58 protein-coding genes and 4 tRNA genes (1 of these 62 only partly in view) are annotated in these 57,671 nt (G+C 41.5%); 44 read left to right on the top strand and 18 right to left on the bottom strand.

The annotated features are described in order from the left end of the window. Positions 1 to 35 precede the first annotated feature (35 nt). Positions 36 to 1,760 (bottom strand): ABC transporter ATP-binding protein, encoded by a 1,725-nt coding sequence (locus tag ACIGG7_RS18915; RefSeq protein ID WP_397550655.1) that lies wholly within the window; start codon positions 1,758 to 1,760, stop codon positions 36 to 38. Positions 1,761 to 2,493: 733 nt separating this feature from the next. Between ACIGG7_RS18915 and ACIGG7_RS18910 the strand changes: the two genes are divergently transcribed. Continuing rightward, positions 2,494 to 3,786 carry an adenylosuccinate synthase gene (locus ACIGG7_RS18910; protein WP_397550654.1) on the top strand — a complete coding sequence of 431 codons (1,293 nt, stop codon included), beginning with the start codon at positions 2,494 to 2,496 and terminating at the stop codon, positions 3,784 to 3,786. Between the two features lie 40 nt (positions 3,787 to 3,826). Here ACIGG7_RS18910 and ACIGG7_RS18905 read toward each other — a convergent pair whose 3' ends face one another. After that, positions 3,827 to 4,849, bottom strand: a complete 1,023-nt coding sequence (locus ACIGG7_RS18905; RefSeq protein WP_397550653.1) for a potassium channel family protein — start codon at positions 4,847 to 4,849, stop codon at positions 3,827 to 3,829. Between the two features lie 119 nt (positions 4,850 to 4,968). Between ACIGG7_RS18905 and ACIGG7_RS18900 the strand changes: the two genes are divergently transcribed. From ACIGG7_RS18900 to rlmH, 18 genes are all read left to right on the top strand, one after another. Further along, positions 4,969 to 5,433: a hypothetical protein gene (locus tag ACIGG7_RS18900; protein ID WP_397550652.1), complete on the top strand. Its 465-nt coding sequence runs from the start codon at positions 4,969 to 4,971 to the stop codon at positions 5,431 to 5,433. Further along, positions 5,430 to 5,738 (top strand): hypothetical protein, encoded by a 309-nt coding sequence (locus tag ACIGG7_RS18895; RefSeq protein WP_224944401.1) that lies wholly within the window; start codon positions 5,430 to 5,432, stop codon positions 5,736 to 5,738. The genes ACIGG7_RS18900 and ACIGG7_RS18895 overlap by 4 nt, the downstream gene beginning before the upstream one ends. Position 5,739: 1 nt before the next feature. Then, positions 5,740 to 6,981, top strand: coding sequence for a glutathionylspermidine synthase family protein (locus tag ACIGG7_RS18890; protein ID WP_397550651.1), 1,242 nt, complete (start codon positions 5,740 to 5,742; stop codon positions 6,979 to 6,981). Positions 6,982 to 6,996: 15 nt separating this feature from the next. Next, entirely contained in the window at positions 6,997 to 7,410 is a 414-nt protein-coding gene (locus ACIGG7_RS18885) for a DUF350 domain-containing protein (protein WP_224944398.1), read from the top strand. A gap of 264 nt (positions 7,411 to 7,674) precedes the next feature. Further along, positions 7,675 to 8,646, top strand: a complete 972-nt coding sequence (locus ACIGG7_RS18880) for a nuclease-related domain-containing protein (RefSeq protein WP_397550650.1) — start codon at positions 7,675 to 7,677, stop codon at positions 8,644 to 8,646. Between the two features lie 171 nt (positions 8,647 to 8,817). After that, positions 8,818 to 8,893, top strand: a tRNA-Lys gene (locus ACIGG7_RS18875). A 15-nt stretch (positions 8,894 to 8,908) separates the two neighbouring features. Beyond that, positions 8,909 to 8,980: transfer RNA gene (locus ACIGG7_RS18870), tRNA-Glu, on the top strand. Between the two features lie 97 nt (positions 8,981 to 9,077). After that, positions 9,078 to 9,154, top strand: a tRNA-Asp gene (locus tag ACIGG7_RS18865). 195 nt (positions 9,155 to 9,349) lie between these two features. Continuing rightward, positions 9,350 to 9,422: transfer RNA gene (locus tag ACIGG7_RS18860), tRNA-Phe, on the top strand. Between the two features lie 354 nt (positions 9,423 to 9,776). Beyond that, positions 9,777 to 11,255 (top strand): peptidoglycan DD-metalloendopeptidase family protein, encoded by a 1,479-nt coding sequence (locus tag ACIGG7_RS18855; protein ID WP_397550649.1) that lies wholly within the window; start codon positions 9,777 to 9,779, stop codon positions 11,253 to 11,255. 205 nt (positions 11,256 to 11,460) lie between these two features. Beyond that, complete coding sequence (gene yycF, locus ACIGG7_RS18850) at positions 11,461 to 12,168, top strand: response regulator YycF (protein ID WP_098351380.1); 708 nt, start codon at positions 11,461 to 11,463, stop codon at positions 12,166 to 12,168. A 6-nt stretch (positions 12,169 to 12,174) separates the two neighbouring features. Further along, positions 12,175 to 14,001, top strand: a complete 1,827-nt coding sequence (gene walK / locus ACIGG7_RS18845; RefSeq protein ID WP_397550648.1) for a cell wall metabolism sensor histidine kinase WalK — start codon at positions 12,175 to 12,177, stop codon at positions 13,999 to 14,001. Beyond that, a complete protein-coding gene (locus tag ACIGG7_RS18840) occupies positions 13,998 to 15,317 on the top strand; it encodes a YycH family regulatory protein (protein ID WP_397550647.1) in 1,320 nt (439 codons plus the stop codon). Before walK ends, ACIGG7_RS18840 begins: the two co-directional genes overlap by 4 nt. Before the next feature lie 3 nt (positions 15,318 to 15,320). Next, positions 15,321 to 16,124: a two-component system regulatory protein YycI gene (locus tag ACIGG7_RS18835; protein WP_397550646.1), complete on the top strand. Its 804-nt coding sequence runs from the start codon at positions 15,321 to 15,323 to the stop codon at positions 16,122 to 16,124. Between the two features lie 11 nt (positions 16,125 to 16,135). Further along, positions 16,136 to 16,930 (top strand): MBL fold metallo-hydrolase, encoded by a 795-nt coding sequence (locus ACIGG7_RS18830; protein ID WP_397550645.1) that lies wholly within the window; start codon positions 16,136 to 16,138, stop codon positions 16,928 to 16,930. Between the two features lie 346 nt (positions 16,931 to 17,276). Further along, entirely contained in the window at positions 17,277 to 18,521 is a 1,245-nt protein-coding gene (locus ACIGG7_RS18825) for a S1C family serine protease (protein ID WP_397550644.1), read from the top strand. 121 nt (positions 18,522 to 18,642) lie between these two features. Continuing rightward, the gene (locus tag ACIGG7_RS18820; protein ID WP_397550643.1) at positions 18,643 to 18,801 is read left to right on the top strand and encodes a CxxH/CxxC protein; all 159 of its coding nucleotides are present in this window, start codon (positions 18,643 to 18,645) and stop codon (positions 18,799 to 18,801) included. A gap of 95 nt (positions 18,802 to 18,896) precedes the next feature. After that, positions 18,897 to 19,376, top strand: coding sequence for a 23S rRNA (pseudouridine(1915)-N(3))-methyltransferase RlmH (gene rlmH / locus ACIGG7_RS18815; protein ID WP_397550642.1), 480 nt, complete (start codon positions 18,897 to 18,899; stop codon positions 19,374 to 19,376). Between the two features lie 756 nt (positions 19,377 to 20,132). Here rlmH and ACIGG7_RS18810 read toward each other — a convergent pair. Continuing rightward, positions 20,133 to 21,281: a helix-turn-helix domain-containing protein gene (locus ACIGG7_RS18810; protein WP_397550671.1), complete on the bottom strand. Its 1,149-nt coding sequence runs from the start codon at positions 21,279 to 21,281 to the stop codon at positions 20,133 to 20,135. A gap of 560 nt (positions 21,282 to 21,841) precedes the next feature. On the opposite strand from ACIGG7_RS18810, the gene ACIGG7_RS18805 reads away from it, so the two are divergent. Together ACIGG7_RS18805 and ACIGG7_RS18800 are read left to right on the top strand one after the other, a co-directional pair. Beyond that, positions 21,842 to 22,831, top strand: a complete 990-nt coding sequence (locus ACIGG7_RS18805; RefSeq protein ID WP_397550641.1) for a HesA/MoeB/ThiF family protein — start codon at positions 21,842 to 21,844, stop codon at positions 22,829 to 22,831. After that, positions 22,812 to 24,029 carry an MFS transporter gene (locus tag ACIGG7_RS18800; protein ID WP_397550640.1) on the top strand — a complete coding sequence of 406 codons (1,218 nt, stop codon included), beginning with the start codon at positions 22,812 to 22,814 and terminating at the stop codon, positions 24,027 to 24,029. Before ACIGG7_RS18805 ends, ACIGG7_RS18800 begins: the two co-directional genes overlap by 20 nt. Before the next feature lie 1,087 nt (positions 24,030 to 25,116). Here the strand turns inward: ACIGG7_RS18800 and ACIGG7_RS18795 are convergent. Continuing rightward, complete coding sequence (locus ACIGG7_RS18795) at positions 25,117 to 26,289, bottom strand: MFS transporter (RefSeq protein WP_397550639.1); 1,173 nt, start codon at positions 26,287 to 26,289, stop codon at positions 25,117 to 25,119. 79 nt (positions 26,290 to 26,368) lie between these two features. Here ACIGG7_RS18795 and yeiL point away from each other — a divergent pair, with 79 nt between their 5' ends. Continuing rightward, entirely contained in the window at positions 26,369 to 27,040 is a 672-nt protein-coding gene (gene yeiL / locus ACIGG7_RS18790; RefSeq protein WP_397550670.1) for a transcriptional regulator YeiL, read from the top strand. A 68-nt stretch (positions 27,041 to 27,108) separates the two neighbouring features. On the opposite strand, the gene adhP is transcribed toward yeiL, so the two are convergent. Beyond that, positions 27,109 to 28,140 carry an alcohol dehydrogenase AdhP gene (gene adhP, locus ACIGG7_RS18785; RefSeq protein ID WP_397550638.1) on the bottom strand — a complete coding sequence of 344 codons (1,032 nt, stop codon included), beginning with the start codon at positions 28,138 to 28,140 and terminating at the stop codon, positions 27,109 to 27,111. A gap of 271 nt (positions 28,141 to 28,411) precedes the next feature. Next, positions 28,412 to 29,407, bottom strand: a complete 996-nt coding sequence (locus ACIGG7_RS18780; protein ID WP_397550637.1) for a tRNA dihydrouridine synthase — start codon at positions 29,405 to 29,407, stop codon at positions 28,412 to 28,414. A gap of 366 nt (positions 29,408 to 29,773) precedes the next feature. Between ACIGG7_RS18780 and yiaA the strand changes: the two genes are divergently transcribed. The 3 genes from yiaA (at position 29,774) to ACIGG7_RS18765 (ending at position 32,014) form a co-directional block, all read left to right on the top strand. Then, complete coding sequence (gene yiaA / locus ACIGG7_RS18775) at positions 29,774 to 30,244, top strand: inner membrane protein YiaA (protein ID WP_397550636.1); 471 nt, start codon at positions 29,774 to 29,776, stop codon at positions 30,242 to 30,244. Positions 30,245 to 30,692: 448 nt separating this feature from the next. Continuing rightward, entirely contained in the window at positions 30,693 to 31,031 is a 339-nt protein-coding gene (locus ACIGG7_RS18770) for a PadR family transcriptional regulator (protein ID WP_397550635.1), read from the top strand. Next, positions 31,028 to 32,014: an HAAS signaling domain-containing protein gene (locus ACIGG7_RS18765; protein ID WP_397550634.1), complete on the top strand. Its 987-nt coding sequence runs from the start codon at positions 31,028 to 31,030 to the stop codon at positions 32,012 to 32,014. The genes ACIGG7_RS18770 and ACIGG7_RS18765 overlap by 4 nt, the downstream gene beginning before the upstream one ends. A 56-nt stretch (positions 32,015 to 32,070) precedes the next feature. Here ACIGG7_RS18765 and ACIGG7_RS18760 read toward each other — a convergent pair whose 3' ends face one another. Continuing rightward, the gene (locus ACIGG7_RS18760) at positions 32,071 to 33,261 is read right to left on the bottom strand and encodes an MFS transporter (RefSeq protein ID WP_397550633.1); all 1,191 of its coding nucleotides are present in this window, start codon (positions 33,259 to 33,261) and stop codon (positions 32,071 to 32,073) included. Positions 33,262 to 33,438: 177 nt separating this feature from the next. Next, positions 33,439 to 34,905: a L,D-transpeptidase gene (locus ACIGG7_RS18755; protein WP_397550632.1), complete on the bottom strand. Its 1,467-nt coding sequence runs from the start codon at positions 34,903 to 34,905 to the stop codon at positions 33,439 to 33,441. 167 nt (positions 34,906 to 35,072) lie between these two features. On the opposite strand from ACIGG7_RS18755, the gene ACIGG7_RS18750 reads away from it, so the two are divergent. Together ACIGG7_RS18750 and ACIGG7_RS18745 are read left to right on the top strand one after the other, a co-directional pair. Beyond that, positions 35,073 to 35,468: a hypothetical protein gene (locus ACIGG7_RS18750; protein ID WP_397550631.1), complete on the top strand. Its 396-nt coding sequence runs from the start codon at positions 35,073 to 35,075 to the stop codon at positions 35,466 to 35,468. A gap of 1 nt (position 35,469) precedes the next feature. Beyond that, positions 35,470 to 36,747, top strand: a complete 1,278-nt coding sequence (locus ACIGG7_RS18745; protein ID WP_397550630.1) for an ammonium transporter — start codon at positions 35,470 to 35,472, stop codon at positions 36,745 to 36,747. Positions 36,748 to 36,776: 29 nt separating this feature from the next. On the opposite strand, the gene ACIGG7_RS18740 is transcribed toward ACIGG7_RS18745, so the two are convergent. Both ACIGG7_RS18740 and ACIGG7_RS18735 read right to left on the bottom strand, forming a co-directional pair. Then, positions 36,777 to 38,198 (bottom strand): PH domain-containing protein, encoded by a 1,422-nt coding sequence (locus ACIGG7_RS18740; RefSeq protein WP_397550629.1) that lies wholly within the window; start codon positions 38,196 to 38,198, stop codon positions 36,777 to 36,779. Next, positions 38,195 to 38,713 carry a PH domain-containing protein gene (locus ACIGG7_RS18735; RefSeq protein WP_397550628.1) on the bottom strand — a complete coding sequence of 173 codons (519 nt, stop codon included), beginning with the start codon at positions 38,711 to 38,713 and terminating at the stop codon, positions 38,195 to 38,197. Before ACIGG7_RS18735 ends, ACIGG7_RS18740 begins: the two co-directional genes overlap by 4 nt. Before the next feature lie 154 nt (positions 38,714 to 38,867). On the opposite strand from ACIGG7_RS18735, the gene ACIGG7_RS18730 reads away from it, so the two are divergent. Next, positions 38,868 to 39,335 carry a hypothetical protein gene (locus ACIGG7_RS18730; protein WP_397550627.1) on the top strand — a complete coding sequence of 156 codons (468 nt, stop codon included), beginning with the start codon at positions 38,868 to 38,870 and terminating at the stop codon, positions 39,333 to 39,335. 28 nt (positions 39,336 to 39,363) lie between these two features. Beyond that, positions 39,364 to 39,489 carry a hypothetical protein gene (locus ACIGG7_RS18725; RefSeq protein WP_262481649.1) on the top strand — a complete coding sequence of 42 codons (126 nt, stop codon included), beginning with the start codon at positions 39,364 to 39,366 and terminating at the stop codon, positions 39,487 to 39,489. 51 nt (positions 39,490 to 39,540) lie between these two features. Here ACIGG7_RS18725 and ACIGG7_RS18720 read toward each other — a convergent pair whose 3' ends face one another. From ACIGG7_RS18720 to ACIGG7_RS18705, 4 genes are all read right to left on the bottom strand, one after another. Continuing rightward, on the bottom strand, positions 39,541 to 41,487 hold the full coding sequence (locus ACIGG7_RS18720; protein ID WP_397550626.1) for an FtsX-like permease family protein: 1,947 nt from the start codon (positions 41,485 to 41,487) through the stop codon (positions 39,541 to 39,543). Then, a complete protein-coding gene (locus ACIGG7_RS18715; protein WP_397550625.1) occupies positions 41,477 to 42,238 on the bottom strand; it encodes an ABC transporter ATP-binding protein in 762 nt (253 codons plus the stop codon). Before ACIGG7_RS18715 ends, ACIGG7_RS18720 begins: the two co-directional genes overlap by 11 nt. Before the next feature lie 100 nt (positions 42,239 to 42,338). Next, entirely contained in the window at positions 42,339 to 43,343 is a 1,005-nt protein-coding gene (locus ACIGG7_RS18710; protein ID WP_397550624.1) for a sensor histidine kinase, read from the bottom strand. Then, positions 43,340 to 44,026: a response regulator gene (locus tag ACIGG7_RS18705; protein ID WP_397550623.1), complete on the bottom strand. Its 687-nt coding sequence runs from the start codon at positions 44,024 to 44,026 to the stop codon at positions 43,340 to 43,342. Before ACIGG7_RS18705 ends, ACIGG7_RS18710 begins: the two co-directional genes overlap by 4 nt. A gap of 176 nt (positions 44,027 to 44,202) precedes the next feature. On the opposite strand from ACIGG7_RS18705, the gene ACIGG7_RS18700 reads away from it, so the two are divergent. Continuing rightward, the gene (locus tag ACIGG7_RS18700; RefSeq protein WP_397550622.1) at positions 44,203 to 44,832 is read left to right on the top strand and encodes a hypothetical protein; all 630 of its coding nucleotides are present in this window, start codon (positions 44,203 to 44,205) and stop codon (positions 44,830 to 44,832) included. A gap of 53 nt (positions 44,833 to 44,885) precedes the next feature. On the opposite strand, the gene ACIGG7_RS18695 is transcribed toward ACIGG7_RS18700, so the two are convergent. Both ACIGG7_RS18695 and ACIGG7_RS18690 read right to left on the bottom strand, forming a co-directional pair. Further along, positions 44,886 to 45,254 carry a VOC family protein gene (locus tag ACIGG7_RS18695; RefSeq protein WP_397550621.1) on the bottom strand — a complete coding sequence of 123 codons (369 nt, stop codon included), beginning with the start codon at positions 45,252 to 45,254 and terminating at the stop codon, positions 44,886 to 44,888. A 14-nt stretch (positions 45,255 to 45,268) separates the two neighbouring features. Further along, positions 45,269 to 46,153 (bottom strand): helix-turn-helix domain-containing protein, encoded by an 885-nt coding sequence (locus ACIGG7_RS18690; RefSeq protein ID WP_397550620.1) that lies wholly within the window; start codon positions 46,151 to 46,153, stop codon positions 45,269 to 45,271. A gap of 146 nt (positions 46,154 to 46,299) precedes the next feature. Between ACIGG7_RS18690 and ACIGG7_RS18685 the strand changes: the two genes are divergently transcribed. Beyond that, positions 46,300 to 47,307 carry an NADP-dependent oxidoreductase gene (locus tag ACIGG7_RS18685; protein ID WP_397550619.1) on the top strand — a complete coding sequence of 336 codons (1,008 nt, stop codon included), beginning with the start codon at positions 46,300 to 46,302 and terminating at the stop codon, positions 47,305 to 47,307. Between the two features lie 39 nt (positions 47,308 to 47,346). Here ACIGG7_RS18685 and ACIGG7_RS18680 read toward each other — a convergent pair whose 3' ends face one another. Then, positions 47,347 to 47,751, bottom strand: a complete 405-nt coding sequence (locus tag ACIGG7_RS18680; RefSeq protein WP_397550618.1) for a carboxymuconolactone decarboxylase family protein — start codon at positions 47,749 to 47,751, stop codon at positions 47,347 to 47,349. A gap of 103 nt (positions 47,752 to 47,854) precedes the next feature. Next, the gene (locus ACIGG7_RS18675; protein ID WP_397550617.1) at positions 47,855 to 48,730 is read right to left on the bottom strand and encodes a LysR family transcriptional regulator; all 876 of its coding nucleotides are present in this window, start codon (positions 48,728 to 48,730) and stop codon (positions 47,855 to 47,857) included. Positions 48,731 to 48,917: 187 nt separating this feature from the next. Between ACIGG7_RS18675 and ACIGG7_RS18670 the strand changes: the two genes are divergently transcribed. From ACIGG7_RS18670 to ACIGG7_RS18610, 13 genes are all read left to right on the top strand, one after another. Next, on the top strand, positions 48,918 to 50,204 hold the full coding sequence (locus ACIGG7_RS18670) for a GntP family permease (protein ID WP_224944276.1): 1,287 nt from the start codon (positions 48,918 to 48,920) through the stop codon (positions 50,202 to 50,204). 21 nt (positions 50,205 to 50,225) lie between these two features. Continuing rightward, on the top strand, positions 50,226 to 51,002 hold the full coding sequence (locus tag ACIGG7_RS18665) for a 3-hydroxybutyrate dehydrogenase (RefSeq protein ID WP_397550616.1): 777 nt from the start codon (positions 50,226 to 50,228) through the stop codon (positions 51,000 to 51,002). A 543-nt stretch (positions 51,003 to 51,545) separates the two neighbouring features. Next, positions 51,546 to 52,724: a ParM/StbA family protein gene (locus ACIGG7_RS18660; protein WP_224944270.1), complete on the top strand. Its 1,179-nt coding sequence runs from the start codon at positions 51,546 to 51,548 to the stop codon at positions 52,722 to 52,724. A 9-nt stretch (positions 52,725 to 52,733) separates the two neighbouring features. Beyond that, the gene (locus tag ACIGG7_RS18655) at positions 52,734 to 53,327 is read left to right on the top strand and encodes a ribosomal L1 domain-containing protein (protein ID WP_224944268.1); all 594 of its coding nucleotides are present in this window, start codon (positions 52,734 to 52,736) and stop codon (positions 53,325 to 53,327) included. A 360-nt stretch (positions 53,328 to 53,687) separates the two neighbouring features. Further along, complete coding sequence (gene gvpA, locus ACIGG7_RS18650; RefSeq protein ID WP_224944266.1) at positions 53,688 to 53,948, top strand: gas vesicle structural protein GvpA; 261 nt, start codon at positions 53,688 to 53,690, stop codon at positions 53,946 to 53,948. Positions 53,949 to 53,998: 50 nt separating this feature from the next. Beyond that, a complete protein-coding gene (gvpT, locus tag ACIGG7_RS18645) occupies positions 53,999 to 54,484 on the top strand; it encodes a GvpT/GvpP family gas vesicle accessory protein (RefSeq protein ID WP_224944264.1) in 486 nt (161 codons plus the stop codon). A 27-nt stretch (positions 54,485 to 54,511) separates the two neighbouring features. Continuing rightward, positions 54,512 to 54,973 carry a gas vesicle protein GvpQ gene (gene gvpQ, locus ACIGG7_RS18640; protein ID WP_224944262.1) on the top strand — a complete coding sequence of 154 codons (462 nt, stop codon included), beginning with the start codon at positions 54,512 to 54,514 and terminating at the stop codon, positions 54,971 to 54,973. A 21-nt stretch (positions 54,974 to 54,994) separates the two neighbouring features. Further along, positions 54,995 to 55,255 (top strand): gas vesicle protein GvpJ, encoded by a 261-nt coding sequence (gene gvpJ, locus ACIGG7_RS18635; protein WP_034764908.1) that lies wholly within the window; start codon positions 54,995 to 54,997, stop codon positions 55,253 to 55,255. 88 nt (positions 55,256 to 55,343) lie between these two features. Continuing rightward, entirely contained in the window at positions 55,344 to 55,610 is a 267-nt protein-coding gene (gvpO, locus tag ACIGG7_RS18630) for a gas vesicle protein GvpO (RefSeq protein WP_397550615.1), read from the top strand. Positions 55,611 to 55,637: 27 nt separating this feature from the next. Continuing rightward, complete coding sequence (gene gvpN / locus ACIGG7_RS18625) at positions 55,638 to 56,561, top strand: gas vesicle protein GvpN (protein WP_224944258.1); 924 nt, start codon at positions 55,638 to 55,640, stop codon at positions 56,559 to 56,561. Positions 56,562 to 56,572: 11 nt separating this feature from the next. Next, positions 56,573 to 57,340 carry a GvpL/GvpF family gas vesicle protein gene (locus ACIGG7_RS18620; RefSeq protein WP_397550614.1) on the top strand — a complete coding sequence of 256 codons (768 nt, stop codon included), beginning with the start codon at positions 56,573 to 56,575 and terminating at the stop codon, positions 57,338 to 57,340. Then, complete coding sequence (locus ACIGG7_RS18615; protein ID WP_224944255.1) at positions 57,340 to 57,594, top strand: gas vesicle protein GvpG; 255 nt, start codon at positions 57,340 to 57,342, stop codon at positions 57,592 to 57,594. Before ACIGG7_RS18620 ends, ACIGG7_RS18615 begins: the two co-directional genes overlap by 1 nt. Positions 57,595 to 57,604: 10 nt before the next feature. Beyond that, on the top strand, positions 57,605 to 57,671 hold the start of the coding sequence (locus ACIGG7_RS18610) for a GvpL/GvpF family gas vesicle protein (RefSeq protein ID WP_397550613.1). The gene runs 740 nt beyond the window's last position; the window shows 67 of its 807 coding nt (coding positions 1-67); it begins with the start codon at positions 57,605 to 57,607; its stop codon lies beyond the right edge, outside the window.

The raw sequence follows: 57,671 nt of genomic DNA, 5'->3' as shown, positions 1-57,671 counted from the left end.
AAAATCCAAGCTACTCGGCTTGGATTTTTTTGTCGTTATAGAATGGTTGCGTGCTGATGGGCGTGGAGTCGGGTAAAGATACCGTCTTCTTTGGACAGAAGTTCTTCATGAGTACCGTCTTCCGCAATCCCGTTTTCAGTGACGACCAATATCCGGTCCGCTTTTCGGATCGTTGCCAGTCGGTGTGCGATGACAAGGGTCGTTCGTTCTTTTGCTAATTCATTCAGTGCTTCCTGGATGATAGCTTCGGTTTCTGTATCCAGTGCAGAGGTAGCTTCATCAAGGATCAATATTCTCGGGTTCTTAAGGAACATGCGTGCAATGGACAAGCGCTGCTTTTGTCCGCCTGACAGCTTCAATCCCCTCTCCCCGATCTGTGTGTCATATCCATTCGGCAGGGATGCTATCAGATCCGTCAAATGGGCACGCCTCGACGCTTCCTCAATCTCCTCTTGTGTCGCATCAAGCTTCCCATAGGCAATATTTTCACGGAGCGTCCCCGTGAATAAGAAGACATCTTGCTGAACGATCCCGATTTGGGAACGAAGGGATTCCTTCGTCATCTCACGGATATCGATCCCATCTATGGTGATGGCTCCTCTTTCAATATCATAGAAGCGTGGAATCAAAGAGCAAATCGTTGTCTTTCCGGCCCCGGAAGGTCCAACAAAGGCAACGGTCTGTCCTGATTGAATCGTAAAGGATAAATCCTGTAGAATCGGCCGTTCAGATTCGTATCCAAAGGTGACGTCTTTAAATGCAATATCGCCTCTCAAAGTGGAAACTTCAACTGCGTGGGGGCGGTTTTCAATATCCGGCTCCATGTCCATAAGCTCAGTGAACCGTTTAAAGCCTGCCATCCCCTTCGGATAAAGCTCCAATAAAGCAGAAATCTTGTCAATTGGTTTAAACAGGACGTTGATATAAAGAATGAAGGCGACGAGTTCACCATACGAAAGAACCCCGGAGAAGCTTAACCACGCCCCATATACTAAAATAATCAGAGTCATCAAGCGGGTCGTTATATAAATACCGGATAAATTCACGCTCATCACGTTATAAGCCTTCAACTTGGACTTACGAAAGAATTGATTATTTTCGTTGAAGCGTTCCATTTCAAAGGATTCATTCGTAAAGGATTGTACCACCCTTGCCCCAGACACGCTGTCTTCAACGCGGCTGTTGACGTCTGCTATGTTTCCATACATCTTTGTCCAGGCAGCGTTCATTTTAATATTTGAATACGAAATCAACCAGACCAGAAACGGAACGATGATGATGGCTACTAACGCAAGCTCCATGTTGATCGAGAGCATGATCCAAAATGCCCCGATAAAGGTCATGACCGCAATGAACAAGTCTTCAGGACCGTGGTGGGCAAGCTCCCCGATATCCATCAGGTCGTTTGTCACCCGGCTCATGATATGACCCGTTTTCGTATTGTCAAAGAAGCGGAAAGACTGTCGTTGTACATGCTGAAACAGCTCCCGCCTCATATCGGTCTCGATATTGATCCCGAGCTTATGCCCCCAGTAGTTCACCACGAACTGCATGCTCGAACTGAGCAGATACAGAACCAAAAGGCCAGCCGAAACTGCCAGGATGGTGCTCCAATTTCCCTCGGGCAACAGGGAATCAATAAACCATGAAACAGCTATGGGAAATCCCAGTTCCAAAAGACCTACCAACACCGCACACGCAAAATCAATATAAAAAAGCCGTCGGTGTGGCCGGTAATAACTGAAAAATCGTCTAATCATATCATCGTCACCTCAGTATTAAATTGTATGTAAAATTCAAAATGCTTATTTTAGATTAGCAAAATATTGTATATTGCGCTATATAATCTGACTGAACATGCCCTAATCTTATTTTAAAAAGGATAGTGGTCGGTTGATTTCCGCTGCAGGTGCTCGCTTTCCGCGGGGCGTGAGTTGAGCCTCCTCGGGCTTCGCCCTGCGGGGTCTCAACTTTCACGCATTTCCCGCAGGAGTCGAGCACCTTCCGCTCCAATCAACTTTCTAAGCATCAGTTTCTAAGTAAAGACTTTTATCAATACAAAATACATTAAAATAGCATCATTTTCTAAAGTTGGGCAGTTATTTTACTGAAATCACTATAAATGGATTACTAAACACCTTCAGACTATGATCATGCTTAGTGAGATCTGTTCAAATTTTCATTTATAAGATTGTCAGGGGATTTGCGAGACTCCTGCGGAAAACGGGCGAGTCAAGACCCCGGAGCGAAGCGAGGAGGCTTGGCCGAACGTCCGCGGAAAGGGAGTGAATCCCCTGACAATCAAGAATACGCTAATTGAACAGAGCCAGAGGAATACTAAGGGTTTTTGGGTAGGAAGTCCAATATTATACGAACATAAATATAATTACCTATAAAAACGTTCGTGTTTTAATTGACTTTCACTTTCGGTGTTGATAAAATGAGTTTGTTTGATAAAAGAGGGAATACTAATTCCCGTCGGAGGTGCTTAATATGTCTTCAGTAGTAGTAGTAGGTACACAATGGGGAGACGAAGGAAAAGGAAAGATCACTGACTTCCTTTCTGAACATGCAGAGGTTATCGCGCGTTACCAAGGTGGGAACAACGCGGGTCACACCATTAAGTTTGACGGTGAAACATATAAATTACATTTAATTCCATCAGGTATTTTTTATAACGAAAAAACATCCGTAATCGGTAATGGGATGGTTGTTGATCCTAAAGCTCTTGTGAAAGAGTTGAAGTATCTTCACGACCGCGATGTGAAAACAGACAACCTTAGAATCAGTAACCGTGCACATGTGATTCTTCCATACCACTTAAAACTGGATGAAATCGATGAAGAACGTAAAGGTGCCAACAAAATCGGTACAACGAAAAAAGGAATCGGTCCTGCTTATATGGATAAAGCAGCACGTGTCGGAATCCGTATTGCAGATCTTCTGGATCGTCAATCTTTCGAAGAAAAGCTTGCTCGTAACCTGGAAGAGAAAAACCGCCTTTTTGAAAAATTCTATGAAACAGAAGGCTTCAACATTGAAGACATCCTTGATGAATACTATGAGTACGGCCAACAAATCAAGCACTATGTTGTCGATACATCCGTTGTCTTAAACGATGCGATCGATAATGGTCGCCGCGTTCTATTCGAAGGAGCTCAAGGGGTTATGCTTGATATCGATCAAGGTACATACCCGTTTGTTACATCTTCAAATCCTGTAGCCGGTGGAGTGACGATCGGTTCTGGAGTAGGCCCTACAAAGATCAACCACGTAGTCGGAGTATCAAAAGCATACACTACACGTGTAGGGGACGGACCTTTCCCAACGGAACTGACGAACGAAATCGGAGATCAGATCCGTGAAGTGGGCCGTGAGTATGGTACAACGACTGGACGACCTCGCCGAGTCGGCTGGTTCGACAGTGTCGTTGTTCGCCACGCACGCCGTGTCAGCGGGTTAACGGATCTTTCATTGAACTCCATTGATGTCTTAACTGGTATCGAAACATTGAAAATCTGCGTTGCTTACAAGTACAAAGGTGAAGTCATGGAAGAATTCCCTGCTAACCTGAACATCCTTGCTGATTGTGAGCCTGTGTATGAAGAGCTTCCAGGCTGGACGGAAGACATCACAGGATGCAAGACGCTAACGGATCTTCCTGAAAACGCACGTCACTATCTAGAGCGCGTTTCCCAATTAACAGGAATCCCTCTTTCCATCTTCTCAGTAGGCCCAGATCGCTCTCAAACGAATGTCGTTCGCAGCGTATGGAGCCCGAATTAATAAATGAAAAACTCTCAGCCTTTCTAGGCTGAGAGTTTTTTTATTGGTTCAATTGTTCATACACACGGTCATGGCATACAACATAGAGAGTATCGTCCGGCTGAAGCTCCCTGTTCATGGCATCGCTGAAATCCATATTATCATTCACCGCAAGAAGAATGGCCCCTTTTTCCAGAAGTTCTTCAGAGGCTTGTTTGATCGTCTTCCAATGATCCTTTACGCTGAATTCGTGAATATTGTTGCCGTACCGTTTACTCAAGAGCTGCCTGAATAAAGTCGTCGTACCAGGATGTAGGGTGGCTTTCGCCATAAGCAGAGAAACGGAATCATTCGATAAAATGAAATCTTCGACGGCGATATGCTGGAACTTAGGAATATGTCGGTCTTCCGACACTTCCACAATCGTATGTACCTCCCGTTGATGCGTTTTTGATAAGCCTTCGACGGCAGACGCAATCAACAAGGTTTTACCATCCACCAGGGAAGGATCCTCGATTTTGGAATCGGAAAAGATGGCGACCCGTTTAGCCTCGAAGATATTGGCCTTCAGTAACACCTTCTCATCAGAGGGATCACCCTGGATGAAATGGACCTGCTCATGCTCAATCGGAGTGATGGGAAGCATATCGATGAGGACAATTTCAGCATCGGGAACATGGGCAAGAATTTCTTCGATGGCCCTTTCCGTTTTCTTTGACCAATTGATATAAATATAATGATCTTCATATGTATACACTAACTTTCCCTCCCTTTTGAATTTCTGAAATGTGGTAATGGAATCGACGGTTTTACTGATCAAAACCCCGATGATCCCGATCCCGAAGATGAAGAGGAAGATTCCAAGCATCCTTCCTCCAACCGACACCGGAAAGTAATCGCCATACCCGACCGTCGTCAAGGTCGTCATCGTCCACCAGAATCCGTCAAACAGAGATGGAAATGTTTCAGGTTCCAAAAAATGACTGCCAAAGGTTCCAAACAGGACGATAATCAGTGATAATAGAAGAATGAAACCGAAGTCCATCTTCGTGATTTGCTTCCAAATCCTTTGGAAAATAATCATACATACCCTCCTTATTTAAAAATCATAGTTCAATCATACCAATGAACTTCTGGGAATTGAAACCTTTTCCTCATTGGTTCGTATAGTTTAGAGAAATCATTGTAGGAGGCTGCCAATAGATGAAAGAACCATTATTAGAGTACCGATTAAGAAAAGGAAACGACTCCTATGAACCGATCTATCACTACCCCGATATTGAGCTCGAACAAATCCTCGCAAGAAGGGAATGTGAGTTCTTCGTAAAAGAAGGGGTCACCTACAGACAGTTATCCTCTTCCATAGAAGGGAACATATTCGTCATTTACGTGGAAACATTTGAGGAGGAACCACTTAAGGATCCTCTATTTCCCCCTGAGCGATTGGTATTGGAGATTCGCGAACTGAACCATCGAAAAAATAATCCTATCTTGAAAATAGAACATCATGACTATCACCTTGATATTCTAAGCGTCATCGGCTCTGTTTATTATTATATAGACGGGGTTGAATGGGAACGCGACTCTGCTGAAATCGATGAGGATCGCTATGTGTATATACTTTATGTAAAGGCAACGGGATATAAGCTGGAGGAGGAAAGAAAATGAATAAAACGAAAAAAATGATGGCGGGAGTAGCCGCCTCGGTCATGGCGATATCGGTGAGTGGCTGCGGTAATCAGGACCTTCCACCGGAACCGACGGATGTAGACTGTGACGACTGGGATTGGGATGACGACAGCGGCACGTATTATTGCGATGACGACAGGTCCTCTCACTTCGGCTACTATTATTTTGCCGGAAAAATGTTTAAAAACAAATCGGCCCTAAAAAATTTCTCAAGTTATAAATCCTACTCCAAGAGTTATAAATCAGGAATCGGAAGCGGCTCTAAAGGTGGATTTGGAGGGTAATATGACAACCTCGCACAGTGAAAAAAGAAGAAACTTTTATAAAGATGTGCCCGAGTTCTGGCACGATTTATATAACATGGAATACGCCTTATTGGATATCCATCTGTTATCAAAAGATACGATTTTGAAGATTCATGAAGCATCCAAACTTGTGTACGCCATTTTTGACAAAACAGCGGACCTGCTGCGGGAGCTGGATGATGATACCCTATTAGAACTTGGATACCCTGAGGAATCCTTGTCATATATCAGGTATAAGCCCGTCCCTCAAGAATGTATCATCGGGAGATTTGATTTTGTCGTATCTGACGGGGATATAAAACTATTAGAATTTAATAGTGATACGCCAACATTCATCAAAGAACTCTATCATGTAAATGAAAAGGTATGTCAGTATTTCAATTGTCCGAATCCGAATGAAGGGATGGAAGCACAATTAGCCAAAGAATTGAAACGGGGTCTCTTATCATCCTGGAAATCCCTTCAAAGGGATGGAGAAGCAAAAATCGTCTTCACATCCCATTCTGATCACGAGGAAGATTACCTGACTACCAAATATATTCAAGCGCTTGCCGGAGTCCCTTCGGAATATGTCAGCCTGGATCAGCTGCAAATCCGTGACGATGGGGTGTATACTCCCGGTGGAGAGCGGATCGATGTATTATACCGACAAACCTATCCCATCGAGCATCTGGTCGATGATGAGGATCCCCTGACAAAAGAAAAGGTCGGTCAGGAACTGATGCAAATGGTATTGGAGAGAAAGCTCGCTGTCTTGAATCCTCCCTCCGCCTTTTTACTTCAATCAAAAGGAGTTCAGGCTCTCATCTGGGGTCTGCATGAAGAAGGAAGCGCATTTTTCACCGGAGAAGAACACGAGTGGATCGAACGTTACTTCCTCCCTACTTACCTTGATTCAGAACATTTCGAGGAAAACGGGATGACCTTCGTTCAGAAACCTGCATTCGGTCGTGAAGGAGATACCGTCAAAATCATGGAAGCGACAGGAAAGGTGCTGTTAGAAGATAAGAATGACACCTATAAGCTGACCCTGCCTGTCTATCAAAAGTTTTGCCCCCTTCCTGTCTCGGTCATCACAACCGATGAAGGGGAAAAAGAAGCAAGCCTCATGGTGGGGAGCTTCATCATCAACGGCCATCCAGGCGCCATTGGAATACGGGCCGGAAACGCCATCACCGATAACGAATCATACTTTCTGCCTGTCGGAATACAGGAGATATAAAAAGGAGAGAAACACATGCAAATCATAACAAGTGAAGCCTTACTCAGCTTTCTGGCCCATGTCGGAACAGGCCTTGGACTCATGATCCTAGGAATTACCGTCTTCGCCTTCACCACTAAGTTCTCAGAAGCGAAGTTAATCAAAGAAGGAAACATCGCGGTCGCCTTGAAACTATGGGGAAAAGCCATCGGACTCGCCATCGTCATCTACACCGTCTGGGCAAACAGCCTTAATCTACTGGATGCTTTCCTATGGGGCCTCATCGGAATCGTGACCCAGGTCATTGCCTACTGGATCATCGAATATGTCCTGACGCCACGTACAAGCTTGGCCAAGAAAGTGGAAGAAGGAAACATCGCCATCGGATTCAGCCTGTTCTCCGCGTCGATTGTCGTGGGATTGGTTGTGGCAGCTAGTTTGACTTATTGATATTAATTGGGATGGGGATCCGCTGCTTTGGTGGCGGGTCTTTTTTATGTAGTGTGGTGTAAGTTTGTTTTTGAAAATATATCTCCAGTTTTGAAAATAAAAGTGTGGTTTTTGATAATAAAATCTAATTTTTGAAAATAAAAGTTCAAGTTTTGAAAATAAACCTCTCTCTAACCGATTTTAGAGATTAAATATCTATAGAAAAAGCAGGATTTCCCTGAGAAAAGTAGAATATATTTAAAAAATCTGTATTGGAGTGATGAAATGATCAGTAAAGAACGTCCTTTTCCGATTAAAATTCAAAAGTTGGAAGTGCTACTTTTACGACTATTAGATACTCATCCTAAAACCACCTTTATTAAAGAAAACCTATCAAAAAGTCTTGCCGGTTATAATGGTGAAAAATCCATTGACTATTATTTAAGCCTCCTCCCCGAAAAATCCTTTTCTATACTGCATGACATACGCCTCTTCTCAAACGACCGATATTTCCAAATAGATACGATACTATTAACCAAAAGTTTTTTGCTTATATTAGAGGTGAAAAACCTAGCAGGATCGATAGAGTTTGATTCAATGTTTAATCAAATCATCCAGAAGAAGAACGGTGTTGAACTGGCGTTGCCGGATCCTATTATCCAAATCGGCATGCAAGAATCTCAATTTCGATCGTGGCTACGAGAGCATCAATTCCCATTAATCCCTATCCGCACTCTCATCGTAATCAGTAACTCTAATACCATTATTCGTTCCAATGATAAGAATGTTAGTCAGCAGGTCATACATGCTCCTATGCTACCTAAAAAGATCACTCAAATGAGCAGTGAATATAATGACACTGTTTTATTAGATAAAGAAATCAGAAGGATGATTAGGCTTATAAAAAAGTTTGATACCCCACTCAACCCCTCAATAATAAATCAATACAATATTTCCAAGGGAGATATCATTAATGGAGTAATTTGTGAAGTGTGTGGTTATCTTTCACTAGATAGAGTACATGGGTATTGGTACTGCCCTGCATGCCAAAAAAAATCAAAATCGGCCCACCTTAAAGCACTGGAGCATTACTATCTGCTATTCGGGGAAGAAATCACCGGGCAACAACTAAAAGAGTTTTTGATCATTTCCTCACCTTCCCTTGCGACGAGAATATTAAATGCCACAAGTGTAAGTTCCCGAGGAAACGGAAAAGGACGAGTCCACACTTTACCTCCAAATCATAAACAGCCCTAAATAGTTCCCTTCATATCGAATCTCCCAACAAATTATTCCCCAAGAAATAATTTTCGACAAAAAAAAACAAAAAAACTGTTGCCCTCGACAATCATACTGTGATAATATTAATTTCGTTGTCACGAAAGAGGCTTTGATCAAGCCTTCGCTTCGTGTTTATATATACTTAGAGAGCCATTAGCTCAGTTGGTAGAGCATCTGACTTTTAATCAGAGGGTCGAAGGTTCGAGTCCTTCATGGCTCACCATTTTTTCTTTTACATGGCCCATTGGTCAAGCGGTTAAGACACCGCCCTTTCACGGCGGTAACACGGGTTCGAATCCCGTATGGGTCATTTTTATTTCCTTATTGATAGATTGTTGGTTTACCAGATGTCACTTACGGAAATAGGATACATATAATAGTTATTTTTGCTAACGCAAAAAAAAATTGGTCCGGTAGTTCAGTTGGTTAGAATGCCTGCCTGTCACGCAGGAGGTCGCGGGTTCGAGTCCCGTCCGGACCGCCATTTTCCATTTGTTTAATGAGGTGGATGGTGGACATACATACAAAATACGGCTCAGTAGCTCAGTTGGTAGAGCACGGTGAATAATCTTCACCTGAGTAATCATCAGCGTACAGCTCGAGTTGCACCTTGGTTTGGCTTCCTGAGAGCTGGACGATGGACAACCACATTCTCTTTGAAGGGTGCATTCTTAAATACGGCTCAGTAGCTCAGTTGGTAGAGCAATGGACTGAAAATCCATGTGTCGGCGGTTCGATTCCGTCCTGAGCCATCTTACAAAAAGTACTGCGACGACTTTGACTCTCGTAGTACTTTTTTATTATGTGTTGTAACACTCGTGTAACATAAATCGCCAAATATCCTCTAATTTCTACCATCACTATTTCAATGGGGAATCCATCTTTAGACCCACTTAATTCCCATTATGACAGGGATCTTCGCCTAAAGTGCCAGTGAATATTTTCTGATAAATTATACAGTTGTATTACAATCACGATTCTGCGTCCCGGTTTTCGTCGAATTATGGTAAATTAGTAAAGTACGAATTTTATAGATTTTGACTAAATTAGGCTTAATGAACTACCGTTAACTGGGATTTTTGCTTTAGTTTATAGGAGGCAGGTCAATGAGTTTTGGAAAGAAGTTATCACCCATTTTAGAAAAACTTAATATTCGACATAGATCAAACCAATTTGTAAAAAGAGTTGGAATTACAACCCTCGCTATTTCTACATTAACGTTTTCTTCAGCTTCGGCATCTGCCGGGTCCGAAAAAGATTTGCAAACCATCTATCATGTTTACATGGGTGATGAGTATGTAGGAGCTGTTACGAGTCAGGAAGAAGTGAAGGACGTTTTAGGAGAAAAGCTTGAAAAGGCACAGAAAGAGTACAGTGATTATCAGGTAGATTTTAATGAAGAAGTAACGTACATACCTGAGAATGTATTTGAAGCGGTGAAAACAAATAATCAACAGGTGATTGAAAGTTTAAATCGTTCCGTATCCATCGAAGCGAATACGTATGCTTTGGTTGTCAATAATAAACCAGTTGCCTATTTGAAGGATGAAAAGGCAGCTGAAGAAGCACTTAAATCGTTAAAGCTTAACTATGTTTCTGACAAAGAGCTAAACGAATACGAAAAGAGAAAGAAGGATGCTACATCCACTTCTTTACCCGCATTGAAGGAAAATGAAACCCGTTTGTTGGATATTTCATTTAAAGAAAATGTAGAAATGAAGAAGTCACAAGTGAAACCGGAGGAGTTAAAGTCTCCGAAGGAAGCTGTAGAACTTCTTAAAAAAGGAACAGCGGAAGAGAAAAAGTATAAAGTCCAGGAAGGCGATGCGTTGAGTTCGATCGCTGCAGATCATTCGTTGACGACGGGGAAATTACTGGAGTTAAATGAAGATTTGAAAGAAGACGGAGCTCTAAAAATAGGTTCGGAATTGAATGTTACTGTATATGAGCCGCTAGTTCATGTTCTTGTTAAGAAGGAAGCGAATAAAATCGAAAAGATCGCCTATGAAAAAGAAGTCGAAGAAGACTCTTCAATGAATAAAGGCGATACGAAAGTGAAGCAGGAAGGTCAAGACGGAGAGAAATCCGTTACGTTTGTAACAACAGAGGTAAATGGTTCTCAAACCGATAAAAATGTAAAAGAAGAAAAAAAATTAAAAGATCCAGTGAAATATATCGTCATTAAGGGAACCAAAGCCACTCCATCAAGAGGGTCCGGAAGCTTTGCGTGGCCAACGAATGGCGGTTACATTTCCTCTAAGCAAGGGCCAAGATGGGGGAAAATGCATAAAGGAATCGATATTGCACGTCCAAATGATAAGACGATTAAATCCGTAGATAATGGAAGAGTCGTTTCAGCCGGATGGGACGATGGCGGTTACGGAAACAAAGTAGTGATTGATCATGGAAATGGATATAAGACTATTTATGCTCATCTGGATTCGATCTCTGTTTCTGCCGGTCAAACGGTATCACGAGGACAAAAACTCGGTATCATGGGGCAAACCGGTGAAGCAACCGGCGTTCACCTTCATATCGAAGTATATAAAAACGGATCGTTGATTAATCCACTGGATGTACTGTAATTTAATAGAGGAACTGAAACATGGGACTGACACAAGCATTTAATTTGTCAGTCCCCTTTGTTATATTTAGATTATAGTCGAAATAAAGGGTATGATAGAGTTAAAGATGAATTAATATGGAGAAAGTGATAAATTTAAAGGAAGAATCCTATACTAATCACAACTTTATAGATACATTACTTTTTTCTAAAGGAGATCAATTGACATGGAAAAGAAAATATTAGTTGTTGACGATGAGAAACCAATTGCAGATATATTACAGTTTAATTTAAAAAAAGAAGGCTATGAGGTTCATTGCGCGTATGACGGAGATGAAGCGGTCAAAATGGCGGAAGAAATCAAGCCCGATCTAGTACTGCTCGATATTATGCTTCCAAACCGTGATGGGATGGAAGTATGTCGTGAAATCAGGAAGAAATATGAAATGCCGATCATCATGCTGACGGCGAAAGACTCGGAAATCGATAAAGTATTGGGTCTTGAGCTCGGGGCGGATGATTATGTGACAAAGCCTTTCAGTACACGTGAACTGATTGCAAGGGTGAAAGCCAATCTTCGACGACATCAGCACGGCGCACAGCAAAATGTTGAGGACGAAAATAATGAAATCACCGTCGGATCCTTAACGATCCACCCGGATGCCTACGTTGTGTCTAAACGTGGGGAAACAATTGAACTGACGCACCGTGAGTTCGAGCTTCTGCACTATTTAGCGAAACATATTGGACAAGTCATGACCCGTGAACATTTGCTTCAAACCGTTTGGGGTTATGATTATTACGGGGATGTGCGTACGGTCGATGTAACGGTAAGACGTCTCCGTGAGAAAATTGAAGATAATCCAAGTCACCCTACCTGGATCGTAACACGTAGAGGAGTAGGTTATTACTTACGAAATCCTGAACAGGAGTAATATGTAATGAAGAAAGTTGGCTTAACCCGTTCGATCCATTTGAAATTTGTGCTGATTTACGTTCTGCTCATCATCCTTGCGATGCAAATCATCGGGGTTTATTTCGTGAGGGAGCTTGAGCAGAAGCTGGTAGAAAACTTCCAATCTTCCATTACCAATCGAGTGGAGTTATTAGAGTACACGATCAAGGAAGAAATGGTGAAAGAGCGTGAGGATGATGATCCTACGCAGGAAGAAGACATTAGAAGAATATTAGAAGACAGCAGTAAGAATTCGGACATTGCAGAAATCCGGGTCATCGATAATCGAAAGCGGATTATCGGGACTTCGGATCCCAATAATCAGAAGCTTGTCAACCGGGTGACGTCGGATAAAGACGTGAAAAGGGTACTTGCCCTGGGCGTGTCTTCTGAAAATACGTACCTTGATGATCGGACACATGACCGTATCTGGGTCCATGCGAAGCCGATCGAATCCAATGATGAAGTGATAGGTGCCATCTATATCGTTGGTGAAATCGAGAGGGTCTATGACCAAATGAACGATATTAATAAAATTTTCACCAACGGGACCATCATTGCACTCGTCATTACGGCCATCCTTGGTGTTTTACTCGCTCAAACCGTCACCAGGCCGATATCGGATATGCGCAAACAGGCATTGGCCATGGCGAAAGGGAATTTTTCCCGAAAAGTTAAAGTGTATGGGTATGATGAAATCGGTCAGTTGGCCATCACGTTTAACAATTTGACGAAGCGGCTTCAGGAAGCACAGGCTACGACAGAGGGAGAGCGCAGAAAGCTATCATCCGTCCTCTCGTATATGACGGATGGTGTCATCGCCACCGATCGGAAAGGAAGGGTCATTCTCATCAATGATCCTGCAGCAAGCATGCTGAATGTTTCACGTGAAACAGTCGTTTCCCAGCCGATCGTATCATTACTGGGATTGGATGAGGAGTATACATTCGATGACCTGTCCAATGAGCAGGAATCCATCATATTAGACTACAGCACAAAGGATAAACCTTATATCCTGAGGGCTAATTTTTCTATCATTCAAAAAGAGACGGGGTTTGTGAACGGTCTGATTGCCGTTTTACATGATATCACGGAACAAGAGAAAATTGATTTAGAGCGAAGGGAATTCGTGGCCAATGTTTCTCATGAGCTCAGGACGCCGCTGACGACGATGAGAAGTTATCTGGAGGCCCTTGCAGAAGGCGCGTGGCAGGATGAAGACATTGCCCCTCAATTCCTGGATGTCACTCAGAATGAAACCGAGAGAATGATCAGACTGGTCAATGATCTTCTGCAGCTATCTAAAATGGATAGCAAAGATTATCGATTTAATAAAGATTGGATCGACTTTATTCTCTTTTTTCATAAAATCATTGATCGTTTTGAAATGACGAAAAATATTAATGTAACCTTTGAGCGCTTTTTACCGGACAAGGCGTTGTTCGTAGAAGTGGATCAGGATAAAATCACTCAAGTCTTAGATAATATCATTTCCAACGCATTAAAATATTCCCCAGAGGGTGGAACGATTACATTTAAAGTGAAAGAAAAAGATGGTTATATTGAAGTCAGCGTATCGGATCAAGGGTTGGGAATTCCAAAAGAAAATCTGGAGAAAATCTTTGAACGTTTCTACCGTGTTGATAAAGCCAGAACGAGACAGATGGGTGGTACCGGTCTCGGTCTTGCGATTGCGAAAGAAATGATTTCAGCACACGGCGGTGACGTTTGGGCGACAAGCAAGGAAGGGAAAGGAACGACAATCATCTTTACCCTCCCATATGATGCCGGACAAGAGGATGATTGGTCATGAATTATGAAAAAATAAAATCGATAGTATTAACCTTACTTGTCTTTATCAGTATCTTTCTAACCTTTAACCTTTGGACGTATCAACCCGGATATGACACGATCGACAGTAATGAAACCTTTGATGTATCAGTGGGGGAGAAGATTGATGAATCTGATCTTTCGAAGGTTTTGATCAAGCCATATGAACTTTTTTATCATGCAGGTAATAAAACCGTCGGGACTCTGAACGGAGAAGAAATGAACAATGTAATAAAAGGATTGAGCAAATGGACGTTGTTTGATTTGAAAGACTACTCAAATCAATATACGAAAGACGAGATGAAATCTATCATTCAGGGTGACAAGAAAGTCGAGATTGTATTCCCTGATAATGTGCCCTTTTCCGTTTATGGCCGGGTCATTCACTTCGAAGATAAAAATATGCCGACGGCCTCATTCGACCGGATCGTCATTGATTTAAATACGATGAACTCCGATGCGGGGACCATTTATTTTGCCTCCCTGGATTCCGGTAAGAAGTACTTTTATGAATGTCGCGTGAATGTAGAAAGCTTACAAAAATTTGAGAAAACATTCTTGAAACAGGTTGCTTCTTATGATGAATATATTGAACAGCCATTGAATTCCAAGAAAAATATATTCCTTCCAAAGTTTCCGAAAGACTATAAAAGTTATCGTTTTTACGCTGATACACTCTACTTGGAAGATTTTAAGAAAGCACTATTTAGTGATCCCAACAACGTTGAAGTCAAGAAGAATACCTTTATTAATATACCGAGCTTCATGAAGGCGGATGAAGAATACAGCACTCTTTCGTACATCAATTTATCTGTCGATAACGACACTGCCATCACTCATGCATCTCTTATACAAAGAAGCATGGAATTTGTGAATGATCACGGTGGTTGGACGGATGATTATCATTTCTTTTCCAGCAGTACTGTAGAAAATAAGATTAACTATAAATTGTTCGTGGAAAACCATCCGGTCTTTAACGAGAATCATATGGCTGAGGTCACTCAAGAGTGGGGAAAGAACTCCATCAGTAAGTATGAAAGACCATACTTTACACTGGACATGGTTTCAAAAAACGCCATCAAAGATGTGCAGCTTCCTTCTGGTGCTTCTGTCCTGTATGCGTTGAAGAAGAACAGCTCGAAAGAAATGGAAAACATTGAGGACATTGTTGTTGGATATAAGATGACCAGGGATACAAATGAATCCAATAAGAAATTCTTAATATTTGAACCTTCCTGGTACTATAAGCTTAGTGGAAACTGGATAAGGGTCCCACTGGAAGAATTGGAGGGGTTCTAACAGATGGATTGGAGTAAAACAAAGAGCATATTCATTATCGTCTTTTTGGTCCTGGATATATTTCTCCTGACCATCTTCATGAATAAAATCAGGGAAAGCAATCCCGATACATTAGGGCAGACCACGATTGAAGAAACGTTAAAAGCGGCCAATATCAAGTACCCTCCAAAGTTGTCCAAAGAACCGGTGAAAGATGCCATCATCAGTGCCAGCACGAAAAAAATCAGCGGAAAAGATCTGGAGAAATTAAAGGATCAAGAAGTGAATGCCGTCAATGACAATACGATCAATTCAACTTTAAAAGAACCTGTACCCATAAGTGAAAATTTTTCTCCGGATGAATTAAAGGATTTTCTAAAAAAACACATCCTAAATGGAGAGCAGTACAGCTTCTGGAAATATAGTAAAGAAGAAAAGACCATTGTCTACTTTCAAATGTTCAATGACCGGAAAATCTTCAATAATGCAAATGGGAAATTGACTTTCATTTTGAATACAGACCGGGAAATCGTTTCGTATAAACAAACATTGTTGGATAATCTGAAAGAATCTACAGGGAAAAAACAGCTGGTTACCCCTTTTGATGCCCTCAGGTTCCTGGTGGAAAACAATGAGATTGACAACGGCAGTGAAATCGTTGGTGTTCCAAGCCTTGGGTATTCAACCTTCGGACCCATCGATGATTATCAGGTATTGGCTCCTACCTGGCATTTCGTCGTCGAAAAAGATGACCAAAAAGAAGATGTATTTATCAATGCCGTGGAGGCACAAATCGTAGAAATCACCAATCCAGAAAAAGAAACATAGGAGTGAGCGTTATGACGATGCATTTTAGTGTGCTTGCCAGCGGCAGTACAGGAAATGCAATATTTGTCGAGTCAGGGGAGCATTCCTTCCTTGTCGATGCCGGCTTAAGCGGCAAGCAGATGGAAGGTTTGTTCAGTCAGATCGACCGGAAGATAGAAGATCTGTCAGGGATTCTCGTCACGCATGAGCATAGTGACCATATTAAAGGGATCGGTGTGTTGGCAAGAAAGTACAAGCTTCCGATCTATGCGAATGATAAGACCTGGAATGCCATGGATGGTTTAGTGGGGAAAATCGATACGGAGCAGAAATTCTCCTTTGATATGGAAACGTCCAAGCACTTTGGAGGACTGAGTATTGAGTCCTTCGGTGTATCACATGACGCCGCTGAACCGATGTTTTATATATTCCACCATGGAGATAAGAAGCTTGTTCTTGTCACCGATACGGGATATGTAAGCGATCGGATGAAAGGGATCATCTCAAATGCCGATGCTTACGTATTTGAAAGTAACCATGACGTGGGAATGCTTCGCATGTGCCGTTACCCATGGAACATCAAGCGGCGGATCCTCAGTGACTATGGTCATGTATCCAATGAGGATGCAGCCATTGCCATGAGTGAAGTGATGGGAGACAACACAAAAGGCATTTATCTAGCCCATTTAAGCCTTGATAACAATATGAAAGACCTGGCAAGGATGAGTGTCACTCAGACACTTGAATCAAAGGGAGTAATGGTAGGAGAACAAATTGATCTATTTGATACGGACCCTAAAGTACCAACGCCTTTAGTTGCGATTTAAACCGGTTCAAATGTTTATGAATTCTCTTTTGATGGTATGAAAAAGGTGAGGACCTCTGTCCTCACCTTTTTGTGTTTTACATATAGAAGATATATACCCAATCGGTAATCGTCCAGCTCCGGCGGCTAGAGGCTCGAGGTCATAAGTCACGAACACCAAAAAGGCAAAGAACGCCTTTCCAGTGTACGTGCCATTTGCTTGTCGCCTCTGGTCAAGCCGCCTGCTCTTTTGGGATCATGATGAAATTCTTACCTTTTTTTCATCATTTTTTAATTTAATCTGACTATAATCGGGCTTGGAAAGATAAAATAACAAAAGGAATAGCTGGTAGAAAGGATGATGAAACGTGGGATATTATGACGGCAATCATAACTCGGAAGGCAGGACTGGAAGACAAAAGGGAAATCGGGGCGGGATGTTTCTTGCGGGGCTATTTGGGGTCATCCTGGGAGCGATTCTCGTGGTCGTGGCCATTCCTCAGCTGACGAACTTTGATATATTACCTTATTCGGTCCAACCGGATCAGGATCTGAAAGAGACGGACCAGAATTACCATAATGGAGCTACAAAGAATGTGTCTGTCAACGTGACGACGGATGTGACGAAAGCCGTTGAGAAGACGGGAGACTCCGTAGTCGGCATCACGAACATCCAGTCCCAGAGCTTCTGGGGGCAGGGTGGTGGACAAAGCCAGGGCCAACAGGCGGGAACAGGTTCCGGGGTCATGTATAAGAAAGAAGGAAATACCGTGTATATCGTGACGAACAATCACGTGGTCGAAGGGGCGGATCAGCTGGAGGTTACCTTGGCTGATGGCACAAAGGTTCCGGCTAAGCTTCGCGGTACCGATGTTTGGACCGACCTTGCCGTCATCGAAATCGATGGAGGCAAGATCAAGAATGATGACATTGCCGAGTTTGGAAATTCGGACGAGCTGAAAGCGGGAGAACCTGTCATTGCCATTGGTAACCCGCTAGGACTGCAATTCTCAGGTTCTGTGACACAAGGAGTCGTGTCCGGTGTGGAAAGAACGATTCCTGTCGACATCAACCAGGATGGCATGGAAGATTGGAACGCGGAAGTATTGCAAACCGATGCAGCCATCAACCCGGGTAATAGTGGGGGTGCCCTCATCAATATTTCCGGACAGCTGGTCGGCATCAACTCCATGAAAATTGCTCAGGAAGCCGTTGAAGGGATTGGACTTGCCATTCCGATCAATTCTGCCCGGCCAATCATTGAGGATTTAGAGAAGTACGGTGAGGTCAAGCGTCCGGCAATGGGTGTGACCCTTGAAGACGTTAACCAGATCTCTGCTTATCACCAGCAGGAAACATTAAAGCTGCCGAAAGACATTCATTATGGTGTGATGATCAGGCAAACCGTTCCGAATTCACCTGCTGCCCAGGCTGGACTTCAAGAACTTGATGTCATCACAGAGCTTGATGGCGAGAAGATTCAAAATGTGATCGACCTCAGGAAGCATCTTTATACCAAAAAAGAAGTGAACGATCAGATGAAAGTCACCTTCTATCGTGATGGTAAGAAAAAAGAAGTCACGATGAAATTAACGGACGAATCGCGATTATAGGTTGTGGATAAAACAAAAAGCAGGAAGGCATGTGTCCTTTCCTGCTTTTTGTTTACATGATATGATGGTTGTGGATAAGTATAGGAACAGGAATCTTAAAGTAGGATGAGGAGGAAACGACATGATTTATTGCTGCTTAGAGCACGTGGAATTAGCCATGGATATTGTCGTCGATGAGCATGAAGTAGCACCACAGCTGGAAGAACTACCTGAAGAAAAGAAGTTATCCACAACCTGTGAATATTGTGGGAATAACGCAATATATATAGTGGCGAACTAATATTCCCATACTATATGCGGAAGTGATCTGTGGATATGTGGATAGTTTCTGTGGATAATGTGTTTGTAAATTGTTTGTAAAGTGAGTGTGGATGTGTGAATATCACCATAGTAACAGTCGGAAAGTTGAAAGAAAAATACTTAAAACAGGGAATCAGTGAATATGTAAAGCGTCTTGGTGCGTACGCAAAGATCGACATTGTGGAGCTTGCAGACGAAAAAGCTCCTGAAGTTCTGAGTGATTCTGAAATGGAGCAGGTAAAGAATAAGGAAGGAGAACGAATCCTTTCAAAGATATCACAGGATCATCATGTCATTGCCCTTGCCATTCAAGGAAAAATGCGTTCTTCAGAAGAGTTAGCCGATAACTTGGACAAGCTTGCCACGTATGGGAAAAGCAAAGTGGCATTTGTCATAGGCGGGTCATTGGGGTTGAGTGATGATGTGATCAAACGTGCGAATGAGACGCTTTCGTTTTCGAAGATGACGTTTCCTCATCAGCTGATGAGACTGATTTTGGTGGAGCAGATTTATCGGGCGTTTCGGATTAATCGGGGGGAACCGTATCATAAATAAATAGTGGTAAAACTGAGAATAGATAATTTTTTTTGAGAGATTTTATAGTCTAAATTAGGAATAGATAATGTTACAGAAGTAACTTTAACAACTACTCATACAGAAAACCCAATCACCATGAAAACCGTGGTTAGAGTAATGGAAATTGAGATAATATTATAGAATTTTATGGATACATCCAAGTACAAAATAAAATAAATTTAAAGTCAAGAGTTTGCCAGGAATAGAAAAATGGGGAATTGAAAATTTGAAATGACTATATCGTGTCAGAGAGTGCGGTCAAAATTGACCTTATAAAACTCTATTCAACGAAATTATCTGTGAATTCAAAAGAGGATAGCGGCAATGCTATCCTCTAAGAAATCGGCTCAGGCTGCTTACATCACCATTAGCTTGAATTTTCCGCTTTAAATATGAAAGTGGGGGAATTTATGTTTAGGGGTATTAAAAAAGGCTTTATTAGTAGTCTCGTACTGCACCTCTGTCAATGATTGTCCTTATACAAGCACTTCTGATCTAGGGGTAGTCTAACCAAAATCGATTGCTAGATTTTTGACTTCGGAGTCGGTTCATCATAATCATTAACCGTCATAGCTGAATTATTAATGAATCCAAATGAAAAAGCTAATAGTATCACATTAAAAATTCTTTTCATTTTTGATAACCTCCGTACAATTCTTTATAAACACTAATCGAGTTTTTATAGTATAGAGAAGCTTTTTTATACTTGTTGATACTTTCGTAATATTCTGCCAACTATTGGGAAAGACTTATTATATAATCGAACATCTTTTCTTCAATAAAGAAATTTATTGATTCTATCATAAGCTCCTCATACTCATGAGTTATCCCTCTTTGGAAATGAACCTTCGCTTCCAGTGACATAATCCTATAGTGGTCTCTCTTGTTTGAAACCTTTTCTTTAATCTTAGAAAATAAGAGTTCAACTTCTGAAAGATTTTCCAAATTGATATAAACTTTGATCAATACTAGAAGTGAGTTCACATAACTAGTTATGTCAGAAGATTTCTCCTTGATCTCAACTGCCTTATTTAAATACTCAAGAGCCTTACAATAATCTTTAGATTTTAGATATATTGTTCCTAAATTATGATAAGTTTTTCCTACGGTCTTCATGTCTGTATACGGTAATTGAAAAATCTTTTCTAATTGAGTGATTGCTTTCTCATTTTCCGCTCGAGAACAATACAGAACAGCAATAAAATTATATAGATCCCCAATGCTTCCCCAATCATGTTCTTTATAATATATCTCTAAAGAAGACCTGCAGAAAATTTCAGCATTGTTAAAATCTTTTATTTTCCAATAATTCAATGCAATATTATGTAGAATATTAGCTCTCTTTATTGGGGGTAAAGCCGACGATATATCAAGAAGAAGATAGTAACATTGATTACTAGAAAGGTAATCTTTTTTATAAAAGTGATGTAATGCTTGCACATTGACAAAAAGGCCTTTCACGACAGGATCCATCCTGTTTATGTCTACATTTAAAAAGTAACATTTTAACTTCTCAAATAGCCTATCCGCTTCCCCAACATCCGTTTTATAGAACATATAAATGATTAAAAGTAGAAATTGAAATTCCTGTTTAATTGACGGAATGTAAGCATAATTCTTTTTGATATCTTCATAATAATCCTTGGCTTTAGTCACGTTTGTTTCTATTAATTCATAAAATTGCCCTAATATATCCTCTAACTTCATATCTTCTATTTTATAGTTTACCAGGTAGCTTTCCGGGACATTAAGCCTTGGTGATAACAACTTTAAGATATCTTCATGGGGAGTATATCTTCCTTTTTCTATATTACTAAGGTGTGATTCAGAAATAATTCTATAGCTCAAGCTGGATTGAGAAAGATTCATTCTTTTCCTCAACATTTTCAGACGCAAACCAATGTACAAATAATATGTCGCCTCCAATCCTTTTTTTGTAAATTATTTGCTTTGATTATACCAAAACCTATATATTTTTTGATATTTTTGTCTAAATGCAAAAGATTCCCTCTAAATTCCTCATAATTTGTATATTTTTGTAAAACTATTGTATTATAACCTTCCTCTTTCAATAAGGAGTATTTATGTATAAAATTGACATATATTCCGAAAGGAGGAATTTTCAATGGTAAGAATAGAATACCGTGCTGGAGACCGCTAATAAAACACAGAAAAAAGGAAAAAGAAAGATTCTAATTGATCTTTCTTTTTTCTTTATACTCAAAAGGAGAAGATTATGGAGACCATTCCTAATAATAAAAAAGATGATAACTATTTAAAAAACAATCTTTTGTTTAATATTACTCCAATCCATAATAATTGTTATAAGGAGAATGCTATCCTTAAAAATAATTCACTCTACTTGCATAAAACTATCTTGATCCCTCCCTCATTAAAATAGTAACCGTAATAAAAAATTCACTAGAGAACAAGGAGTTAAGAAAATGAACAGAGTAAAATTGAAAAAGACCCTGCAGCCCTTAGAAAAGAATAACAGAATATTTTTCGGAGCAGGACAACCAGGGTTAGAAAGAACAATAGAAAGTAATGAAGAAAACAAAATATTTTTGAAGTACATTAATGGTGAGATTGACAGGTCAAGTTTGGATTTGTCAGAGTCCACAGTAGATGAAAAGATGTCCTTTTTTGAAAAAGAAGGTCTCTTGACCACGAATGATTATCAAAAGGACTATAGGTATTCCAGAAATGTTAATTTTTTTGAGTGGGTGGATACAACTAGTAACACCAATCCATACAAGTATCAAGATAAACTTTCGAAGGCAAGAGTATTAGTTGTTGGTCTTGGCGGGATAGGGGCCAATGTATGTGAGATATTAGTAAGAATGGGTGTTTCCAATCTAATTATCCTTGATAATGATACAATTGATGAATCCAACTTAACAAGGCAGGGAACCTACTTTGAGGATGACATTGGAAAATTAAAAGTTGATGTTGCCGAGCAATACCTAAAAAAAATTAATGCTGAAGTGAATATAAAGAAAGTTAAAACTTTTATTAATAGTAAGGAAGATCTGAAATCCCTCTTTGAAGAATTTCAATTTGATTTATCCATTTGCTGTGCTGATAAACCAAAAATTATAATTGACAGCTGGTTTGATGAGTTATCTATTGAATATGATCGGCCATATGTAGCTGGGTCATATGCATCTACAGTGATAAATACGTTTTGCATGTACCCGAATAGAACCATAACTAGTGCCGAGTTGTATGGGGAGAGAGGTGCATCGCAAGAACAGTTACTTGAAGATATATCATTTCCTACAAGCGTTGTTGGTCCTGTCACTTTTATGGCAGCAGGGTTAGTAGCTTATCAGGTTCAATCTGTTATCACAGGATTAAATTATAAAGAGCAAGCTGTACAGATTGATATTTTTGATTGGAATGTTTATAAATATGACATTAGAAAAAAATAATAATTTCAATCTATTAGTACTTGGGAGAGTGTTAACCAATTTTGGAGACAGCGTTTACTCCATAACGCTTATGTATATTGCTGTGTCTATATATAACTTAGATGTCAGTTCCCTTGCGCTTTTTGGGCTGGTTTCCTTCCTACCTTCAATGATTAGTTTTTTATTCGGCTCTTTTATTGATACGTTCAACAATAAAAAAATGCTTCTTGTTTTATTAGAATGTATACACTTCTTTACACTAACAGGAGTGCTTATTACAGTATATTATCAATTCGATTACACAGTTTTGCTGATTTTACATGGGGTATTTTCGTTTGCCAATACCATCATTTACCCTACACAATCTTCCTTTGTACCTGAGATTTTACACAATGATAAAGAAGAAATGTCTAAATCAGTATATATAATGAATATTACTAACAATATAACGGATCTATCTTCAAATTTGATTGCTAGTGTCATTCTAATATATATTTCAACCACTAATATATTGGTGCTCGATGTGTTTGTATTCCTACTGTCTATCCTCTTCTTTTTGAGAATTTCGAACAAAAACATTACAAAGAATAATAAAAAAGCCCAATCTGAAGAACTTAAGACAGGTGTTAAATTTTCCTTTCAATACTTTTGGAGCCAAAAAGTTCCTTCCAAGATCGTTATAATGGAAGGGATTCTTAGTGGGTTAACAACAATGATCATGCGGATAGTAAGTATATATTTAGTTGTTATTAATGTCGGAGTAGAATTTTTGGGTGTATTGCTTGCCTTCCAAAGAGGATCAGAGATGCTGGGTACATTAATATCTTCCAAAATAAAGATGGTCTATAAAAATTTCTTTATGGTGGATTACTTGGTTTCTGGAATAGCTATAATTATGATAGTATTTGTAGATAATGTTCTGTTCAAACTAGTATTATTTTCAATAACATTTTTGCTGATTGGTATGTCAGGTACAGTATACGGCAAAATGATTTACGCCTACTACGAACCTCAACATATGGCTAAAATTTCTACAGTTATTAGTACAATTTCATCTGTTGCCATTGTAACATGCATGGCCATCCCAATGGTGTATGATGATATTGAACACCTATTGCTTATAACAGGCCTTATAACCGTTTTATTTGGTTGCTACTTACTGGTGTTTGATAAAAACAGTGCTCACCCTCAAAAAAAAGTTTTATCAAAAAGTGCGTAATATTAAAAAATAGATCAGTCCATGAATGGGCTGTTTTTTTATTACCTAGGTGATGAAGATTTGGGGTATTGATAATAAATAACTTACAATATAAATAATTACGGCTTCTTTATTCCTATAAGAATCGTTTTTCGTTAAGAGCTGAGAGTGAGTGGTATACCCTGGGGCACGTGGTCTATTATCATGAGGAATATCGTATCTTGATATTTGTGTATGACTAGTAACGTAGAATTACATCTACACATTAGGGATATTAGTGGAGATATGAATGAAAACATCGACAGTGACCAGAATATTGATGTCATTAACCCTGAACATATTACTTCTTCTCATGACCAAGTTCTCCGATAGAATGAAGATTTGTACAGGAAATATGTATTTAAATATAGAGCTTAGGTAAAGGGGAATTGGAGTAATGATTCTTTTTGAAGACCAAAAAACGGCGGGATAAGTATCGAAATTTCCTTATCAAGGTATTGTAGTGATAACGATATTACCACTCCTATATCACCAGCTGATGAACAGATTAGATCTAAACTTGGTAGATATCCTCAAAATTACAATAATGGCTCAACAAAATTCTATAACCACATTCCTGCAAAAAAATAAAGTCTTTAATAGGAGACGATATATGGAACATGTATTATAAATTTTGTTTCGATAGAAGTCCTTGGGAAAAAGTTATTTCTTTATATTATAAAAGTGGAAAATCAGAAAAACTAAACTTTGAAAAATATTTATAACAAGAGAGATACAAAGGTGCTTATAATTTCACCATCTATACATTTAATAATAAACCGGTTGTTGATTATCTGGGGAAATATGAAAGTTTAGAAAGTGATTTTAAATCTATTTGTGATCATATAGGTCTTCCTTTCGTTGGCTACCAAGGGCAAAAGGTGATTTTAGGAAAAATCGACAAAGTTATCGTACACAATATAATGAAAACCAAACAATGATTATTAAACAATATTTTCAAAAAGAAATAGATTTACTCAGTTACAAATTTAAAAGCAGATGAGACTTAACTAAAATAGATAAGTCTCATCTATTTTTATTATATTGAAAAATTTATTTAGTAATCAATTTAAGCGGATAATAAAACATTCTTTTCAACCTCTACCCTTCGATATACAAGCGCAATCAACATCGCTGGTAAACTACAGGCCAGCATCCCAATGAAGGCATAGCGAGGCTCAATTTCATATAGGTAGCCTCCGAAAATGGTGAAAACCGCAGTGCTCCAGCTAAGGGCAAATGCTGAGTACATCCCTTGAGCTTTGGGTATTTGTATATGCGGAATGTTAGTGGTTAAGTATTTCATAAAGGCATAGTGACCCATCGCAAACGAAAAGGCGTGTAGTGTTTGTGCAATAGAGAATACCATGACATTTGGAAAAGCAAACACTAATATCCAGCGTAAGGAAGATCCAGCTGCGGCTAATGCTAATAAGGTTCCTGGTGAAAGGTGATGTAATCGTTTATCTGCAATGGAAAAGAAAATAATTTCTGCAATGACAGCAATGTTAATAATGACACCAATGAGATAAACAGGTGCATCGATCTCTTGTAGAAAGATATAGCCGTAATTGTAATAAGTAGCATGGGCTGCTTGAAGCAGGATAACGATCAATAGAACGAGCATGAAGTGTTTGATTTGCAGTAGATCTAGTACCTTTATCTTTTTGGTTTGGCCAGCTTGTGGCTTTTTCGATAAAATCTCAGGAGCCTTCAAAAAGCTTAGCCCCACAAAACAACTAACTCCAAGTAATAGCGCCCAGAAGATAACATCATCTCCGAACATGCTTGTAAAAACGGTCAGCATGATGCCAACTGAAACAAACCCAATGGACCCCCATTGACGACTTTTACCGTAATGCTTCAACTGTTTACTTTGCACAAGAATACCGGCAACACTATCTAAAGCGGGCATTAAAATGGGATAAAAAATGTTTAAAGCGATTGTTACCAATAGTAGACTAGTAAAAGAATGTGCCGGAACATAACATAAAATGGTGATGAGTGCCCCGATACCTGCTATGTTCAAGAGTGTTTTATTACTAATCCTCTCTAACAAATAGGGAAAAGCGAATAATGTGGAAAGTCCCCTCGCAATCAAGCCAAGACTCATAATCAAACTAGCTTCAGATACCGAAATACCTTTTGTGTAAATCATCCAGCCTGCCCAATAAGGTAGAAAAATCCCCCATGTCATAAAAAAGCTGAAGAAATGTGTACTCATCCATCGTTGTGTATTCATTTGTATCCTCCTAATCATTAGCATGATATCATGGGAATAGATACGATTATATGAGATATCTCATATTTTGAGGTGGATGATGGAATTTTATAAAGGTGAGAAAAAGCGGCTGTATGTAGAAAAGCACTCTATAGCGAGTAAATTTTCTTTCCACGTTGAAGAGTTTATGGAAGTAATGGAATATGACCGTGGTGAATGGATTATTCAAGAGGGGAAGAGACCTGACTTTTTATTTTATGTAACAGAGGGAAAAGCCAAAATATACGTCACCCATCAGAACGGAAAAGTGTCACTTATCAATTTTATCAATGCACAAGACTATATTGGAGAAATGGAATTACTTCATGATGTGTATTATACAAAAGGGATTCAAGCATCGACCAAAACGGTCTGTTTTGCGATGCCTTATTATCAATGTCGTACCAAATTACTTGAAGATGCAAAATTCCTGCGTGAATTAACCAAGTTTTTGAGCATGAAGGCAACGTTAATGGCAGCCAAGTATTCACAAAGTCTTGCATTCCCCCTGGAAAATAGGTTGGCAGATTTTATTTTACAAACCGCTGATAATGGGGTTTATAGAGAAAAGCACGTCATTGTTTGTGATTATTTAGGTGTATCGTATCGCCATTTATTGCATGTTCTGACGCAGTTTTGTAAGAAAGGGTACCTGCATAAGGAGGGCCGCAATTATATAATTAAACAGTATGATTCTTTGTATGGGCTTGCTGAGGCGATTAAGAATCAATAATACTAACCAATCCCTTAACAAAAGCGGGATCACCCATTGTCACCGGTGATCCCGCCATTTCAAATCTATTAACTATATGAATGTTGTTTAAAATCAATAACCATCCGACCTTGGATTTTCCCTTTTTCCATCTCTTCAAATACATCCTGTACTTCGTGTAAGCAACGGGTTTTAACGATAGGCACGACTTTGCCTTCTGCCCCGAATTGGAACGCCTCTTCAAGGTCTCTACGTGTTCCCACCAAAGATCCGACAACTTCAATTCCGTCCAGTACCAGTCGTGGAATATTCAGGTCCATGGTTTCAGATGGCAATCCGACGGCCACGACTTTTCCGCATGTGCGGACTGCATTGACGGCAGAATTGAAAGCAGCTTTAGACACGGCTGTTACGACTGCGGCATGAGCTCCACCGATTTGTTCTTGGATAAGTTGATCAGCATCCCCTTGGGTGATCGGGTTAATGGTCATATCTGCCCCGATCTCTTTGGCAAGAGTTAATTTATCGTCATTGATATCGACAGCAATGACCTTTGCGTTGAACACGTGTTTGGCGTATTGGATAGCAAGGTTCCCAAGTCCACCGCACCCATAGATGACAATCCATTGACCAGCTTTAATATCCGCCACTTTGATGGCTTTGTACGTAGTGACGCCTGCGCATGTAATACTACTGGCCTGTGCAGGATTCAATCCTTCAGGTACTTGGACGGCATAGTCGGCCGCTACGATACATTGTTCAGCCATTCCTCCGTCCACACTATAACCCGCGTTCTGGACGTTACGACAGAATGTTTCTCTTCCTGTTGTACAATATTCACAACGGCCGCAGGAATGAAACATCCAGGCGATGCTAACTCGGTCACCGATCTTTAAGCTTGTCACATCGTCGGCAATTTGAGATACAATACCGATTCCTTCATGACCTAAAATCCGACCCTCGACATTTCCGAAATCACCGGCTGCAACGTGCAGATCCGTATGACAGACACCGCAATACTCTACATCTACCAGTGCTTCACCGGATTTTAACGGACGTAATTCCTTTTCAATCACTTCAATGTTTGATTTGGCATTTGGATTCACGACTACTGCTTTCATAATGTGATGTCTCCTTTAGTAATCAATTTGAATTTGAAAAGCCTTTTACACCATGCTTATACCAAAATTCAGCAAATCATCTTTACAAAACCATCATAGCACCATTTTTGGCAAAAAGATTGTGAAGTATTGAACAATTTAAGAACGTTTTGGGTTAGAGATAAACCAGCTGTAAGATCTCAATCAAGGGATAATGGTGAGATCCATTTTTACAAAAAAAGAGGAGAGCCATCTTGGCTCTCCTCTTTGTCTTATAATACAAAATAAGCTTTTACTTCGTTACAGAAAACCCTTCCTCATCCTTCACTCTATCCGCATACTCATCAAGCAGAGCCCGAACTTCATCCGTGGATTCTGATTCCATCAAACGATTTCGCAGCTCACTTGCTCCACGGAATCCGCGGACGTAGATCTTAAAGAAGCGGCGAAGCGGTTTAAACTGCCGCGGCTCAAGTTCTTCGGAGTACTGATCATGGAGATCGAGTTGCAGACGCAGGAGATCAAGAAGTTCCTGGCTCGTATGCTCTTTCTTCTCTTTTTCGAAAGCGAACGGGTTGTGGAAGATCCCACGTCCGATCATAATGCCGTCCACTCCGTATTTCTCGGCGAGTTCAAGTCCTTTTTGACGGTCAGGAATGTCTCCGTTGATGGTCAAAAGAGTATGAGGAGCGATTTCGTCACGAAGCTTTTTGATTTCAGGAATCAGTTCCCAGTGAGCATCGACGTCGCTCATCTCCTTCTTCGTCCGAAGATGGATCGAAAGGTTGACGATATCCTGCTCCAACAGGTGCTTCAGCCAGTCGTACCATTCCTCCACCTTGGTATAACCGAGGCGAGTCTTCACGCTGACGGGAAGTCCTCCTGCTTTCGCTGCCTGGATGATTTCTGCTGCCGTATCCGGGCGGCGGATCAGGCCGGATCCTTTCCCATTTGCCGCGACATTGTGCACAGGACAGCCCATATTGATATCGATTCCGCGGAAGCCCATTTCTGCCATGCCGATACTCATTTGACGGAAGTATTCAGGCTTGTCTCCCCAAATATGGGCGACGATCGGCTGTTCATCATCCGTGAACGTCAGACGCCCGCGTACGCTGTCTTTTCCTTTCGGATGACAATAGCTTTCTGTATTCGTAAACTCTGTAAAAAACACGTCAGGTCTCGCCGCTTCACTTACGACATGACGGAAAACCACATCGGTCACGGCTTCCATCGGTGCCAGAACAAAAAACGGCCGAGGTAACTCATGCCAAAAATTATCTTTCATAATCTATTTAAACCCTTTCCTTTAAGGAAATACACATTCCCAAAATTAAAAAGTAACACATGTCTTAGTTTATCCATTCCCATCTAGGATGGATTCCAACCAGTATATACTTTAATGGTATTAAGCAAAAAGTGCAAGGGAACGAGACGTTTTGATGTAAGGGAAATATTTGAAACTGCCAAATCCATTCTCTTTTTTCATCCATTCCCTCGACTTGAAAGGGGAACCCTTATATAGAACTACTTTTAATTAAAAAAATGATAGTCGTTTCAATAAATGTAAGTATATTAGGTGAAAAATTGTTATAATGTACCTAATAGAAAAGTACAATCAATGTACTACAACGACAGTAAAGGGGAGCGGTCAATGTCTGATTACAATGAAAATCCGTTAATAAAGAACGATGACAAGAAACCTAAGGTCAAGGTAGAGAGGAAAGAAGGGGAACCAACGGCCGCTTTTAAAGGAGCAAGCTGGGCGGCTTTGGTGGTAGGTGTTGCCGCTTATCTGATTGGCCTGTTCAATGCAGGAATGGAACTGAATGAGAAGGGATATTACTTTGCAGTATTGGTATTCGGACTGTATGCAGCTGTATCCCTGCAAAAAGCGGTTAGGGATAAAGAAGAGGATGTTCCTGTTTCCGGTATCTATTACGGACTCAGCTGGTTCGCCGTGATTGTCGCGATTTCCTTGATGGCCATTGGTCTTTATAATGCCGGAAGCATCATCTTAAGTGAAAAAGGATTTTATGCAATGTCATTCGTTCTTAGTCTATTCGCAGCTATAACGATTCAGAAAAATATCCGTGATACGCAGGTGGCGAGAGATAAAGATTGATCATGATGGGCGGTACTGCTTTCAGTACCGCCCTTTGTCGTCTCGAACCTACATTTCTTCTCACCACAAGGTAGCCGAATGAATTTATAACCAAAATATGTAAAAATGCGCAAATAAAAAAATTTTGACGCAATTAAGACCGAAAACGACGCAAATAATGAAAAAATGACGCAATTCCTTCTGTAAATGACGCAATCCCATGCTGTTACTGGCTTATACAACAGTTGATATGTGAAACATACCTTGTATGGAGCTTATCACAACCCCTTGATCCCTCATATATTTCTTATTCATGCAGCTAACGGTCAAAATGAGCTGAATTATCATCTAAAAACTGATAGAATCCAAAAATTAACAAATATATCTTTCTTTTATACACGTCTATAGTGTATGATACATAGTATAAAGCATATAGTGTATAACATACAGTATAACAAGAGGTGAACATATGGATAAGTCACTGCTGACATCGTTGACGACGGAGTTGCGGAGGGGGACATTGACTCTGGCCGTATTAAGTCAATTGCGGACACCACAATATGGGTATTCCCTCGTCCAGTTACTAGAGAAAAGTGGTATTTCAATGGAACAGAGTACACTGTACCCGCTTCTGAGGAGATTGGAGAAGCAAGAACTGGTCACAAGCAGCTGGGACCGGTCGGAAAGCAGGCCGAGGAGATATTATGTCTTGAGCGAATACGGTGCTGAGATACTGTCACAGCTAAGAGCGGAATGGCAAAAGATGCACGTGGAACTGGCGATATTATTAAAGGAGGAAGAGGAATGATGAAGCTTGTTGAACTGTATATTCAAGAAGTGATGAGAAGGCTGCCCGAGAAGAATCGGGAGGATATTGCCCTTGAATTAAGGTCCTCGATTGAAGATATGCTACCGGAGGATTATACAGAGGATGATGTGAAGGAGGTTCTGTCTTCTCTTGGAGATCCTGCTGTGTTAGCCTCGAACTATCAAGACAGGCCGATGTATCTGATCGGACCGAGATATTATGATTTGTATATTGCTCTCCTGAAGATCATCCTCCCTATTTCTGCAGCCATTACGTTCATTGTGTTAGCGGTATCCTCCATTTTGAACTATTCTGGGGAATCAAATCCCATTGGGATCTTCCTCTCCATAGCAGGAAATGGGATCGTCGAGGTCATTGGTACGGGAATGCAGGTTTTCTTTTGGCTGACCATTACATTTATCGTCCTCGAGCGAACGGTTTCTACTGACAGTCAGGCTCCAATCACAATCAAAGGCAAGGAATGGACGCCTGATGACTTAAAAGATATCCCATATATCCCGAAAGAAAAACGAGTTTCCAAGATGGAGATTTTCGGAGGGTTGATTTGGACGGTGATTTGGTCTACCTGTTACTTTAAGGCTTCGAGTATTCTCGGATTATATGAAAAAGGCGACAACGGAGGGTTCACTCCTATCTTTGAACAGGATGTGCTCATCGGATACTGGCCTTTGGTGGTGTTCCTGATCGCCATGGAACTTCTCCTTCTTTTTAAAAAATGGAAAGAAGGTGTCTGGACCAGGAGTCTGGCTATTGTAAATGCAGGATTTCAGCTCATTCCTGTGGCTGCCTTTATGTTCATGTTCAGGAATATGGATCTATTGAATCCTGAATTTCCGGAGAGGATACAGACACTATTCAACGATTCTTTCAACTTCCAGTGGCTGTACCTCACAATATCGGTTGCACTATTGGTGTCCGCGGTAATCAATAGCTATGATGGTTTTAAAAAAGCCTATAAATGAAAAGAAGGGTTCTGATCCTCTGATCAGAACCCTTTCTTATTAACGAAGTCAGCTATTTATGCCAATGTCCCCTGCTTCTGGTCTAACCGGTAACTCATGAAGGTCAGCAAACTTGCACAAATCGCAACCACTCCGCCGACAAGTGTCACATTCAGCAGTGGTCCCTGATGGTAGACGAATCCGCCTAATGCCGATCCCATGGCGATACCGACGTTGCTTGCTACGGGCATCAAGGAAGCGGCGAGTCCCGTCGCTTTTGGCTGATACACACCAGCAAGGTCGATCAAATAAAGCTGGGTTGAAGTAGTGAGCAGTATGGCCATTAAGGACATCAGGCCAATGTTGATCAAACCGATGACAAAGTGATCGGTCGTAAAGTACAGGGCAATCAGCACAAAGGCCTGTACAAGGAAAACGAATCTGAGCCGACCGATGGCGTTGTGACTGGCGATCTTTCCGGCAAGAATGTTGCTGAAGATCGAGATGAAGCCGTAGGCAAACAGAATCAAGCTGATGGAGCTGTCCGGAGCTTCCATCATATTAAGGATTGGAACAAGATACGTAAATACCGCATAGGTCGCACCGAAACCAAGGGATGGAATGAAGAACGCCATCAGGATCCGGGGGTGGGTCAATAAAGAGAATTGATCCCGCATGGAACTGCGGTATTGACTGAGCTTACTCGGCAAGTTCTTGAAGGATGCCATAAAGGCTACAACACCAAGCAATGTCGTTAGTAAGAATGTAGCATGCCAGCTGTACCATCCGGCGATAACCGTGCCGATGGGAACACCGATTACGTTCGCAAGGGTGAATCCGCCAAATACGAATGAGATGGCCACTCCACGTTTTGTGACGGGAATGGCTTCACTGGCTATCGTCATGGCAAGGGAAATCAAGACTCCTGTCACAATCGCCGTCAGCATTCGAAGTGCCATAAGCATGACATAGCTCGACGAAATCACACACAACGCATTCAAAATGATGAATGCCCCTATCAAAAACAACACCCATTTCCGTTTAGGAAAATGGCTTGTAGCAGACATGACAATGGGTGTGGCAATGGCAAAGGTGATGGCAAACGCTGAAACAAGCGTCCCTGCCTTTGCATTCGTTATATGGAGACTTGAAGAAATCTCTGTTAAGATCCCGACGATGACAAATTCGCTTGTCCCGAGAACAAATGTTAGTAGTGTAAGTGTAAGGATCAGGAACCAATGCTGTTTGGATAATGCCGTTTCTTCCATAATGACCTCTTTTCTAAGATGAATGCAATTTTAATGTAATAGGCAAACAATTAAATCATCATACCATAAAATTTTTTCAGAAAGTACCCTTGCTGAAAAAAGGTAAAAACAAACAGGACATGGTATAAACATGTCCTGATGTAGGTGTATTCTATTCATCAATAGAATCGCTTTTTTTTAGTCAGCCCACGTAAAAATGGTACCAGAAGTCTGGTTGTTCCCCGATCCACTGTCAGGAATAAGTTGGTCCAGGTTTTGTTTGACCGGTTTCAGTTTATGTTCAGCGTTGCTATCGTTGATTGTTACAACGGCCCCTTTTGGAACAAGGTCATATATTTCCTTTATATCTGGGTTGGTAAGACGGATACACCCATGTGACATGGCGTTTTCAATAGATGCTTCATCGAAGGTCCCGTGGATGGCGATGTCCCCCATGCCGAGGGCTGCGGTACCAAACATGCCGGGGTGCTCCCCCAATGGTTCAAGGACCCGGTTTCGTATGGGAAAACGGCCGATAGGAGTGGAGTCATTCTTTCCGATGCCGATCGAATGAGATGAAATGATATAGGGCGGGGTTTTGACTATGAGGGAATATGTCTGTTTATCGATATCCACCTGTACGGGATTGAAGGGGATCGGGGAGGAGTCAGGAGTGTTTGGATAAAACATATCGGCCATCGCCGCAGCCTCATGATTGTACACCCATCCCCCTGAACCTGTGAACGAGCTGGAAACGGAATTCGAACCGGTAGTGGCTTCATTCGGAATGAAGCTAAGGTAATTGTCCGGATAATCTGCCACCAGTTGATTAAGTCTTTCAGGAGGCATCCCCTTGTCTTTCATATAGGATTGCAAAGCTGTGCGAACGACATTTGCCCCGATAAATGACAGGGGACTGGGGTCAACGCTGAATGCCTCCTTCCCGTTATTCAAAAAACGGATCTTCACAGGCTCGCTCAAAACGGAATTGTATTCTGCTTTTACAAAGGAGCTTTCTTCTATTGATCTGCTTTTTAACGGAAGGACCTCAAAAGAGAGCTTTGAGTCCGTCGTCGATACTCCGTATATCAGGATATTCTTATTCTTTACATTCCTTCCAAGTCGGATCGACTGATCATGGAGGGATTTTTCAATTTTATCTTTAGGTGTGTTGGCAGGGAAATACATGACATAAGGAAGATCTTCCGTCTCGTATACAACATCCGTACCGGTGTTCCACATCTTAAGGCTGGACGAAATCGTACTACTGAATGAAGGAAATAAAAATAACAAAATCAATAAACTCACATTGATGATAAGAAGGGTACACAATATGACCTTTGCATAAAAAGGAAGAACGGTCTTGGTTGGCTTCTGAACTTGTCCCATGTCCCCGGTGATTTGATCTTCAAGGAGCCTGCATGCCTGTTTGGCTTTGAAATAGTAAGGGGAGTAAACATTTGCTGCTTCCTGATAGTGTTTATAGGCTTTGATCAACAGCCCTTTCTCCTCCATTTTTTGTCCGAGCAGATAATGGGCTTCCGGTGAGGAAGGATCGTGATATCGAAGGATCTTTTCATGATATTGTTCATCACTTTTTGATAGGTAGATATTTTTATGAATGTGTAACAGGTTCTTTTTCAGGTGGCTGTCAAAACGTCCCATGTGCCCCCCCTCCTCATTCAGCAGGTTTCTTTATATATATTTGGGTGAATAGGGAAAAAGAACGGGAACACATTGTTAGAAGATCATTAGGTGTTTTATCTGTACAAATTTTCAGTAAATTGATATTATGTTAGAAAACATAACATGAATTTGTAAGGAGAGTTTACATGATAATTCGTGATGAATTAAATCGGGAAATGGACTTTGCCTGTGATGAGCTCATAGATATGCTGGAAAAGATTAAACATCATCGGGAACAAGAGATGGATGATCTAAAGCAAAAAATTAGAAGGTATGAAGAAAAAAAGCGGGCGGAAGAAACATTTTATCGTTCGTTATCACCTGTAAGGAAGTTTTTTGCCAGTCGTCCCCCCAATCATCATCAGGCAGTGGAGTATATGGTCCATGTGAAGGATCGCTTGAAACAAATTAACGGGATCAAGAACCGCATCAGGCAGATCGATGGGGTCATATCTTCCTGCAGGGACCATTCGTCTGAAGAGTTGGAAGTGTCCAGTGCGATGACCGAAGAGATACTTAAATACCGGAAAGGACAGGTATAAGATGACGATTCAAACACTTAATTCAGGACTCGATACAATCTGGGTAGTCTTGACGGCAGCCATGATCATCTTGATGGAGGGGGGATTCGCCCTTCTGGAAGCAGGATTTGTGAGGCATAAAAATAATGTCAATATCATCATGAAGGTCTTCGTCGACATCACGATTGGGGCTCTTTGCTTTTATTTCATTGGATTCGGGCTCATGTACGGAAGTGATTTTCTCGGGATGATCGGCACGAGCGGTACGATGCTGAAGGGAGACCTGAGTCATTTGGATTTCACCATCTCCCTAGATACCTTCTGGTTGTTCCAGGCGGCGTTTGTCATTGCCGTCATTTCCATTGTGTCAGGAGCGGTTGCGGAACGGATTAATTTCCGGGCTTATATTCTGTATGCTGTCCTCATGACAGCTTTCATTTACCCCATTGGCGGACACTGGGTATGGGGAAGCGGGTGGCTTGGAAACCTTGGCATGATGGATTTCGCCGGTTCAGCGGTCATTCATGCCCTTGGTGGTTTCTCTGCATTGGCTGCGGCCATGTTCATCGGTCCCCGCAAAGGGAAGTACACTCCTCACGGTACGAGTACGATTGCCTTGCCGAGTAATCTTCCACTGGCGTCTGTCGGAGCGTTTTTGCTTTGGTTTGGCTGGTTCGGTTTTAATGCCGGGAGTACGTTGAGTGCAACAGATGTGAAGATTGGTCATATTGCCGTAGTGACCATGCTTTCGGCTGCTTCCGGGGGAGCGGCAACCCTCCTTTACACGTTATTCCGCTATAAACGATCCGATGCCGCTGCTGTCATAAATGGATCGCTGGCAGGGCTGGTCGGGATCACCGCAGGGTGTGCGTTTGTCAGTGATGAGGCGGCGATTTTCATTGGAGCCGTAGCAGGGCTGATCATGCTGTTTGCTACAGAGTGGTTGGACGCAAGGAAAATTGATGATCCGGTTGGAGCGTTTCCGGTCCACGGCGTTTCGGGAATATGGGGTACCATAGCAGTCGGGTTGTTTTCAACAGACGGCGGTCTTTTCTCAAACGGGAGCTGGGAGCTGTTGGGTATCCAACTGCTTGGTCTGGTCGTTTTGTGCGCATGGGGATTCGGTATGACCTGGTTGGGTCTTTCTCTCATACGATTATGGATACCTGTCCGTTCAACAGAAGAAGAAGAAGAGGTCGGCCTCGACATCAGTTATCATGGGGTGATGGCTGCCTATCAGGAACATGAGTTTATTAGTTATGAAGATCAGTATGGTGGGGAAGAGCCTAAACGGGAGTGAAGCAAATCCCCTAAATAAACAAATCCGTCTCAATCCGAGACGGATTTGTTATGATACCATTCGTAAAGCGAGCCTGCTTCGTCTTTCGACACCCCGTATAACAGACTTTCATGAGTCGGTTTTGCCCGATTTGAGAATGTAATGGTTGCTACACCAAACTTCCTCTGAAGCCATGAATGCTTCACAGTCATCTGCTGGATCCGATGCCTGTGGGTAATGAAGGTTTCGTTCAACCATCCACCCTTTCGGATTTGGACGGTCGAGCCGTGACGTGAATAGCTTGTAAACCAGTAATCAAGGAATCTCAGGAGAATGGAAACGGCAAAGATCACTCCTGCCACCCACATCCAATCCTGTTTGAAAATCCATAATCCGGCCGCAGCAGCGATTGTCAGATAATACGGCTGGCTAAGCTTCAGCCAAAGGACTTTAAGAGGGAAACGTTCCATCTTCTCCTGGATAGGATAGTGAGGAAGGATGGCGTGGAGCATGTCATACGCTTCCCTTTTAGGCATAAATGGATAGAACGAACTGATTTCCTCTTCGGACGAACCGGCACTGATCAACTTGATTGATACGAGACCAAGCATCCTTTTTACCATGGTTTGTTCTACTCTGACAGCTTGTACTTTATTCTTTGGAATAGAGAAGCTTACCTCATTCCCCATCCCTTTCTCGATATAAATCCGTTCCGGGTCATCACTGATGATATAGTTTCCGTACTTGATAGACGTTTTAACGAAGCCAATCAAGATAGATAGGGACATGGCTGAAATGATTAAAACGATCAGGATCCATATATGGTCCAGTAAGTAGTGCCAGGCGCTTTCCGCTGATTTTTCAATGGCAAAGAAATCCGCCAGATTGAAATAGACGGCGCTTAATAACGGAAAGATTGCCAGGAAACTGAGTGATGAAAAGGATGCTTTGATCAGGTCTTTCCTGGTCGTCTGAAAGTGTATCCTTCGATCCGGCAATATCTCTTCTTCCGATTCCTTCGTTTCCTGCTTTTGTTCAAGGTAAGACAGGATCCGATTTTTTTCGCTCTCTGTGATAACCGGGAACTCATAGGTGGCGTCATCTCCATTTGCCCCTGTTTCTATCGTTAAAGAAGTTAATCCGAACCAGCGATGGACGAAAGTTGTATGAGACTTGTGGCTGTGAATTCGATTCCAGGCGACGTTTTTTTGCTTTTTGATGAACATCCCTTCTTTAAAGATGATGGAATGCGTGCCTAATTCATAGCGGTTAAAGATCCATTTAGCGAAGATGGAGAGAATAGACCACGCTGTTGCAACTAACAATGCGTACCGGCCCCACACCACCCATCCGGCAGTTGAATTTGCCTTCAGAATAAACAGGAGGAGATAGAATCCAAACAGGCTCTTTGCTGTCGAGACGAGTTCTACGATGATATAGGCGGGATGATATCGTTTGGCAGGATGGGTCATGCTCCTATGTCTCCTTCTTCTGAATTGTTATCCCTTATCTTTGCGAAAGTGGCAATGTCCACTTTTAATGTGTTCGCTGTCTCTGCAGGGATGGACGGAATTTTATGATTAGAAGTCGTGGTCCCGATTTCGAGATCATAAAGGTCGTACCGGCGCATAATGGGTCCCTGCTCGGTTCGGACGAATTCCACTTTCTCCATGGGGATCAGGACATGCTGCTGCTGCCATTTTCCAAATTTCAGCTGAACGAATTCCCGGTCGACCTGATAGCGCCATGTTCTTTGCAGGTAAATGGGTTCAATGAAGATGGAGAACACGGCAGAAACAATGAATAACCCGCCTAGGACGTATAGGACAATTCCGACCCAGTCATACCAGTCGAATCGATTCGTACATGTAATCAAGATCCCGATGAGGATCAGTGCTGTTGTATGTCCAATCGTGTTGGAAATCCGCCATACTTTGGTTGCTTTCTTTGATATGGTTTGTGTTGGTTCATTTATGTTTATGTACATTTTTTCACCTCTGTCTTAACTTACGATTTAGGAAATGAAAGGTTTCACTAAATGTTTATTTATGGAATAAATGTTTATAAAAGGTTTTCCCTTTTGTACGAGGGGATAATTTAATAGAGTAATAGGAATTTTTCATAAGAAGGGTGTGGTGCTGATGTTCTTTAAAAAGAAGCCAAAGGAAGAAGAAGCAGATTATTGCGTAGCCATTTTTGTGGATGAACATACTGAGGAAGAGGTCTACGAAAGATTTTCCGATCATCTTTTTTATGAAGTAGATAGCATCGGCGTAATTTCTGAAGCAACGTTATCTGCCAAAATGATCGAACCTTTGCAGGAAAAATTCCCGGCTGCTGAAATCAAAGCAGTGAGCTTTGCCGTTTTGAAAATTGACCGGGAAAGAATCCAGGAAGAAACAAAGAAAATGGAAAGTAAGTATAAATGGAGAAAGTTTTTTGATACCATCCCCATCATTGAATATCTTAAAGTGGAAGATGAGGTAATGTATGACTTTCAAAACACCCTTCTGTATACTCATCATATCGAAGAGGTCATTGAATATCTAAAGGGGATTGAGATGGCTGAACAACATGATGAAGAGCATAATGTCCACCCCAACGGATAAACTATACCTGTTGCAGGGAGGTGTACACATGCCAAATCAAAACGATAACAAATTCAAAAAAATCCAGTCTGAAAGCTTCAAACAAGGAAAGACTCAAGAAGAATATGCGGCTGAACTTGAAATGAATAAGATGAAAAGCCAGAAAAGAAAGTAACATCGGACTACATAGAAGAGCCATCCCTGAATTCAGGGATGGCTCTTTCCATTATAGCGATGCTTTGATCACTTTTTTATAATACAACACCGATAATACACCGAAGATCGAATACAACACCGTGTATAAAACCATTACAATGATCATCGGCGTCCATACTTCGGCCCCGAACAGGAACCATCCGGATTGGACCGCAAAGTAACTGTGCAGAAGTCCGATGAGGAGGGGGATTCCGAAGCTGAAGAGCTGCTTGGCTTGAATGCCTCTCAACAAGTCACCTTGAGTAAACCCTAATTTTCGTAAAATGGTATAGTTCGGTTTCTCATCTTCACTATCGTCCATCTGCTTAAAGTACAGGATGCAGCCTGATGTGATCAGGAAGGTGAGGCCGAGGAATCCGACGATGAACATAGTGAGCCCCATACTTTGCTTTTGTTCGGTTTTTATGTCGTATTGTGATGCATTCCCCCATCTTTCCACAAGGTTTAACTCGTGAAAGAGGTCGTTGGCTTTCATTAAGTCTTTTTCCTTCTCGATGTTCACACCGATATGAAGGGAGGATTCCCTCTGAATTTCTGGATCCAGATCCTTTTTAAGCTGTTGGAAAACATGGTCATCGACAATGACCGCAGATGAACCAAACCCTGTAAACCATCCTGAGATCGGGTATTCATCCTGCATTCCCAAGTATTTTAGCTTTATGTTCTTCGTTTTTCCTTTCAGCTCTGTCATGCCGGAATTGTGTAGTGGCATCAGCTTTTGAAGTAAGTCGCTATAGCCTGTAAAGACCGTTTCGTCTTCTTTTACATCAATACCTTTTACACTTTTTTCACTGATGACAGCAGTAGGCATGGCATCTAGTGATCCGTTCAGTTCACCGAAGTCCGAGTCTGTAATGTCTTCCAGGTTGACGAGAACTCTGATGACTTCAATTTCCTCTTTTGTGAATTCGATACCTTTATCTAAAAGGGCGTCTTTAAAATGATTGAAGTCTTGTTTGTCTATTAAAGAAAAATCAGTCGGTACATTGTTTTCAGCTGTTTTCTCAGCTGAGTAATATCCAATATAACTCAAAGACAATAATCCAATAGCCAGAGCAGATACGGTCGTGATGATCGTCAACAGTAAGGCGTTGGATTTCATTCGGAACATGATGGATGAAAGAGATAGGACCTCGTTTATGTTCAGATAACCGTCTTTCTTCTTGCGGATGACATTGATAATAAAGCTGACAGATCCCTTATAGAATAGATAGGTACCAAGAATCACTGAGCCGAGTATAAAGAGCATGGCTCCATACAGCTCTGGCATGGTCGAGAAGTCGCCGCCAAACAATTTGGAAGAGACATAGTAGCCCGAAGTAATCAGGATGATCCCACAAATCCCAATAATAATTTCGAATTTGGACATCTTTTTCACCTTCGTTTCCGTTGAAGAACGGACTCTGAAAAGTGATAAGATGCTTTGTCTTTTAATAAATACAAAATTCATCAGCATGATCAACAGATAAATCGCACAGAACACGATGATGGTCTGGATGAGTGCCTTGGTCGAGAAATGTAGGGTGGCAATCGCATCCACTCCGGTTATATTGAATAAAATCATGATGATTAACTTGGAGAAGGAAAACCCGATCAAGATACCGAGTATCAAAGATCCGAAATAAAGGATGAGATTCTCCACGCTTAAAATGCGAAAGATTTTATTCTTTGTCATGCCAATTAACTGAAACAACCCAATTTCTTTACTCCTTCTCTTAATGAAAAGGGTATTGGCGTATAAAAGGAATATCGAAACAATGGCGACTAGCAGGACAGAAGCGGCCTTTACCGCTGCCCCACCTTTAATGGTTCCCTTCGTTGCATCCATGGATGGATCGTACTGCAGGGTCACAAAGGCGAAATACAGGGCGACACTAAATACGAGGGCAAATACATACAGGTAATAATTCTTCAGGTTCTTCTTCAGATTCCTGAAAATAAGGGTATTAATGTTCATTCTGCACACCGCCGAGCACACCTTGGGTTTTCATAATGTCACTGAAGAAATGCTGTCTCTCTTGATCGCCTTTTGTTAATTGAGTATAGATCTGTCCGTCTTTAATGAAAACGACGCGGCTGCAGTAGCTAGCCGCAACGGGATCATGTGTAACCATGACGATCGTCGCCTTTAGTTTTTGATTGAGCTCGCTCAGCTTATTCAATAGGTCAGAGGCCGATTTAGAGTCCAGTGCGCCTGTCGGTTCATCTGCGAAAATGATGCTTGGTTCATGGATGAAGGCACGGGCAGCGGATGTCCTCTGTTTCTGACCGCCTGATATCTCGTTTGGATATTTATCTTTCATTTCAAGGATCCCGAGTTCTGAAGCCAGGCCATTGAATTTCTGATCTGCTTCCTCCTTAGGGGTTTTTGTGATGGATAAAGGCAATAGGATGTTTTCCTTCACCGTCAACGTATCGAGAAGATTATAATCCTGGAAAATGAAGCCCAGATGGTTTTTTCTAAACTGTGCGAGCTGCTTTTCTTTCATGGTCGTCATTTCATTACTCTCAATCTTAATCGACCCTTCACTCACTTTGTCTATGGAAGAAAGGATATTTAAGAGGGTGGTCTTTCCTGAACCCGACGCTCCCATAATACTGACGAATTCACCTTTTTGGATCGAGAGGTCGATTCCCTTTAACACTTCCTGCTTATTGAATTTATTTCCGTAGCTTTTATAAAGCTTGCTTGCTTCTAATATCGTCATTCCGAAAAACTCCTTTGATTTAATAGCTTCATTATAAAAAGCAGGAAGTGCCTTTTCCTTTTATTGTTCGAACAAAACAGAAAAGCATGTGACATTTTTGTCACACGCCGGTAAGTTGGACGAAATCATTTTTCTCAGGGAAGGTGAGGGTGACCGTGGTCCCTTCCCCTCTCTTGGACTCGATTCCTACAGTAATAAGTAAAGATTGTGCCACTTTTTTGGTTAAATATAACCCCATTCCGGTAGAAACATGATCATGATGATCGAGTGTCGAAGTAAAGCCTTGTTCAAAGATCCTCGGCATGTCCCTCGGGTCGATCCCCCTACCGAAGTCCTGAATGGAGAGGATCACTTTTCCGTCCAGCAGTTCACTTTCTATGACAATGTCGGAAGCCGTACTGTATTTAACCGCATTGGTTAAAAGTTGCCTGAGCATAAATGCCAGCCATTTCGCATCGGTGAGCACGTTCGTGACACTCAGTTGTAGGTCAAATCCGACCCCTTTTTGAATACACCAAGATTGCAGCGTTTTTATTTCCTGAAAAATAACTCCTTCGAGATCCGTGTCCTCTATGTACAGATCATTCTCCATGAATGTCATCCGCTTCTGGTGAAGCTGTTGATCCAGTAATAGGTGGATCCGCAGCCATTCGTATTTAAGAGGGGATCTTAAAGACTCATCCTTTACACGTTCAATCATTAAATGCAACGCCGTCAGCGGGGTTTTCACCTCATGAATCCATGCTAGAAGGTCATCCTTCTCCTGTTGGAGCACCACTCGACTTTCAGATGAAGTTTGCCTTAGAAGGACTGCCTGCTCTGAAAGACTTCCATACACAATTTCTTCGAATGGTGAATCCGGGGCATCAACTCCTGTAACCTGAAGATTATGATCCCATTCTTTCAGTCGTTTAAAGAAGCGGGTTTCCTTCTGATATCGGATGAAAACAAATATCGTGAAAAAGAGCAGCGAAAGAAACACCATATAAAGAATCGGCTGCAAGGGGATGGCCGTATCAATATAGGCAATGAAAATCCAAAACAGATGGAGAATCAATACGAACGATATCCAGCTTATTCGTTCCCATATGTATGTACCGATCATGGTGACTCCTCTTCAATGGCCATATACCCCTGGCCGACTTTCGTTTCAATGAAGCGGCCCAATCCAATTTCTTCAAGAGTCTTCCTGAGCCGGTTCACATTGACGGTCAACGTATTGTCACTGATAAATCGTTTGTCATCCCACAAACTGTTGATGAGATCGTCCCTCTTCACAATCTTATTCTTCTGATCAATGAGAAGCTTTAAAATGTACATTTCATTCTTCGTCAATTCAATGGAACCTTGTTCATTAGAAACCGTATTCCGTTCAAAATCAACGGTTGCCCCGCACCAGGTCTTGATGCTGACAGCTTCAGTATTATAGTTATACACCCTCCTGAGGGTCGCCTGGACCTTTGCGATCAGCACATCGAAATGAAAGGGCTTCTGGATGAAATCATCCGCCCCGAGCTGCATGGACATGACCATATCCGTCGGATGATCTCGGGAGGAGAGAAACAGGATCGGCACATTGGAATGGGTGCGGATCATCCGGCACCAGTGAAAGCCGTCATATTTAGGCAGTTGGATGTCGATGATGACAAGATCCGGTCTCACTTCTGTGAACTCCTGCATCACGTGATTAAAGTCTGTAATTCCATATACTTCATAGGACCACTGGGAAAGCCGCTCCTTGATTTCGTTAAATAGAGTTATATCATCTTCGATTAGTAATAATTTCATTAGAGTCACCACGCAATCTTGCTATTTACATAAATTGTATAGGAAATCGCATGGGTTTGCCATAAGGCAGAAGGTAGTAACTGCATTATTTAGGGATATATAGATTATTTTTACAAAAAATGGGTATTTAGTCTCTAAAAGCAATTGATTAAATTGCATAAGAAAGGAATTAAATCATGAAGAAACTTTTCGGATTAGTCGTGGTGACAGCCGTTCTGTTAAGTGGATGTGGTGAAGTGCAGATTTCCATTAATAAAGATGAGGGATCAGAGAAAGTAGAAAACACGAATAAGAAGAATGAAAGTGAAAAGGTGGATTTGGTCAATGATGAAATGGATAGTGAAAAGATGACGGATGCTGATAAGCAGGAAGCAGTCCTTCAATTCATCAATGAAGATATTAAGAAAGTGGCAGAATATGAAGTTGCCGCTTTTCAGTCCTTGGCATCTGTCTCGGGTGTTCATTACACCGATGATCCAACCCTGTATAGGGAGCTGACCACTATCACCATTCCCGCCTATGAGAAAGCGTTGGAAGAAGCGAAGGGTATTGAGACCGAAATCCCCGAGCTTGAAGAAATGAAGAACCGGATTGTGACAGCGACCCAGACTTTTTATGATGCACTCATTCTCGAGAAAAAGGCGATAAAAGATCAGGATGAAGGCTTGATTGAAGAATCCAATGCCAAGGTGGATGAGTATTACATGCTTGTGGAAACGTATCATTCCGATATGAAGCTCCTTGCAGAGAAGTATGAAGTAACGTATGAGTTGGATGAACAGAACCTGGATACAGATAGCTTATGATTTCCCGTTAGAAAGAAAGAGGATTCCGTTTTTTAACGGTTTCCTCTTTCTTTTTAGTCTATATTTTCGCACACCAACGCCTGCGTATTCCCCTCCGTATCTACAAAGAACACCATCCAGGTTTCGATGCCCTCCATCTTGGCTACTAAATGAGGTTCATCCAGGAATTCAACTCCGATCTCCTTCAACTCCCTGTAACTGGCATGGATATCACTCACGTCGAAATAAATGACCGAACTGTGGGTATATTCTTCTTTCTCAGGCAGGGCCAGAAGAAGCCTTACCCCTTGACAATTGAAGAACGCCATATGATCGGTCGTAAACAAGAGGGTCTGTCCTAGTTTCTCTTGGTAAAAGGCGGTGGACCGACGTAGATTTTTGACGGGTATGCCGATTTGTTTGATTCCTTGAATGGTTTTCACTTTCCTCTCTCCCTTCACTTCTCTTTCATCGTAAAGGATGATGTGATTGGATTCTTTTCCAAAATCACTTTTTTTCGATAGAGAGTCGGAGAAATTCCGTTATATTGTTTGAAGATTTTCGTGAATGAAGAAGGATTCTCAAAGCCGATTTCAAAGGCGATGACCGTCATGGAAAGCTCGGTGTCTTTCAATAATCCTTTGGCTTTTTCGATCCTGAATTCGGATATATGCCTGTGGGGTGTTTTGCCGTAAAGCTGAGAATAAGCCCGTATCAAGTGGTTGGGAGATAGGCAGGCGATCTTGGAGATCTCTTCTAAAGTGAGTGATCGATCGTAATAGGCACGTATATATTCATGGGCAACAGTCATTCTCCTGTATAACTCTTCGCGGGTAGACGATTTGACAGCATGAATGGATCCGATTTCGTTCAACTGTTGGAAATGAGAGATTAAGAGGTTCTCCATCAGCACATGATACTGCTCTTCCCAAAGAGTGTGATCCAGGTGGGAATGAAGGGCTTTCGTCTTATGTAACTGTTTGGTTAGTGAGGGAGTGATGGGGTAGGTCCTTTCATAGAATTCGACGGGTCCGCTTCGTTTAGATGGATCAGAGATCAGTTGATCAGTAGAATCTGTCAGGGCACGGAGAACATCTTCAGCAAATCCGGATTTAAAGAAGATGCAAAATGATTCCACGGGCTGATCTTCCTCAATGGTGATGGTGTATGGCCCATCGTTTAAGAGAAGATATCGTCCTTCTTCCACGCCGAAGAACCCTCTGTTGGTTTTGTAGAAGGCCTTTCCGTTAACGAAGGTCTTAATGGACAGCTGGCCGACCCCTTCCCAATGAAACAGGTCGCTCTTAGCCTGTAGGATATAGTTAGTAGTGGATGTTGTCATGCGATTTTCTCCCGAATACGTTATTGCTACCATTATACAAAATATTGGAAGGCGATTTCCAGCCGGTTTTATTGACTGATGTTGTTCAATCTCACATAATATGTTCATGTGATTAAACACTTAAACTTTAAAAGAGGGTGAAGAATTTGAAAGCTATGACCATAAAGAAGTATGGAAAGTCTCCTTTAGAACAGGCAGAGCTCCCAACTCCAGAAGTGGGTGAGCATGATGTTTTAGTGGAGGTTTATGCAGCAAGTATCAACCCGATCGACTTCAAGATCAGGGATGGCAAGGTGAAAATGCTGTTGAGTTATCAAATGCCACTCGTGCTTGGGAATGATTTCTCAGGGACAGTGATTCAAGTTGGTAACAAAGTAAGTACGTTTCAAGTGGGGGATGAGGTATACGGTAGGCCGAGGAAAAACAGGATCGGTACGTTCGCTGAATATCTATCCGTCCATGAAGACGATGTGTCGTTGAAACCGGACAACTTGACGTTTGTCGAGGCGGCCTCCCTTCCACTCGTGGGACTGACCACGTGGCAGGCGTTCCATGACATCCTTCAGCTGAAACCCGGTCAGAAGATCCTTATCCATGCCGGTGCCGGGGGAGTCGGGACATTTGCCATTCAGCTAGCGAAGGAAATGGGAGCGTATGTAGCTACAACAGCCAGTGAAAAAGGGCATGAATTGGTTTCATCCCTCGGAGCAGACCAGATCATCAATTATAAGCAACAATCATTTGAGGACGTTTTAGAAGGGTTCGATGCGGTATTCGATACGCTCGGAGGTGATTCCCTGAACCGGTCGTTCCAAGTGCTGAAGTCACATGGTAAGATCGTGTCGGTGTCGGCGGTACCAAACGGGAGATTTGCTGTAGAAAACCAGATGGGTTACATCAAACGTATCCTATTCACTCTCGTAAGCAGAAACATCGCTTCCCTTGAAAGGAAGTATAACGTGGACTATCACTTCTTGTTTATGAAGCCGAGCGGTGAACAACTGAAAAGAATCAAAAAACTTGTGGAGAATAAAAAAATCCGCCCAGTGATTGACAAGGTATTTCCCCTTGAGGAAGCCCAGAAAGCCATTCAATACGTGGAAACGGGCAGAGCGAAGGGTAAGGTAGTACTTGAGGTCAAAAAGCCCTTATAAGGCAATTGAAGATGCCGGATGGAATTACCCGGCCTCAGTCTATTCATGTTGTTCTTCTTCACGAATAGCGAATACTTTCTTCGCAACCGTCAGGGCATTGAGGATGCGTGGAAAGCCTGTATAAGGAATCAGATGGGTGATGCTTTCAACGATCTCCTCCTTCGATAGTCCAGCAGTCAACCCCGTATTGATATGAAGCTCAAGCTGAGGCTCCGTACCTTGTGTCACAAGTGATGAAATGGTAATGAGCGCACGCTGCTTATTGGTCAATCCAGGACGCGAATAAATATCGCCGTACGCAAATTCAATGATGTATTTACCGACATCAGGAGCGATATCTTCCAATGCTTCTGTTATCTTCAAGTGTGTTGAAATCTCTTTATTATCTGAAAGTGTGTATTCCATCAGTTTGTCTAATCCGTGTTGATATCTGCTTTCATTCATTGTATATACCTCCTGTAAATGTGCTACAGGATATACTATATCGTTGTGTAACTTATGCGTAAAATACATATTAATTATTGTTAGTATGCAATTTGGTTATAGTTTATCGATTGTCCAGCATCTTCTTGAATTCAAGGACTGCAAAGGATTCATATCGTCCTTTTTTTGTGATGATTCCCAAGTTCCACGGAACGGTCGGATTCACAATGGGAATGGATTTAACCACACGCTGGTCCACTTTTTTAGAGATGGATTGAGGAAAGATCGAAATGCCGAGATTCTGGCCGATCATTTCCCCTATGAAGTCCCATTGTGAGCTTTCGTAGGCGATCTTCGGATAGAAGCCCGCTTTTCGGCACTCTTCAATGATTTTGTCGTGAAGGGCAAAATCTTCACTGAAAAGGATGAAATCCTCATCATGTAATTCCCTCATTTCCACCTTTTCTTTCCCGGCTAACGGGTGAGAGTGGTGGACAAATAACATGTGCTTCTCGGAAACGAACGGTACGACATCAAACTGCTCTTCATCCATCGGTAAGACTACAACCCCCAGGTCGAGCATCCCATCCCTCACTTCTTCTTCCACCTTATTCGCCCCATATTCGTTCAGCTGAATGTGGACGTCAGGAAACAACGTCTTAAATTGTTTGATGATGCTCGGGAAAAATAAAAACCCGATCAGCGGGGGAATTCCGATTTTAATTTTCCCTTTCTTCAGGTTCATCAAGTCATAAAGGTGAGTGGACAAATGATCAAGAGATTCAAGGATCACCTGTCCCTGCTCATAAACGATTTCGCCTGCTTCTGTCAATTCGATTTGACGGGCGGATCGGTCGATGAGCTCCATCTCCAGTTCATCTTCAAGGCTCCGGACCATTTTACTGAGAGTAGGCTGTGATAGATGCAGCACATTTGAAGCCTTCGTAAAGCTTTTATATTTCGCCACTTCATTGAAGTAGGTGAGCTGTCGTATATCCAATGGTATCTCTCCTTTTTAATCTATAACTTTTTTGCATAACATCCATAGTTTTAATTCATTTTACTTATTTATAGGAGAAGAGTAAACTTTCTTACGTCAAAAAATTTACTAGTTAACGTTGAAAGAGTGAAGCGGAATCATGTAGCGCACTCTCTCTTTTTGTTTTCGTTAGAAGGGTGGAAAGAAGTTGTTTAGTATTTTAATTGGTCTGGTGCTCTTGATGGTCTTTGCTTATCTTGGCTGGTCCATCATTTGGATTGCACCGATCGTCGCAGGTATTGTCGCGTTCATGAGCGGTATGGATCTAATGGATGCGTACACCGACACCTATATGTCGGGATTTGTTCATTTCGCCAAGCAGTGGTTCCCCATCTTCTTATTAGGAGCCGTCTTTGGGAAATTGATGGAGGATACGGGGGCAGCCAAATCCGTCGCCTATCAAATTACTAAAATGATAGGGGAGAAGCGTGCAATTCTGGGTGTTTTGGTCGCTTCGGCTGTTCTGACTTACGGAGGCGTGAGTCTTTTTGTCGTTGTGTTTGCGATCTATCCCATCGCTCTCGCTTTATTTAGAAAAGCCGATATTTCAAGAAAGCTCATTGCGCCGACCATCGTCCTTGGTGCATTCACGTTCACCATGACAGCCGTTCCCGGAACACCACAAATACAGAACTTAATCCCAATGAAGACGTTCCATACGTCACCGATGGCAGGTTCATGGATGGGAATCGTAGCATCGCTCATCATGGCTGTAGGGGGATATCTTTGGCTTGTAGGAAGGCAGAAAAAGATGGCCGCAAGAGGAGATACATTCAAAGAAATCAATCGTCCAGGATCTGAGGCGGAGAAAGATCAACAAGTGTTGCCAAATTGGATCATTTCCCTATTGCCATTACTTCTCGTCGTTGTGTTATTGAACGGTATTAAGCTGGACGCCATCTCTTCATTATTGGCAGGAATTATCTTGATACTCCTAATGAATGTTAAACGGTACAAGAAATTTATCCCGTCCATCAATGAAGGGGCAAAAGGCTCTGTGATGGCTATTATTAATACCAGTGCTGCAGTAGGGTTCGGTGCAGTCGTGACAAGTGTCCCTGACTTCGACCGAATCACGGATCTTTTATTGGGGATCTCATCAAATCCCTTGATCTCTGAGTCATTGATTGTACAGATTCTTGCCATGATTACCGGTTCTGCATCAGGGGGAATGGGAATTGCCATGCAGGCACTCGGTGATACCTATTATCAACTGTCACAATCGACGGGAATCAGTCCGGAAGCTTTTCATCGCATGGCTTCCATTGCCTCCGGGGCATCGATCCTGCCTCACAACGGGGCATTACTGACGTTGTTGGCAGTGACAAATGTAACGCATAAAGATTGTTATAAAGATGTGTTTATTGTGGGCCTTGTAATCCCGACCATTGCAGTCATTGCCGGGATCATCATGGCTAGTATAGGACTTATCTAACTATTAAAGGAGTGTTTTACATTGGTAGAAAATAAAGTGGTTGTCATTACAGGTTCAGCAAGCGGCATTGGCTTTGAATTAGGGAAATCCTATGCTGAAAACGGAAGTAAAGTAGTACTGACTGATTTAAATGAAGAAGGCGTTAAGAAAGCAGCAGAAAATCTTAAAGAACTTGGATATGAAGCGATCGGACTTAAAGCCGACGTCACAAGTGAAGAGGATATTAAGAACATGATCGATAAGGCATACCAACAATATGGACGAATCGATGTACTGGTGAACAATGCTGGATTACAGCATGTGTCTCCAATTGAAGAATTCCCTACAGCCAAATTTGAGCTCATGATTAAGATCATGCTTACGGCCCCTTTTATCGCTATCAAGCACGTTCTGCCAATTATGAAAGAACAGAAATTTGGCCGTATCATTAATGTTTCTTCCATCAACGGCTTAGTAGGTTTTGCCGGAAAAGCTGCTTACAACAGTGCGAAACACGGTGTGATTGGATTAACGAAAGTGGCTGCTCTCGAATCGGCTCCTTATGGGGTTACAGTGAACTCCATTTGTCCTGGTTATGTTGATACACCTCTTGTAAGAGGACAACTGAAGGACATCGCCACTACACGCAACGTTCCATTTGAAAAAGTCTTGGAAGAGGTTATTTATCCTTTAGTCCCTCAAAAGCGTCTGTTGGATGTCAGTGAGATTGCGGATTATGCCATGTTCCTGTCCAGTGACCAAGCGAAAAGTGTGACCGGTCAGGCAGTTGTCATTGACGGCGGCTATACAGCACAATAGTGAATTTTTGAATGGCTTCGGCATGCTAAATGCTGAAGTCTTTTTCATTTATTCACCTTTAGGAGATCCTACGCATAACCGGACACTTTGGTTTACCACTCTTTCTTCTCCAAATTTATTTGAAAGAATAATGTCTTGTTCCATTTTTCTTGTCCTTCACCTTTTTTGTTTTTCTTATTTCGTCATGATTTTTTGCTAAAAAAAGGTAGATTCCTAGTTTTAAAGAGTAGTAGAGAGAGCATCATTCGTAATGGAAATATGTAAAAATATGATAGTTTACAATTTTGTATACTTGTAAACAAATATGTACACAATTGTATACAATAAAGTATACATGTACACAAACAAGTACACATGTTGAATTAAAGGGATGTGTACAAATAATGTATACAAAGATACAAAAATGTATACATGTGCTCTCTCTGTGGGGATCCATAATCGATAGAAAAGTAGGATTGACCAGAGACAAGAAATTGTTTAATCTGGAAGTAAGAGTTGAAATTTTTTGACAAATTCTCACTCATGAATGAAAGGATGATTTTAATGACGAATTCTCGAATTGCAGCCATTGATGTTGGTAATGATTCTTTAAAAGGTATTTTTGGGAAAATGGACGCTGAGGTGAATATTCCGAACGTCATCGCACGGGATATTGAAGATCGTCCGATCATCGGGATTGAGGAACTGGATACACAAGACCCACTAGACGGCATACATATCCGTGTCCACTCCCCTGCTCTGAAAGACAACAATGCAATTTATCGTGTAGGTAATCTTGCAACAAAGAGCAATAACTCGACTGAACTTGATCCGGGTAGCAGTAAATCAGAAGAAGATCAAACACTGATCATGCTGTTTGCTTCCATCGCTCTTGATGCAGCACGGAACGATTCTAATTTTAAAAAGAATAATAATGTAATAGAAGCAAACTATACGCTCGGAACAGGTCTTCCCCTCCGTGAAGTAAAGGAAGGGAAAGATGTTGGTTACCGCTCAAGATTATTAGGTTCGGTACACCAGGTCGAGTTCCTTGTCACTCCTCGTTATCAAGGAATCAAAGTAAATATTAAATTTGATGAAGTGAAGGTGTATCCTGAAGGATTTGCTGCTTTTATCAACCTTGTAATGGATAATAATTCTAATATCATCAATAAAGATTTGGTAGATAAGCGAATCTTGATTCAGGATATTGGAGGATTATCAACAGATATCGCGGTCATTAAGGATCGCAAGGTAGACGACGATAAAGCCCAAGGATTTAATTTGGGTGTGTCTGAATCACTTGAATTAATCCGGGAGGAAATCCGCTCGAGACACGGTATAGAGCTTGACAGCCGACGCGATGTGGTTGAAATCATCACAAAGAAAAATGATCGAAATCACATTATGGTCAAAGGAAGTCGTACAAGCGTCCACGATATCGTCGACCGTATCATGCTTGAACTTGCTAAGAAGCAATACCGCCACCTGCGTAATATGTGGCAAAAGAACTCCCAGACGGAAATCTGCTACTTCATCGGCGGTGGATCAAGCGTCCTGAAGGAGTATATCAAAACGCTTAATAACAATCTTGACGGGTACAATATCGACTTCTTTGAAGATGAGAAGGAAAGCATTTGGATGATGGCCAATGCCTACTATAAGCTGATTGCGGACTTCTTAAGAAAAACGCAAAAACAACAAACCCAAAAAGAAGAACAAAAATTAGCGAAAACCAAATAGGGTGATGGTATGAAAGAAAAAGGGATGTCGAGGGGACAGCCGATAACGTTTCGTCTCCCTTCTGATACACCTGATCATGTTTTAAAGCATCTACAAAAGCTTAAGGAAACGGAAAAACGAAATTTTTCCAGTAAGATTGCAGAGCTTGTACTGAATGGTGTGAATGACACGATTGCAAAGAGGCGGGAAGCGATTACGATTCCCCTTCCCAAGGGGTTGGATAAGTCCCAACGTGATTGGTTAAAACATGAACATTCTGAAGCGCTCTTAGGGAGTATTGTGTATCAACTGCTTTCAAATCCGGTTCGTACAGCCTCCCTGCTTGCTTCCTTAAGCAGTAACTCGTTGGATATAGATGAAGCCCTCTATCTTCAGGAAGAATCTGCAGCAAGTCATGATACTAGTAGGGAATGGTCCCTTGATCAAGTGGTGGATGATACACCAGATGAAGAAATAGATGAGCGTTCTTATTCTACTGATGAAGAATTGGACAACTTTGACTGGGACAGTGCCATGAAACCCCAGGAAACGGTTAAGGAAGAACCAAAAGAAGAATCGCTGGACGATTTGTTAGGCGATTTCCTTGCCCAAATGAATAAATGAAATAAGAACCTGAAGCGTTTTAAGCTTCGGGTTCTTTTTCGTTTAAGAGAAAAAGTCCTCAATGCCCCATCTTTTTCAAAGCACACTTCCCTTCTTTATACAACCATCTATTAAAGTGAGAAACTGTAATCAATTTGTCTTATTTGAATTATTTTTTCTACCCCAAGTCCACAAGTTTATATGTCTCTAAGAAACAAATGTTACAGAGCGTCTTCCATTGATTAAAACATGTATAAAAAATGGCAGTTTATTTCAAATGATTCCCATGACCTAGTTTATGCATGGCCACAATCGAGGTAAACACCGATTAAACAGAATAGAAGCGTGTCATTGGCAAAACCATTATAGAGGAGAGATTCGATGAGTATTCAAAAAAGTAATGACAGCTCAAGTCTCGCGGAAGTAATTGATAGAATCCTGGATAAAGGAATCGTCATTGATGCATTTGCCCGGGTTTCCTTGGTAGGAATCGAGATTCTGACAGTGGAAGCTAGAGTCGTCATTGCAAGTGTGGATACGTGGTTACGATATGCAGAAGCCGTTGGGCTTTTGAGGGATGAGGTCCAGGAAGAGGGTCTCTCAAAGCAGGAAAATGAAAGAGGAACAGCATTCAGCATTTAAACAAGTAAATCAAATATAGTTTTACTAATTTAGTAGAAAAGAGGATGAATATGTCAGAAGTGAAGAGCAGTCAACAAGTAGAAGAAACGAACGCGGCAGAAGAAAAGCAGGCAAGCGAAAGCAGACCATCCATGAATTATGCGATTATCGGCGGAGTGGTTGGAGCAGGAATAGGATTGTTATCCAACCCCGGAACAGGAAAGAAGGTAGTGGACAGCCTGGGCAAATCAGACGTAATGAAAGCAGCCAGTAAAGAACTGCGGAGATCGGCACAGGAATTCCTGACTGAACAAGCGATTATTACACTGCGACAATCGGCTACAGGATATATGAGTAAGCTCGAAGGAGGATTACTTTCTCCTAAGAAGAAAAAGGAAGAGTCATCGGAAACGAACGAATCCAAAGCTGAACATAGCGGAAATTCAAACAATCAATCAGAGGAACTGGAAGAAATCAAAGAAGAAAACAAACATTTAAATGAACGATTAGAACGCATCGAGGAAATGCTTAACAGCCTTGTGGAATCTAAGAAATAACATCGAGCCTTCCGAAGGGGGAATTGAATGGGTAAGCCGGTAAAAAAAGCAGTTGGCAAGATGGCAAAAAAAGCCCTGGATCATGCTCCTGAATCCCTTAAGGACACAATCAAAGAAAAAGCAAAAGAAAAATTTGTCGAAAACGTTGAAGAAGGCATGCAATCAAAAGCAAATGAAGCATCCGAGAAGCTTAAGGACGCGAAAGAAAACAATGCAGCTAATGTTCATAACAAAGCAGAGGAAGCAAAGGAAAAAGTACAGGACGTATTACTTTCGGTACGGGAGAAACTGAGTCATGCAAAAGAAGCCGGTGAAGAATTTCAAAAGAAAATCTCCTCCTCCGATCAAGATCGAACCAAGATAAAAAGTGTAGGCAGTCTTAAAGGAGCAAGCGATATTAAAAGCTCCTTTAATATCAAAAGCTCTACAGAAATTAAAAGTTCAGAAAATATAAAATCTTCTAAAGACATTAAGACAATCAGCTCTTAAGCACCGAAAGGAGAATGAAAGATGGCTATTCAAAAAAGTAACAACAGCTCAAGTTTGGCAGAAGTCATTGACCGGATTCTTGATAAAGGTATTGTCATCGATGCCTTTGCAAGAGTATCAGTTGTAGGGATTGAAATTCTAACGGTAGAGGCTAGGGTTGTCATTGCCAGCGTGGATACATGGTTGCGTTATGCAGAGGCAGTGGGGCTTCTTCGTGATGATGTCGAAGAAAATGGACTTGCTACTCAACAAAATGAAAGAAGCTCCCAGTTTAGCATTTAGATAGACACGGGGAGCGACTGCATCAGGAATGAGAAAGTGTTTTGAAGGGGAACTAAACGGTCCCCTTTCAAAACAGTAGGAGGCGACTATGGTTATCAAGGAAATCATGAATAGTGTAACGGATTTCTTCAATGAACATGTGGCTCCAGTCCATAAGATTACGTCAGTGGAATTAACGGAAGACGAAGGCTGGAAGCTTCAAGTAGAGGTCATTGAAGAAAAAGAATATATGAAAAAATATGCAAAGGATGAGATGCTCGGCACGTATGATGTCATCCTCAATAAAGACAAGGAAGTCACATCATTTAAGAGATGGGATATCCGCTACAGAAGTGCCATTGGACAGGAAATGTAGTGGTGAGTGAGTAGGAGGGAATGGTACGTGACGGTCTTAACAAAACGGGTCAAAAAGGATAGCAGGGCACTCATTCAAGACGATGAAACGAAAGAATTGCTTTCGCGTTCATTGCAATACCTGAAAGCTGGATATCCTGTACATTTTACAGGTCCTTCCGGAGCCGGGAAAACCTCTCTGGCACTCGCACTTGCAAAGAAGAGGAAAAGACCGGTTATGCTCATGCACGGAAACCACGAACTGAATAATAAAGACTTAATCGGTGATTTCACCGGCTATACAAGCAAAAAGGTCGTCGATCAATATGTCCGATCTGTATATAAAAAGGATGAAAGCGTAACAGAGACATGGAGGGACGGACGTTTACTGGAAGCGGTCAAGAACGGCTATACACTTGTATACGATGAATTTACACGATCACAGCCTACAACGAATAATATCTTCCTTTCTATTTTAGAAGAAGGAGTTATTCCATTATACGGATCAAAGCTCACTGAACCTTTCATTAGGGTGCATCCGGAATTTTCCATCATTTTCACTAGTAACCCTGCAGAATATGCAGGGGTTTATCAAACACAGGATGCTCTTCTAGATCGGTTGATTACGATTAACGTAGATTATAAGGAACCTGAGCAAGAAGCAATGATCGTATCAGAAAAAGCAAACCTGGTCATGAGCGAAGCAAGAGCCATCACCACACTCATTTCTACTCTGCGTGATCAATGTTCGAAAGATACGAACGGACCAAGCTTGCGGGCTTCCTTGATGATCGCAAGGCTTGCCATTGAATCTGACATTCCCATAGACGGTAAGAATCCTGATTTTCAACGTCTATGTATCGATATAGCAGCACAAAGTGTCAGTCGATGTATCGACGGCAAAGACCCTCAACAAAAAGCGGAAAAATTAATCATAGATGCATGTAAACAAATGAAGGTATCTGAGGAATAAAGGAGAGTTTTATGATGAGTCAGGAAGAAACGGGAATCTATATATTTTGTGCCATTCAGACAGACAAAGATGATCAATTTGGTTCTATTGAAATAGAAGGCGAAGAACGGGAGACGTTCACGATCAGGTACAAGGATGCCGCAATGGTAGCAGCGGAAGTACCGATGAAAATCTATCATCCAAAGAAGCAGAATCTTCTTATGCACCAAGGGGCGGTCTCGCGGGTGATGGATCAAAAGGATACGGTCATACCAATCAGCTTTGGAAATGTTTTTAAATCAAAGGACGATGTAGCAGCCTTACTTGAAAACCTTTACCCCCAATTCGAAACTCTATTTCCGGCCATCAAGGGGAAAATTGAGTTAGGCCTGAAGGTGATCGGTAAAAAAGAATGGCTGGAAGCGATGGTCAAAGACAACCCGCAGGTAGAGAAAATGGCATCATCGGTTAAAGGGAAATCGGAATCTGCCGGCTATTATGACCGCATACAGCTTGGAGGGATGGCACAGAAGCTATTTGCGGGCCTCCAACATGAGGTGAAGCAGGATGTCTTTACTCCACTTGAAGAAACAGCTGTATCAGCAAAGGCGAATGACCCTTCCAGTGAGAAGATGCTGCTTAACGCCTCCTTTCTTATTGATCGTGAACAAGAGGAACAATTCGATCAGAAGGTCAATGAAGCACATGAACAATGGAAGGATAAGGTTGAATTTCATTACAGCGGCCCGTGGCCAGCTTACAATTTCGTCAACATCCGATTAAAGGTGGAGGAAGGCTGATGATTCATAAATTGGTGAGCGCACCAATTAATCTGGTCATTAAAGTCGGAGAAAAGATCAAAGAAGAAGCGGATAAAGAATTATTCGACCTTCCTACCATTCAACAAAAATTGATTCAGCTTCAAATGATGTATGAATTAGGGGAAATCCCTGAAGAAGCATTCCAGGAAAAAGAAGATGAGCTCTTAGCAAGATATGAAATGGCGAAACAAATGGAAATGGAGCAATGGGAAGAATTAACGAAAAAGAAATAAGGGTGATCAGATGAGCGATTTACTTTATCTATATGGCTTAATTCCAACAGAAGAAGCAAATAAAGAAACCCTGCCCC

Origin of the sequence: Rossellomorea sp. NPDC077527 (assembly GCF_044542955.1) — a bacterium.
Classification (GTDB): domain Bacteria; phylum Bacillota; class Bacilli; order Bacillales; family Bacillaceae_B; genus Rossellomorea; species Rossellomorea aquimaris_E.
The sequence above is the reverse complement of the archived record's forward strand: the minus strand, read 5'-3'. Positions and strand labels throughout refer to the sequence as shown.

Bases quoted from the DNA above. Each gene is read 5' to 3' on its own strand.
- ACIGG7_RS18915 (WP_397550655.1), bottom strand. From the start codon at position 1,760: ATGATTAGACGATTTTTCAGTTATTACCGGCCACACCGACGGCTTTTT.
- ACIGG7_RS18910 (WP_397550654.1), top strand. From the start codon at position 2,494: ATGTCTTCAGTAGTAGTAGTAGGTACACAATGGGGAGACGAAGGAAAA.
- ACIGG7_RS18905 (WP_397550653.1), bottom strand. From the start codon at position 4,849: ATGATTATTTTCCAAAGGATTTGGAAGCAAATCACGAAGATGGACTTC.
- ACIGG7_RS18900 (WP_397550652.1), top strand. From the start codon at position 4,969: ATGAAAGAACCATTATTAGAGTACCGATTAAGAAAAGGAAACGACTCC.
- ACIGG7_RS18895 (WP_224944401.1), top strand. From the start codon at position 5,430: ATGAATAAAACGAAAAAAATGATGGCGGGAGTAGCCGCCTCGGTCATG.
- ACIGG7_RS18890 (WP_397550651.1), top strand. From the start codon at position 5,740: ATGACAACCTCGCACAGTGAAAAAAGAAGAAACTTTTATAAAGATGTG.
- ACIGG7_RS18885 (WP_224944398.1), top strand. From the start codon at position 6,997: ATGCAAATCATAACAAGTGAAGCCTTACTCAGCTTTCTGGCCCATGTC.
- ACIGG7_RS18880 (WP_397550650.1), top strand. From the start codon at position 7,675: ATGATCAGTAAAGAACGTCCTTTTCCGATTAAAATTCAAAAGTTGGAA.
- ACIGG7_RS18855 (WP_397550649.1), top strand. From the start codon at position 9,777: ATGAGTTTTGGAAAGAAGTTATCACCCATTTTAGAAAAACTTAATATT.
- yycF (WP_098351380.1), top strand. From the start codon at position 11,461: ATGGAAAAGAAAATATTAGTTGTTGACGATGAGAAACCAATTGCAGAT.
- walK (WP_397550648.1), top strand. From the start codon at position 12,175: ATGAAGAAAGTTGGCTTAACCCGTTCGATCCATTTGAAATTTGTGCTG.
- ACIGG7_RS18840 (WP_397550647.1), top strand. From the start codon at position 13,998: ATGAATTATGAAAAAATAAAATCGATAGTATTAACCTTACTTGTCTTT.
- ACIGG7_RS18835 (WP_397550646.1), top strand. From the start codon at position 15,321: ATGGATTGGAGTAAAACAAAGAGCATATTCATTATCGTCTTTTTGGTC.
- ACIGG7_RS18830 (WP_397550645.1), top strand. From the start codon at position 16,136: ATGACGATGCATTTTAGTGTGCTTGCCAGCGGCAGTACAGGAAATGCA.
- ACIGG7_RS18820 (WP_397550643.1), top strand. From the start codon at position 18,643: ATGATTTATTGCTGCTTAGAGCACGTGGAATTAGCCATGGATATTGTC.
- ACIGG7_RS18810 (WP_397550671.1), bottom strand. From the start codon at position 21,281: ATGTTGAGGAAAAGAATGAATCTTTCTCAATCCAGCTTGAGCTATAGA.
- ACIGG7_RS18805 (WP_397550641.1), top strand. From the start codon at position 21,842: ATGAACAGAGTAAAATTGAAAAAGACCCTGCAGCCCTTAGAAAAGAAT.
- ACIGG7_RS18800 (WP_397550640.1), top strand. From the start codon at position 22,812: ATGACATTAGAAAAAAATAATAATTTCAATCTATTAGTACTTGGGAGA.
- ACIGG7_RS18795 (WP_397550639.1), bottom strand. From the start codon at position 26,289: ATGAATACACAACGATGGATGAGTACACATTTCTTCAGCTTTTTTATG.
- yeiL (WP_397550670.1), top strand. From the start codon at position 26,369: ATGGAATTTTATAAAGGTGAGAAAAAGCGGCTGTATGTAGAAAAGCAC.
- adhP (WP_397550638.1), bottom strand. From the start codon at position 28,140: ATGAAAGCAGTAGTCGTGAATCCAAATGCCAAATCAAACATTGAAGTG.
- ACIGG7_RS18780 (WP_397550637.1), bottom strand. From the start codon at position 29,407: ATGAAAGATAATTTTTGGCATGAGTTACCTCGGCCGTTTTTTGTTCTG.
- yiaA (WP_397550636.1), top strand. From the start codon at position 29,774: ATGTCTGATTACAATGAAAATCCGTTAATAAAGAACGATGACAAGAAA.
- ACIGG7_RS18770 (WP_397550635.1), top strand. From the start codon at position 30,693: ATGGATAAGTCACTGCTGACATCGTTGACGACGGAGTTGCGGAGGGGG.
- ACIGG7_RS18765 (WP_397550634.1), top strand. From the start codon at position 31,028: ATGATGAAGCTTGTTGAACTGTATATTCAAGAAGTGATGAGAAGGCTG.
- ACIGG7_RS18760 (WP_397550633.1), bottom strand. From the start codon at position 33,261: ATGGAAGAAACGGCATTATCCAAACAGCATTGGTTCCTGATCCTTACA.
- ACIGG7_RS18755 (WP_397550632.1), bottom strand. From the start codon at position 34,905: ATGGGACGTTTTGACAGCCACCTGAAAAAGAACCTGTTACACATTCAT.
- ACIGG7_RS18750 (WP_397550631.1), top strand. From the start codon at position 35,073: ATGATAATTCGTGATGAATTAAATCGGGAAATGGACTTTGCCTGTGAT.
- ACIGG7_RS18745 (WP_397550630.1), top strand. From the start codon at position 35,470: ATGACGATTCAAACACTTAATTCAGGACTCGATACAATCTGGGTAGTC.
- ACIGG7_RS18740 (WP_397550629.1), bottom strand. From the start codon at position 38,198: ATGACCCATCCTGCCAAACGATATCATCCCGCCTATATCATCGTAGAA.
- ACIGG7_RS18735 (WP_397550628.1), bottom strand. From the start codon at position 38,713: ATGTACATAAACATAAATGAACCAACACAAACCATATCAAAGAAAGCA.
- ACIGG7_RS18730 (WP_397550627.1), top strand. From the start codon at position 38,868: ATGTTCTTTAAAAAGAAGCCAAAGGAAGAAGAAGCAGATTATTGCGTA.
- ACIGG7_RS18725 (WP_262481649.1), top strand. From the start codon at position 39,364: ATGCCAAATCAAAACGATAACAAATTCAAAAAAATCCAGTCTGAAAGC.
- ACIGG7_RS18720 (WP_397550626.1), bottom strand. From the start codon at position 41,487: ATGAACATTAATACCCTTATTTTCAGGAATCTGAAGAAGAACCTGAAG.
- ACIGG7_RS18715 (WP_397550625.1), bottom strand. From the start codon at position 42,238: ATGACGATATTAGAAGCAAGCAAGCTTTATAAAAGCTACGGAAATAAA.
- ACIGG7_RS18710 (WP_397550624.1), bottom strand. From the start codon at position 43,343: ATGATCGGTACATACATATGGGAACGAATAAGCTGGATATCGTTCGTA.
- ACIGG7_RS18705 (WP_397550623.1), bottom strand. From the start codon at position 44,026: ATGAAATTATTACTAATCGAAGATGATATAACTCTATTTAACGAAATC.
- ACIGG7_RS18700 (WP_397550622.1), top strand. From the start codon at position 44,203: ATGAAGAAACTTTTCGGATTAGTCGTGGTGACAGCCGTTCTGTTAAGT.
- ACIGG7_RS18690 (WP_397550620.1), bottom strand. From the start codon at position 46,153: ATGACAACATCCACTACTAACTATATCCTACAGGCTAAGAGCGACCTG.
- ACIGG7_RS18680 (WP_397550618.1), bottom strand. From the start codon at position 47,751: ATGAATGAAAGCAGATATCAACACGGATTAGACAAACTGATGGAATAC.
- ACIGG7_RS18660 (WP_224944270.1), top strand. From the start codon at position 51,546: ATGACGAATTCTCGAATTGCAGCCATTGATGTTGGTAATGATTCTTTA.
- ACIGG7_RS18655 (WP_224944268.1), top strand. From the start codon at position 52,734: ATGAAAGAAAAAGGGATGTCGAGGGGACAGCCGATAACGTTTCGTCTC.
- gvpA (WP_224944266.1), top strand. From the start codon at position 53,688: ATGAGTATTCAAAAAAGTAATGACAGCTCAAGTCTCGCGGAAGTAATT.
- gvpT (WP_224944264.1), top strand. From the start codon at position 53,999: ATGTCAGAAGTGAAGAGCAGTCAACAAGTAGAAGAAACGAACGCGGCA.
- gvpQ (WP_224944262.1), top strand. From the start codon at position 54,512: ATGGGTAAGCCGGTAAAAAAAGCAGTTGGCAAGATGGCAAAAAAAGCC.
- gvpJ (WP_034764908.1), top strand. From the start codon at position 54,995: ATGGCTATTCAAAAAAGTAACAACAGCTCAAGTTTGGCAGAAGTCATT.
- gvpO (WP_397550615.1), top strand. From the start codon at position 55,344: ATGGTTATCAAGGAAATCATGAATAGTGTAACGGATTTCTTCAATGAA.
- ACIGG7_RS18620 (WP_397550614.1), top strand. From the start codon at position 56,573: ATGATGAGTCAGGAAGAAACGGGAATCTATATATTTTGTGCCATTCAG.
- ACIGG7_RS18615 (WP_224944255.1), top strand. From the start codon at position 57,340: ATGATTCATAAATTGGTGAGCGCACCAATTAATCTGGTCATTAAAGTC.